At 50.6% G+C, this 57,144-nt stretch carries 59 protein-coding genes, 1 pseudogene and 1 riboswitch (2 of these 61 running past the window's edge); of the genes and pseudogenes, 50 read left to right on the top strand and 10 right to left on the bottom strand.

All coding sequences use genetic code 11. The annotated features are described in order from the left end of the window. The 3 genes from QQZ12_RS11780 to fabZ form a co-directional block, all read left to right on the top strand. Positions 1–281: the 3' portion of a CDP-alcohol phosphatidyltransferase family protein gene (locus QQZ12_RS11780; RefSeq protein ID WP_022737409.1), read on the top strand. It extends 235 nt beyond the left edge of the window; only the last 281 of its 516 coding nucleotides appear in the window; its start codon lies beyond the left edge, outside the window; its stop codon occupies positions 279–281. A gap of 83 nt (positions 282–364) precedes the next feature. Then, positions 365–1,699, top strand: coding sequence for an NAD-dependent malic enzyme (locus tag QQZ12_RS11785; protein ID WP_102993627.1), 1,335 nt, complete (start codon positions 365–367; stop codon positions 1,697–1,699). A gap of 245 nt (positions 1,700–1,944) precedes the next feature. Then, positions 1,945–2,370 carry a 3-hydroxyacyl-ACP dehydratase FabZ gene (gene fabZ, locus QQZ12_RS11790; protein ID WP_054095791.1) on the top strand — a complete coding sequence of 142 codons (426 nt, stop codon included), beginning with the start codon at positions 1,945–1,947 and terminating at the stop codon, positions 2,368–2,370. A gap of 55 nt (positions 2,371–2,425) precedes the next feature. On the opposite strand, the gene QQZ12_RS11795 is transcribed toward fabZ, so the two are convergent. Further along, positions 2,426–2,557 (bottom strand): hypothetical protein, encoded by a 132-nt coding sequence (locus QQZ12_RS11795; RefSeq protein WP_262983044.1) that lies wholly within the window; start codon positions 2,555–2,557, stop codon positions 2,426–2,428. 113 nt (positions 2,558–2,670) lie between these two features. Here QQZ12_RS11795 and QQZ12_RS11800 point away from each other — a divergent pair, with 113 nt between their 5' ends. The 8 genes from QQZ12_RS11800 to QQZ12_RS11835 all read left to right on the top strand — a co-directional run bounded on the left by QQZ12_RS11800 (position 2,671) and on the right by QQZ12_RS11835 (position 12,609). Next, positions 2,671–3,873, top strand: a complete 1,203-nt coding sequence (locus tag QQZ12_RS11800; protein ID WP_284724464.1) for a glycosyltransferase family 4 protein — start codon at positions 2,671–2,673, stop codon at positions 3,871–3,873. Positions 3,874–4,082: 209 nt separating this feature from the next. Continuing rightward, positions 4,083–5,111 (top strand): Gfo/Idh/MocA family protein, encoded by a 1,029-nt coding sequence (locus QQZ12_RS11805; RefSeq protein WP_102993625.1) that lies wholly within the window; start codon positions 4,083–4,085, stop codon positions 5,109–5,111. 36 nt (positions 5,112–5,147) lie between these two features. After that, complete coding sequence (locus QQZ12_RS11810; RefSeq protein ID WP_102993624.1) at positions 5,148–6,257, top strand: DegT/DnrJ/EryC1/StrS family aminotransferase; 1,110 nt, start codon at positions 5,148–5,150, stop codon at positions 6,255–6,257. 19 nt (positions 6,258–6,276) lie between these two features. Further along, complete coding sequence (locus tag QQZ12_RS11815) at positions 6,277–7,593, top strand: nucleotide sugar dehydrogenase (protein ID WP_102993623.1); 1,317 nt, start codon at positions 6,277–6,279, stop codon at positions 7,591–7,593. 13 nt (positions 7,594–7,606) lie between these two features. Further along, on the top strand, positions 7,607–8,353 hold the full coding sequence (locus QQZ12_RS11820; RefSeq protein ID WP_284724465.1) for an acyltransferase: 747 nt from the start codon (positions 7,607–7,609) through the stop codon (positions 8,351–8,353). Between the two features lie 23 nt (positions 8,354–8,376). Next, the gene (locus tag QQZ12_RS11825) at positions 8,377–9,843 is read left to right on the top strand and encodes a lipopolysaccharide biosynthesis protein (protein WP_189318922.1); all 1,467 of its coding nucleotides are present in this window, start codon (positions 8,377–8,379) and stop codon (positions 9,841–9,843) included. Positions 9,844–9,849: 6 nt separating this feature from the next. Further along, the gene (locus tag QQZ12_RS11830; RefSeq protein ID WP_102993620.1) at positions 9,850–11,244 is read left to right on the top strand and encodes an O-antigen ligase family protein; all 1,395 of its coding nucleotides are present in this window, start codon (positions 9,850–9,852) and stop codon (positions 11,242–11,244) included. Positions 11,245–11,481: 237 nt separating this feature from the next. Further along, positions 11,482–12,609 (top strand): glycosyltransferase family 4 protein, encoded by a 1,128-nt coding sequence (locus QQZ12_RS11835; protein WP_102993619.1) that lies wholly within the window; start codon positions 11,482–11,484, stop codon positions 12,607–12,609. Positions 12,610–12,855: 246 nt separating this feature from the next. Here the strand turns inward: QQZ12_RS11835 and QQZ12_RS11840 are convergent, their stop codons facing one another. Both QQZ12_RS11840 and QQZ12_RS11845 read right to left on the bottom strand, forming a co-directional pair. Next, positions 12,856–13,263, bottom strand: coding sequence for a hypothetical protein (locus tag QQZ12_RS11840; protein WP_102993618.1), 408 nt, complete (start codon positions 13,261–13,263; stop codon positions 12,856–12,858). A 325-nt stretch (positions 13,264–13,588) separates the two neighbouring features. After that, complete coding sequence (locus QQZ12_RS11845; RefSeq protein WP_123827496.1) at positions 13,589–13,849, bottom strand: hypothetical protein; 261 nt, start codon at positions 13,847–13,849, stop codon at positions 13,589–13,591. Between the two features lie 93 nt (positions 13,850–13,942). Here QQZ12_RS11845 and QQZ12_RS11850 point away from each other — a divergent pair, with 93 nt between their 5' ends. From QQZ12_RS11850 to QQZ12_RS11870, 5 genes are all read left to right on the top strand, one after another. After that, the gene (locus tag QQZ12_RS11850; protein WP_102993616.1) at positions 13,943–14,881 is read left to right on the top strand and encodes an NAD-dependent epimerase/dehydratase family protein; all 939 of its coding nucleotides are present in this window, start codon (positions 13,943–13,945) and stop codon (positions 14,879–14,881) included. A gap of 220 nt (positions 14,882–15,101) precedes the next feature. Next, positions 15,102–15,746, top strand: a complete 645-nt coding sequence (locus QQZ12_RS11855) for a sugar transferase (protein WP_102993615.1) — start codon at positions 15,102–15,104, stop codon at positions 15,744–15,746. A gap of 514 nt (positions 15,747–16,260) precedes the next feature. After that, positions 16,261–16,367, top strand: a riboswitch (SAM riboswitch). Positions 16,368–16,453: 86 nt separating this feature from the next. Next, complete coding sequence (locus QQZ12_RS11860; protein WP_102993614.1) at positions 16,454–17,419, top strand: methionine ABC transporter ATP-binding protein; 966 nt, start codon at positions 16,454–16,456, stop codon at positions 17,417–17,419. Then, positions 17,413–18,069 carry a methionine ABC transporter permease gene (locus QQZ12_RS11865; protein ID WP_102993613.1) on the top strand — a complete coding sequence of 219 codons (657 nt, stop codon included), beginning with the start codon at positions 17,413–17,415 and terminating at the stop codon, positions 18,067–18,069. The genes QQZ12_RS11860 and QQZ12_RS11865 overlap by 7 nt, the downstream gene beginning before the upstream one ends. A gap of 125 nt (positions 18,070–18,194) precedes the next feature. Further along, complete coding sequence (locus tag QQZ12_RS11870; RefSeq protein WP_102993925.1) at positions 18,195–18,986, top strand: MetQ/NlpA family ABC transporter substrate-binding protein; 792 nt, start codon at positions 18,195–18,197, stop codon at positions 18,984–18,986. Positions 18,987–19,078: 92 nt separating this feature from the next. On the opposite strand, the gene QQZ12_RS11875 is transcribed toward QQZ12_RS11870, so the two are convergent. The 4 genes from QQZ12_RS11875 to QQZ12_RS11890 form a co-directional block, all read right to left on the bottom strand. After that, positions 19,079–19,708, bottom strand: a complete 630-nt coding sequence (locus QQZ12_RS11875; RefSeq protein WP_102993612.1) for a YigZ family protein — start codon at positions 19,706–19,708, stop codon at positions 19,079–19,081. Between the two features lie 100 nt (positions 19,709–19,808). After that, a complete protein-coding gene (locus QQZ12_RS11880; protein WP_284724466.1) occupies positions 19,809–20,843 on the bottom strand; it encodes an LCP family protein in 1,035 nt (344 codons plus the stop codon). Between the two features lie 170 nt (positions 20,844–21,013). Continuing rightward, the gene (locus tag QQZ12_RS11885) at positions 21,014–22,042 is read right to left on the bottom strand and encodes an LCP family protein (protein ID WP_102993610.1); all 1,029 of its coding nucleotides are present in this window, start codon (positions 22,040–22,042) and stop codon (positions 21,014–21,016) included. Positions 22,043–22,247: 205 nt separating this feature from the next. Beyond that, positions 22,248–23,306: an LCP family protein gene (locus QQZ12_RS11890; protein WP_102993609.1), complete on the bottom strand. Its 1,059-nt coding sequence runs from the start codon at positions 23,304–23,306 to the stop codon at positions 22,248–22,250. Positions 23,307–23,535: 229 nt separating this feature from the next. Here QQZ12_RS11890 and QQZ12_RS11895 point away from each other — a divergent pair, with 229 nt between their 5' ends. Further along, positions 23,536–25,263: a S8 family peptidase gene (locus QQZ12_RS11895; protein WP_284724467.1), complete on the top strand. Its 1,728-nt coding sequence runs from the start codon at positions 23,536–23,538 to the stop codon at positions 25,261–25,263. Between the two features lie 311 nt (positions 25,264–25,574). Then, complete coding sequence (gene metK, locus QQZ12_RS11900; RefSeq protein WP_102993607.1) at positions 25,575–26,780, top strand: methionine adenosyltransferase; 1,206 nt, start codon at positions 25,575–25,577, stop codon at positions 26,778–26,780. Between the two features lie 54 nt (positions 26,781–26,834). Here the strand turns inward: metK and QQZ12_RS11905 are convergent, their stop codons facing one another. Continuing rightward, positions 26,835–27,716: a metallophosphoesterase gene (locus QQZ12_RS11905; RefSeq protein ID WP_102993606.1), complete on the bottom strand. Its 882-nt coding sequence runs from the start codon at positions 27,714–27,716 to the stop codon at positions 26,835–26,837. Positions 27,717–28,187: 471 nt separating this feature from the next. Here QQZ12_RS11905 and QQZ12_RS11910 point away from each other — a divergent pair, with 471 nt between their 5' ends. The 28 genes and pseudogenes from QQZ12_RS11910 to QQZ12_RS12045 all read left to right on the top strand — a co-directional run bounded on the left by QQZ12_RS11910 (position 28,188) and on the right by QQZ12_RS12045 (position 54,863). Then, positions 28,188–28,931 carry a response regulator transcription factor gene (locus QQZ12_RS11910; protein WP_223247992.1) on the top strand — a complete coding sequence of 248 codons (744 nt, stop codon included), beginning with the start codon at positions 28,188–28,190 and terminating at the stop codon, positions 28,929–28,931. Between the two features lie 70 nt (positions 28,932–29,001). Then, positions 29,002–29,433 carry a hypothetical protein gene (locus QQZ12_RS11915; RefSeq protein ID WP_102993605.1) on the top strand — a complete coding sequence of 144 codons (432 nt, stop codon included), beginning with the start codon at positions 29,002–29,004 and terminating at the stop codon, positions 29,431–29,433. 189 nt (positions 29,434–29,622) lie between these two features. Continuing rightward, on the top strand, positions 29,623–31,320 hold the full coding sequence (locus QQZ12_RS11920; RefSeq protein WP_284724468.1) for an ATP-dependent helicase ComFA: 1,698 nt from the start codon (positions 29,623–29,625) through the stop codon (positions 31,318–31,320). Positions 31,321–31,379: 59 nt separating this feature from the next. Beyond that, positions 31,380–31,466: pseudogene (locus QQZ12_RS17115) on the top strand (hypothetical protein); the annotation flags it as partial. An 84-nt stretch (positions 31,467–31,550) separates the two neighbouring features. Continuing rightward, positions 31,551–32,045, top strand: a complete 495-nt coding sequence (locus QQZ12_RS11930) for a ComF family protein (protein WP_154987927.1) — start codon at positions 31,551–31,553, stop codon at positions 32,043–32,045. 84 nt (positions 32,046–32,129) lie between these two features. After that, positions 32,130–32,405, top strand: coding sequence for an HU family DNA-binding protein (locus QQZ12_RS11935; protein ID WP_022737438.1), 276 nt, complete (start codon positions 32,130–32,132; stop codon positions 32,403–32,405). 312 nt (positions 32,406–32,717) lie between these two features. Beyond that, entirely contained in the window at positions 32,718–33,491 is a 774-nt protein-coding gene (locus tag QQZ12_RS11940; RefSeq protein WP_189318920.1) for a basic amino acid ABC transporter substrate-binding protein, read from the top strand. A gap of 243 nt (positions 33,492–33,734) precedes the next feature. Next, positions 33,735–34,421 (top strand): amino acid ABC transporter permease, encoded by a 687-nt coding sequence (locus tag QQZ12_RS11945; RefSeq protein ID WP_102993601.1) that lies wholly within the window; start codon positions 33,735–33,737, stop codon positions 34,419–34,421. 5 nt (positions 34,422–34,426) lie between these two features. Continuing rightward, complete coding sequence (locus QQZ12_RS11950; protein WP_284724469.1) at positions 34,427–35,149, top strand: amino acid ABC transporter ATP-binding protein; 723 nt, start codon at positions 34,427–34,429, stop codon at positions 35,147–35,149. 204 nt (positions 35,150–35,353) lie between these two features. Then, positions 35,354–35,551, top strand: a complete 198-nt coding sequence (cspD, locus tag QQZ12_RS11955; RefSeq protein WP_029071979.1) for a cold-shock protein CspD — start codon at positions 35,354–35,356, stop codon at positions 35,549–35,551. A 237-nt stretch (positions 35,552–35,788) separates the two neighbouring features. Further along, the gene (gene hpf / locus QQZ12_RS11960) at positions 35,789–36,346 is read left to right on the top strand and encodes a ribosome hibernation-promoting factor, HPF/YfiA family (RefSeq protein WP_102993599.1); all 558 of its coding nucleotides are present in this window, start codon (positions 35,789–35,791) and stop codon (positions 36,344–36,346) included. Positions 36,347–36,612: 266 nt separating this feature from the next. Further along, positions 36,613–37,683 (top strand): non-hydrolyzing UDP-N-acetylglucosamine 2-epimerase, encoded by a 1,071-nt coding sequence (wecB, locus tag QQZ12_RS11965; protein WP_102993598.1) that lies wholly within the window; start codon positions 36,613–36,615, stop codon positions 37,681–37,683. A gap of 455 nt (positions 37,684–38,138) precedes the next feature. Then, positions 38,139–39,362 (top strand): glycosyltransferase family 4 protein, encoded by a 1,224-nt coding sequence (locus QQZ12_RS11970; RefSeq protein WP_181352808.1) that lies wholly within the window; start codon positions 38,139–38,141, stop codon positions 39,360–39,362. A gap of 164 nt (positions 39,363–39,526) precedes the next feature. Further along, the gene (gene secA / locus QQZ12_RS11975; protein WP_284724470.1) at positions 39,527–42,052 is read left to right on the top strand and encodes a preprotein translocase subunit SecA; all 2,526 of its coding nucleotides are present in this window, start codon (positions 39,527–39,529) and stop codon (positions 42,050–42,052) included. A gap of 107 nt (positions 42,053–42,159) precedes the next feature. Next, a protein-coding gene (prfB, locus tag QQZ12_RS11980; RefSeq protein ID WP_102993595.1) for a peptide chain release factor 2 occupies positions 42,160–43,273 on the top strand; the annotation gives its coding sequence in 2 pieces (ribosomal slippage) (positions 42,160–42,231 and positions 42,233–43,273; 1,113 coding nt in all). A 142-nt stretch (positions 43,274–43,415) separates the two neighbouring features. Continuing rightward, positions 43,416–44,204 (top strand): enoyl-CoA hydratase-related protein, encoded by a 789-nt coding sequence (locus QQZ12_RS11985; RefSeq protein ID WP_284724471.1) that lies wholly within the window; start codon positions 43,416–43,418, stop codon positions 44,202–44,204. Between the two features lie 290 nt (positions 44,205–44,494). Beyond that, positions 44,495–45,253 carry a hypothetical protein gene (locus QQZ12_RS11990; protein ID WP_102993593.1) on the top strand — a complete coding sequence of 253 codons (759 nt, stop codon included), beginning with the start codon at positions 44,495–44,497 and terminating at the stop codon, positions 45,251–45,253. 16 nt (positions 45,254–45,269) lie between these two features. Then, positions 45,270–45,614, top strand: coding sequence for a c-type cytochrome (locus tag QQZ12_RS11995; protein ID WP_102993592.1), 345 nt, complete (start codon positions 45,270–45,272; stop codon positions 45,612–45,614). Positions 45,615–45,789: 175 nt separating this feature from the next. Then, on the top strand, positions 45,790–46,821 hold the full coding sequence (gene argC / locus QQZ12_RS12000) for an N-acetyl-gamma-glutamyl-phosphate reductase (RefSeq protein WP_102993591.1): 1,032 nt from the start codon (positions 45,790–45,792) through the stop codon (positions 46,819–46,821). Positions 46,822–46,836: 15 nt separating this feature from the next. After that, positions 46,837–48,072, top strand: a complete 1,236-nt coding sequence (gene argJ / locus QQZ12_RS12005) for a bifunctional glutamate N-acetyltransferase/amino-acid acetyltransferase ArgJ (protein WP_102993590.1) — start codon at positions 46,837–46,839, stop codon at positions 48,070–48,072. A gap of 16 nt (positions 48,073–48,088) precedes the next feature. Further along, positions 48,089–48,886, top strand: a complete 798-nt coding sequence (argB, locus tag QQZ12_RS12010) for an acetylglutamate kinase (protein WP_181352807.1) — start codon at positions 48,089–48,091, stop codon at positions 48,884–48,886. Beyond that, positions 48,855–50,039, top strand: a complete 1,185-nt coding sequence (gene argD, locus QQZ12_RS12015; protein ID WP_102993588.1) for an acetylornithine transaminase — start codon at positions 48,855–48,857, stop codon at positions 50,037–50,039. The genes argB and argD overlap by 32 nt, the downstream gene beginning before the upstream one ends. Positions 50,040–50,155: 116 nt before the next feature. Further along, positions 50,156–51,115, top strand: coding sequence for an ornithine carbamoyltransferase (argF, locus tag QQZ12_RS12020; RefSeq protein WP_284724472.1), 960 nt, complete (start codon positions 50,156–50,158; stop codon positions 51,113–51,115). Between the two features lie 275 nt (positions 51,116–51,390). Next, positions 51,391–52,389 carry a type IV pilus biogenesis protein PilM gene (pilM, locus tag QQZ12_RS12025; protein ID WP_102993586.1) on the top strand — a complete coding sequence of 333 codons (999 nt, stop codon included), beginning with the start codon at positions 51,391–51,393 and terminating at the stop codon, positions 52,387–52,389. After that, positions 52,386–52,976 (top strand): hypothetical protein, encoded by a 591-nt coding sequence (locus QQZ12_RS12030; protein WP_102993585.1) that lies wholly within the window; start codon positions 52,386–52,388, stop codon positions 52,974–52,976. Before pilM ends, QQZ12_RS12030 begins: the two co-directional genes overlap by 4 nt. A gap of 47 nt (positions 52,977–53,023) precedes the next feature. After that, the gene (locus tag QQZ12_RS12035) at positions 53,024–53,641 is read left to right on the top strand and encodes a hypothetical protein (protein ID WP_102993584.1); all 618 of its coding nucleotides are present in this window, start codon (positions 53,024–53,026) and stop codon (positions 53,639–53,641) included. 431 nt (positions 53,642–54,072) lie between these two features. Continuing rightward, on the top strand, positions 54,073–54,279 hold the full coding sequence (locus tag QQZ12_RS12040; RefSeq protein ID WP_106341767.1) for a hypothetical protein: 207 nt from the start codon (positions 54,073–54,075) through the stop codon (positions 54,277–54,279). A gap of 395 nt (positions 54,280–54,674) precedes the next feature. Then, positions 54,675–54,863 (top strand): hypothetical protein, encoded by a 189-nt coding sequence (locus QQZ12_RS12045; protein WP_102993582.1) that lies wholly within the window; start codon positions 54,675–54,677, stop codon positions 54,861–54,863. A 28-nt stretch (positions 54,864–54,891) separates the two neighbouring features. On the opposite strand, the gene QQZ12_RS12050 is transcribed toward QQZ12_RS12045, so the two are convergent. Next, positions 54,892–55,263, bottom strand: a complete 372-nt coding sequence (locus QQZ12_RS12050; protein ID WP_102993581.1) for a helix-turn-helix domain-containing protein — start codon at positions 55,261–55,263, stop codon at positions 54,892–54,894. Between the two features lie 362 nt (positions 55,264–55,625). Here QQZ12_RS12050 and QQZ12_RS12055 point away from each other — a divergent pair, with 362 nt between their 5' ends. Beyond that, positions 55,626–55,814 carry a hypothetical protein gene (locus tag QQZ12_RS12055; protein ID WP_022737462.1) on the top strand — a complete coding sequence of 63 codons (189 nt, stop codon included), beginning with the start codon at positions 55,626–55,628 and terminating at the stop codon, positions 55,812–55,814. 56 nt (positions 55,815–55,870) lie between these two features. Here the strand turns inward: QQZ12_RS12055 and QQZ12_RS12060 are convergent, their stop codons facing one another. After that, on the bottom strand, positions 55,871–56,230 hold the full coding sequence (locus QQZ12_RS12060) for a helix-turn-helix domain-containing protein (RefSeq protein WP_029071984.1): 360 nt from the start codon (positions 56,228–56,230) through the stop codon (positions 55,871–55,873). 224 nt (positions 56,231–56,454) lie between these two features. On the opposite strand from QQZ12_RS12060, the gene QQZ12_RS12065 reads away from it, so the two are divergent. From QQZ12_RS12065 to QQZ12_RS12075, 3 genes are all read left to right on the top strand, one after another. Further along, positions 56,455–56,625: a hypothetical protein gene (locus tag QQZ12_RS12065; RefSeq protein ID WP_284724473.1), complete on the top strand. Its 171-nt coding sequence runs from the start codon at positions 56,455–56,457 to the stop codon at positions 56,623–56,625. 76 nt (positions 56,626–56,701) lie between these two features. Next, entirely contained in the window at positions 56,702–56,992 is a 291-nt protein-coding gene (locus tag QQZ12_RS12070; RefSeq protein ID WP_102993580.1) for a hypothetical protein, read from the top strand. A 126-nt stretch (positions 56,993–57,118) separates the two neighbouring features. After that, on the top strand, positions 57,119–57,144 hold the beginning of the coding sequence (locus QQZ12_RS12075) for an ArpU family phage packaging/lysis transcriptional regulator (RefSeq protein WP_102993579.1). 427 nt of this gene lie beyond the right edge of the window; 26 of the gene's 453 nt are visible here — the first part of the coding sequence; the start codon lies at positions 57,119–57,121; its stop codon lies off the right edge, out of view.

Here is a 57,144-nt window from a genome sequence, read left to right on the forward strand (position 1 = left end):
CCTTGCTCATTTCAGGCAAAATCAGCCTGGGTGAGGCTGCAGCCATATTCTTGCGGGATGTGGCGATGATTGTCTACTCGGCGATCTTTCACCTTCAAGGAAAAAAGACATTGCCAGCGAATTTTTTCGGCAAACTGACGACGGTGCTGTTTTATCTCGCTTTATTTATGCTCATGCTGGATTATACCCAAGCGCATGTCTTCCTCTGGTCTGTAATTATCTTGTCCTATATCACGTCATTAATCTATTTGTTCCAATTGCGGGTGGTACCTCGCGAATGAGTGCGGAAAGAATCGGTAAAAATAGACCGATTCTTTTTTTATTAAATGAGATTTTGTATGATTAACATTTAGGGGGTGCGCAGATGACAGTACGCAATATCATTCGAACCATTATTGTAGAAACCCCGTCCAAACCGGGGAATCTTGGGAAAGTGGCAACTGCTATCGGAATGGCTGGCGGGGATATCGGGGACATCACCACCATTAAAGTCGGTCCCTTGTCCACTGTCCGGGACATTACCGTTCATTGTGAGAGCAAAGAGCAATTAGATGCAGTGATTCAATCGATTCAATCATTGGAAAACGGAATCTACGTCCATGCAGTGTCTGATGACGTACTCCGTGCCCATGAAGGCGGAAAAATCCAGATGAAAAGCCGGATGGACATTCGTTCGCTCGCTGATTTGCGTCGTGTGTACACGCCGGGAGTGGCGGATGTGTGCCGTGTGATTCAGGATGATCCGGATAAGGCCCGTTATTATACAAGCATAGGCAACACGGTGGCCATTGTCACCGACGGAACCGCTATCTTGGGCTTGGGGAATATCGGTTCATTGGCCGGCATGCCGGTCATGGAAGGAAAAGCGGCTTTGTTTGACCGATTTGCAGGTATCAGTGGGATTCCGATCCTGTTAAATACCAGCGATCCGGATGAAGTGGTGAACACCATCAAAAAAATTTATCAAGGATTCGGCGGGATTCTGTTGGAGGACATTGGCTCGCCGCATTGCTTTGAAATTGAAGAGCGGTTGAAAGAGGAGTTGCCGATTCCGGTCATGCATGACGACCAACATGGTACGGCAGTGGTGACATTGGCTGCGGTGATCTCTGCTTGCCGCTCAACTGGCGTTGATTTGAAAGATGCCGTCGTGGGACAGATCGGCTTGGGTGCCGCTGGGCTGGCGATTTGCCGGATGTTCATGGCCTACGGTGTCAAAGAGATGTGCGGAGTTGACCGCCAAGAGGCGGCGCTAGAGCGGTTGCGTCGTTACGGAGGCACGGTGCTTCAATCCATCGAGGAGCTGATGGAGCATTGTGACATCGTTATTGCCACGACAGGTGTGCCGGGCTTGATCAAGCCGGAGATGGTTCGCAAGGGGCAAGTGATTCTGGCCCTGTCCAACCCGAAACCGGAAATCACACCAGCAGAAGCGGTCAAAGCGGGAGCCGCGTTTGCAGCGGATGGGCGTTCCGTCAACAACGTGTTGGGCTTCCCGGGCATTTTCCGCGGAGTGCTAAATGCCGGAGCGAAAGAGATTACTCACTCGATGTTGGTGGCCGCTGCGCAGGCGATCGCCGATTGCACCGCATCTGGAGAATTGGTTCCACATCCGCTTGATCCCAAGGTGCATGTGGAAGTGGCCCGTGCCGTGGAGCGAGTGGCCGAACGGGAGATGGAGATGGAACCTGCCTTGTAATCTTTCTTGGGCAATCGTGCATGGAATCATTGTGAATGTGCAGCCGTTGCGGGGGACAAGCCCTGTTGCGGCTGTTTTGCATATTTGAGCGGGAAACACCGCCAGCAATCTGACAGTGGCTAGGGATTGTCATGAATCCGTCCTGATTTCGTTCTCATGTCAACATAGTTTTTTACAATACGTTTCGCTATAATGAGGATAAATGGTCACCGGAATCGTTTTGAAGTGAAGGGAGACAGCAAGCCATGAAATGTGATGTGAAACAGATTCAAGAAATTATTCCTCACCGTTACCCATTCTTGTTGGTAGATCGCATCGTGGAGTGGGAACCGGGCAAGCGCGCGGTGGGTATCAAAAACGTGACTGTGAACGAACCTTTTTTCCAAGGACACTTCCCGGATTACCCTGTCATGCCGGGTGTGTTGATCATCGAAGCTTTGGCGCAGGTAGGTGCTGTCATCGTGCTGGGTTTAGAGGAAAACAAGGGAAAATTGGCCTTTTTTGCGGGCATTGACAAAGTCCGTTTCCGCGAGCAAGTGAAGCCGGGCGACACGCTCACTCTTGAAGTGGAAATGATCCGCTTAAGAGGTAGCATGGGCAAAGGCAAAGGCATTGCGCGCGTGGGAGACAAAGTAGTGGCGGAAGGGGAATTGATGTTCGCCATCTCATGAGCGAATACATAGCGGCGGAAGGTCCCCATGAGCGGGACCTTCCGCCTCGTGTTACCTACCAACTCCATAGGTGCAGCATGCGCCACACGAAATAAAGCACTCCCCATACGGGCAAGCTGATCAACAACCCGTTAAAAATGCCCAACATGGAATTATAAGCGTCACTGGCCATTTTTTGTCTTCTCATAAAAGATCTCTCCTGAATGGTGGATGTCTTTATTATCGACCGTTTTCGTGCAATCTATCTGCGTTGTTTGGCAGGAAAAAAATCCTACCCACGCTGCAAAGGATGTGATCACGATGGGTACCCGCGTACTGGTGGTTTCCCACATGTATCCAAATCAAGTTAATCCAATGGCTGGCATTTTTGTGCACAATCAAACAAAGGCGTTGAAACGGGCAGGAATCGATGTGCGTGTTCTTGTGCCGATCCCGCACTTTCCGCTTTACCGCAAATGGCGGGGTTACCGCCAATTGCCCGCGCGCACGGAGTTGGACGGCATTCCCATCTACTATGTCCCGACATGGATGTTTCCGGGTGGGTTTTTCTTTTCCCAATACGGCACCCTATATGTGAATGCGTTGCGGAAGGTTTTGCCATCCATTCATGAAGAGTTTCCGTTTGAGTTGATCCATTGCCACACCATTTATCCCGATGGTTATGCGGGGAGTCTGCTGAAACAAGCGTTTGGCGTGCCGGTGGTGAGCACTGTTCACGGATCGGACGTGATGCTTTATCCCAAACGGAGTCGGCGCGTATATGAGCGGACCGAGCAGGCGCTCCGTGGCAATGATTTTGTCATCACGGTGAGTGAACGGGCGCGGCAAGAAGTGATCAAGATGGTTCCGGATGCGAAGGCGGCCACCATCTACAACGGATTTGACCCCAGCCGGTTCCAGCCGATAGAGAAAAGCGCTGCGCGAAAAACGTTGGGTTTGCCTTTGTCTGGGAAGCAGGTGTTGTTTGTCGGCAACCTGTATCAGGTGAAAGGGATTCCTTATCTGTTGGAGGCGTTCCGAGCCATTGCCGCAGAAAGTGAAGAAGTGAGCTTGAACCTGATCGGCGAAGGGCCACTTCGCGCAGAATTGGAACAACAAGTGGAGCAGTTGGGATTGCAGGGACGCGTCACCTTTTTAGGCCGAAAGCCGTACGAGGAGATTCCGGTTTGGATCAACAGTGCGGATGTGGTGGCGTTGACCAGCTTGAGTGAAGGCTTGCCTTCGATTTTATTGGAAACGATGGGATGCGGGCGGGCGATGGTCGCCACCGATGTCGGCGGCATTAGGGAAATCCTGCAAGACGGGCGCACAGGGTTGTTGGCCCAGTCACAAGATGTGGACAGCATCACTCGCGCGCTACGCAAAATTCTCATTGAAGATGAATCGTTCATAGACACCATGGGCAAACAAGCATTAGAGGCGTCACGGAAATTAACATGGGAACAGAACGCAGAGAATACCAAAGCGGTGTATGCGCGTGTGTTGGAAGAGAAACAGAGCTAGGACGTGTCAATCCCTAAGACCGCGTTGCCAAGCGGGAGAACGTAAAACTTTATGACTTTTTAGATGCGGGGATACCCAAAAAATTTCAACTATGTTACAGTTGGTGATAGGTTTGTAATGTTCCTGTAACATACCTATTTGAATTAAATAAAACATTAATTGTAACAAGATGTTTGATAGATGAACTTGAATAGAAATGAGGGAGATTTGTGATACGCTTTGGAATTGTGGGCTGCGGCCATATCGCCAAGAAGCACGTTGCCGCGATTGACGCGGTGGAAGACGCTCAGTTGGTGGCGATTTGCGACACCAATGAAGAGCGCTTGAAGGAGTTTGCCCGGGAAGGGGTGACCGCTTATACCGACCTTGCCGACATGCTGAAATCGGATGTTGACGTGGTGGCGATTTGCACGCCAAGCGGCCTTCACGCCAAACTGACCTTGCAAGTGGCGGAGGCCAAAAAGCATGTCATCGTCGAGAAGCCGATGGCTTTGACTTTGGAAGACGCGGACGCCATGATCGAGGCCTGCGCGAAAAACGGAGTCAAGATGGCTGTGGTGCATCCCAACCGTTTTCGCCCCGCTGTGGTGGAACTCCGCCGGCAATTGGACAGCGGAGCCTTTGGCAAAATCGGACACGCTAACGCAACGGTGCGTTGGAACCGAAACCAGGCATACTATGACCAAGCGTCATGGCGTGGCACCAAAGCGATGGATGGCGGCGTCCTGATGAACCAAGCGATTCACAATATGGACCTCTTGTTGTGGATGATGGGTGAAGTGGATGAGGTTTCCTCTTACGCCGCAACGCGGATTCGCGACATTGAGGCTGAAGACACATCCGTGTCCGTGATCCGTTTTAAAAACGGGGCGTTGGGCGTGTTGGAAGCGGCTGTTACCATTTACCCTAAAAACTTGGAAGAGTCGTTATCGATCTTCGGCGAACGCGGAACAGCCATCATCGGAGGACCGACGGCAAACTGGATTAAGCATTGGTCGTTCGCGGATCTGAATGAAGAAGAAGCGGAACAAGTCAAACAACGTGTGGAACAAGATCCATTCGGCATCCCAGGTCATCAATGCATCATTCAGGACATGTGCGATGCCATCCGTGAAGACCGCGCGCCGATTGTGGACGGGGAAGCCGGGCGGCAAGCGCTCAGCCTCGTTATCGCGTGCCAAGAGGCAGCCGAGTCTGGCAAGCCGGTGAAAATGGACGACCTGAAAAAACGCGGTTAAACTCACAACACTTACGAAACAAGGAGCATGATGATCATGAAAAAGATTCCTCTGTTGGACCTTAAAGCGCAAATGGCACCGATTCGCGAAGAGCTCTTGCAAGCGGTGGCCAAGGTGTTGGATAACGGGCAGTACATCATGGGGCCGGAAGTGAAGGCGTTTGAAGAAGAAGTGGCTCGTTATGTAGGAGTGAAACATGCGATCGGCGTGGCTAACGGAACGGATGCCCTGTTGTTGGCACTGGACGCGGCGGGCGTGGGTGCTGGTGATGAAGTAATCACGACGCCATTCACCTTCTTTGCCACTGCGGAAGTTGTTTCCCAGCTGGGTGCGACCCCGGTATTCGTGGATATCGATGAGAAAACATACAACATCGATGTCAAACAAATCGAAGCGAAAATCACTGACAAGACGAAGGCGATCATTCCGGTGCACATCTTCGGTCAGCCGGCCAACATGGATGAGATCATGGCACTGGCTGAAGCGCACAACTTGTTCGTGCTGGAGGACTCAGCGCAAGCCTTGGGTTCGGAATACAAAGGACGCAAAATCGGAACGCTGGGCCATGCGGCTACCTATTCCTTCTTCCCAACCAAAAACCTGGGTGGCTACGGAGATGGCGGTATGGTTGTGACCAATGACGATGAACTGGCCCAAAAAATCCGCATCTTGCGTGTACATGGTAGCAACCCCAAATACTATCACAGCATGATTGGTTACAACAGCCGTTTGGATGAGATGCAAGCAGCTATGTTGCGGATCAAACTGCGCCACCTCGATGATTGGAACAACGGACGGCGTGAGCGCGCGGCCCTGTACAATGAGTTGCTGAAAGATACTCCGCTCGTCACCCCGTATGCGGCTGAAGATCGTAAGCACATCTACCACCTGTATATCGTGCAAGCGGATGACCGTGATCAGTTGATGGCTTATCTGAAAGAAAAAGGCATCTCCACTGGCGTTTACTATCCGGTACCGCTTCATCAACAAGATGTGTATAAGCCATTGGGATATGAGAAAGGCAGCCTGCCAGTATCCGAATACATGTCCAACCGCACGTTTGCTTTGCCGTTGTACGCGGAGTTGGAGACGGAAACCATTCATATGATCGTTGATACCATTAAGGAATACTATGCAAACAACTAATGGGCAAAGGATGGAATGAATCGTGAGCGGAAAAACATTACTTACCAAAATCCAAGATAAAACGGCAGTCATCGGTGTAGTGGGCCTGGGTTACGTTGGCTTGCCGCTGGCCGTTGAGAAAGCAAAAGCGGGTTACAAAGTGATCGGCTTTGACATTTTGCCGAACCGCGTAGAACAAGTGAATCAAGGGATCAACTACATTGGTGACGTCGTTGACGAAGAGCTGAAAGAAATTGTGAATAACGGTCAGCTCCAAGCGACCACCGATTACTCCTTGATAGCGGATGTGGACGCGGTAGCCATCTGCGTGCCGACTCCGCTGGATAAATACCAACAACCCAACGTCTCTTATGTGGAATCTTCCGCAAAGAGCATCGCCAAATACCTGCATCCAAACATGCTGGTCGTGCTGGAGAGCACAACCTATCCAGGCACGACGGAAGAAATTGTGCAACCAATCTTGGAAGAGACAGGCCTGAAGGTGGGTCAAGATTTCTTCCTTGCGTACTCTCCAGAACGTGTTGACCCAGGCAACAAAGTGTTCAACACCAAAAACACCCCCAAAGTGGTGGGTGGGGTTACGCCGGAGTGTACCAATGTGGCGGCTGCATTGTACCGCTCGGTGCTGGAAGGCGAAGTACATGTTGTGTCGAGCCCCAAAGTGGCGGAAATGGAAAAAATCCTGGAAAACACGTTCCGCAACATCAACATTGGATTGGCGAACGAAATGGCTATCTTGTGCAACAAAATGGGCATTGACATCTGGGAAGTGATCGACGCTGCCAAAACCAAACCTTACGGTTTTATGGCGTTTTACCCGGGCCCTGGTTTGGGTGGGCACTGCATCCCGATTGACCCGTTCTATCTCACCTGGAAAGCGCGTGAATACAACTATCACACCCGCTTGATCGAAGTGGCTGGGGAGATTAACAACGAGATGCCCGATTTCGTTGTTGACCGCATCATGAAAATCCTCAACCGTTACGGCAAAGCGTTGAACGGTGCCAAAGTAGCGGTGTTGGGCGTCGCTTACAAGAAAGACATCGATGATTACCGCGAATCGCCGGTGATGGAAATTGTGAAACTGCTGGAAAAATACAATGCTGATTTCGTCACGGTCGACCCGCACATCAAAAACTTCCGTGTGGACGGCAAAGAGTATGAAACAGTGCCGTTGACCGACGAACTGCTCGCTTCCGCAGACATTGTGCTGATCACCACCGACCACACAGCATTTGACTACGAAGCGATCGCAAGCAAAGCCAAAGTGATCTTCGACACCCGTAATGCGATGAAAGGTGTACAAAAAATCGAAGCGGATTACGAAAAACTATAAAGGCGGGTTTTTCATGAAAAATGTGGTGCATGAATCTGTGCGGATGGGGACGAACGTCTCCATCGGCTACTTTTCTGTTATTGAAGAAGGCGTAGTTTTAGGCGATAACGTGACGATTGGCAATAATGTGACCATTCATGCAGGAACTGTTATCGGATCGGACGTATTTATTTCAGATAACTGTGTATTGGGACGTTGGCCGAGACCAGCCAAATCATCCACAGTGAAAGTGGATGCCTCCTTGGCGCCGCTGACCATCGGGGACGGGACGACGATCGGGGCTAACACGGTACTGTACCGCGGTAGCACGTTTGGTCGGGAAGTGATGATTGGCGACCAAGCATCCGTTCGCGAGAAATGCACCATCGGTGACCGCGTGGTAATCGGCCGGGGCGTGGCGGTGGAGAATCAAGTTGAGATCGGTTCGTTCACCAAAATTCAAACCAATGCATATATCACGGCATACACCACGCTGGAAGAGCGTGTGTTCATCGCGCCGACTGTGACCACCACCAATGACAACTTCATGGGGCGCACCAAAGAGCGCTTCAAGTTTGTCCGGGGCCCGTTGGTCAAGCGCGGGGCGCGCGTGGGCGGCGGTTCGATCTTGTTGCCGGGGGTTACCGTCGCTGAAGAAAGTTTCATTGCGGCCGGAGCGCTGGTTAACAAAGACACGGAACCGAAAAAGCTGTACGTTGGCGTACCTGCCCGCGTTCTGCGTGATGTTCCGGATCGCGAACTGTTGGAAAATCAAGAGTAACACCGGTTAGAAGGTGTATGACGATGAAACAGCTCATTAAACGACTCTTCTCAGACTCTGCCGCGTTTGCTGTTGCAACGATGGGGAACAAGCTGGTTTCGGCCATGCTTGTCCCCTTTTATATCAAATATTTGACGAACGGACAGTTTGCTGATTGGGGCCAAACCAATACGTTTACGCTGATCCTAACCTATTTGTGCGTGTTAGGGACGGATACGGCGATGGCCTTTTACTACTTTGACGCCAAATCGGCGCAAGAGCGCAGAACGTATTTGTTCAACGCCATTGCTTTCAGTGTGACCATGTGTTTGATTTTTACGGCTTTCGCCTATTTTTTTGGTGCACCGTTAGCTGAAGTGGTATATGATCATAGTGGCGATTATACCTATTTATTGGCTGTGGCGTTTTTAGCGACGGTTGGCGCAATCATCATTCAACATTTGCTTGGTTACGCTCGCTATGCCGGTCGCGTATGGTTGTTCAATATTTTTAGCATGGCCTATGTGATTGGTTCCAATTTGCTGAGCCTTTATTATGTGATCGTCCAAAAGGACGGTGTTATGGGGATTTTTTACGGACAGCTCGTCGGGCAGACGGCTGTGGCCGTGTTGCTTCTCATTATATTCCGCAAAGAGCTAGTATTGAAATTCTCCCGAAAGCACTTATCCGATCTGATCAAATACGGTGCCCCACTTTTGCCCACATTGATGGCATTCTGGGCGATGAGTTCCATTTCCAGACCCATGTTGTACCATATGTCTTCGATAAATGATGCAGCGATCTATGAAGCCATGATGCGGCTCGCAAGCATCATTGTGCTGGTGACATCTCCATTTCAATTGGCTTGGCGTCCTTTTTCGATGTCGATCAAAGACAGGGAAGATGCGCCTCAGCTTTATGGTTTGGTCGGCAGAGGGCTCTTGGTAGTGGGAACAGTGGCCGTCATGTTGCTCGCTTTTGTCATGGAACCGATTTATCAATTGTTCACCACCGGAAAGCCGGGACTTGGCAGTGGTTACCTCTATGTTTGGGCGCTGTCGTTGGGTACACTATTCAATGTGTTGCATACTGTTTTTGGTGTGGGGCTGTTGATCAAGAAAAAGACCAAAATCATCTCGCGGGGATTTATGATCGCGGCGGTGGTCTATGTGGTCGGCTGTTTGCTTTTGATCCCCCTGTTCCGGATTTGGGGAGCGGTCAGCATGACCGTCGTGGCATATCTGATTGTGATCATCTATGTCTACACACAAAACCAGAAAGAATATCCGGTTGATTTCCGTTTCCGCGCGATGTTAATATATTTGACGATTTTCTTGGCCGCCATGATTGGTGTGACTTGGGTGCAGAGCAATGAGTTGCCGAACGCGTGGGCGTATTATTTGATCGCGCTTGGCGTCACGGTGGCCGCGGTCTTTGCGACGGGATTATTTTCGGTTCGTTCATTCCGACAAATCGGCCGTTTATTGCCGAAATTGGGTGGGAAAGGGTGAAAAAAAGTGAGTGAAATGTTGATTCCGAGGCAAAAGCGATTAGACACCCTGTTTTATTTGATGATCGCTTTTGCGCTCTTGGGACCAACGCTGGGGATTCCTTTGACTGAAGGATTTAATTTAACATTCTTCCGCATCGCATATGTACTGCTCGCCGGTGGGATTATCTTGCGGCTGGTGACGCAGAAGAATCTGGAAACATCTTATATGTATCCCGTCCGCTATTATGCGGCGTTTTTCGCCTTCTGGTTTATGTACGGGCTCCTCTCCCTGTCTTGGGTGATGAGCATGGGGGCGGCGCTAAAGTATTTGTTCTACATGGCGTTTATGTTGCCGCTCACGCTGTCGTTTCCTTTTTTCCTGCAATCGGAAGAAAAGCTGTGGAAAGCGAAGCGGGTGTTGTTTTGGGTGTTTGCGGCGATTATTTTTTACGCCGTGTTTGAGTCGATTACGTTGATTCATTTGCCTCCCTCAGCTTTCTTTAAAACAACATCTGCATCGGTTACGTCGGTGTTTACCAATCAAAATGACTTGGCTACCTGCATCACACTGGGCTTGCCGTTTTTGGCAACGGCCTTGTTTATGCTTAATCTGCAGAAGAAGCATAAATGGTTTATCTATATTACTGGTGTGTTGACCATCTATATATTGATTGCTACTGGTTCGCGCAGTAACACCGCGTTTGCATTGCCGCTCGCTTCTTTGATGTTGATCATAGGACTGCCGTTCGCAGTCGAAAGGGAGAAACTGACCAAGAAAAACATCGCCAAAGCTGTGGCCGCTATTGTGGCGGCGGTCATCTTGGCCAACGGCTTGAGCGCGATTTTCTTGTCAGAAGAAGCGCGGAATGCGGCAAAAAACAAGCTGTCAAGTACACTTGGGTTTTTGCAGGATATTAAGAACAGCGCTTGGCATATGGAAGATGGAGATACGGGCATTGAAAAAATGCAAACGGGTGAAAGCGCGGGCGTTCGTAAATGGCTGCTGATCAACGGCTTTAAATTCTTGCAACAAAGCCATTATATGGGCATCGGTGCGGGCAATGTGGAGCCGTGGATGGCTAAATACGGCGTCAAGGTGAACAAAGTCAACCTGCACAACTGGTGGGGCGAGATTCTGGTTAACTTTGGCGTGTTGATCTTTGTGCTCTACATGTGGCTCTATTTTTGGATGCTGTGGCGCTTGTGGAAGCTCGCCAGCCGCAAGCATTCGCCATCTTTGAGCCCGATGTTGCGCTGGGCCGCGTATTCCACAATGGCCGCATTGACCGGATATTTCTTCGGTGGGATGGCGCCCAGTTCAGCCATTCATTTTACTCCGATGTGGATTACCTATGGGTTAGGACTGGCTGTGATCGCCCTCGGGGAAGCGAAGAAAGCAGAAACGAAACAATCCGTTTAGATCAGGCAAGAATCGGTAAAAGGTGCCTTTCTTCACAGAGAGGCACCTTTTTTGCATGAATGGGAAAGACCCGATAAATACTACATTTTATTGACATCCCGTTTGGCCGAAAGTGACGAACTGAGGAAAAGATCATTGAGAACATATCCATTTGCAACGTTTTTTTGTACTATGTAATTTAGAGAAAAGAGATGGTTGATTCGTGGATATTGGCGTAAATGAAAGGAGTACCTTTTAGTGGCGGCAAAAGTAATGATATTCAGTTCGGTTCATCCATACGACGATTCGCGTATTTATCATAAACAAGCCAAATCCCTCGCGGAGGAGGGATATCATGTGGAGTTGCATGCCGTGGCCGATTTTGAGGAGCGGCTGGAGCATGGCGTGCGGATTGTCGGCGTCAAGCGGGTGAATAAGAAGTGGAAGCGGCTTATGAACGGTTGGGTGCTTTATCGGCGGGCGCTGAAGAGCGGGGCCGATATCTTTCACTTCCATGATCCAGAGCTGTTGCCTTGGGGCGCATTGATCGCTTGGCGGACGGGTTGTCCCGTCATTTATGACTCGCATGAGGACTTGCCAAAACAGATCCATACCAAGCCATGGATTCCTGCCAGTGTACGCGGACCTTTGTCCAAGCTTGTTCACAAGGTGGAAAAAGGCTTGGCCCGCAAGTTGTCGGCGGTGGTGACGGCGACGGAGTCCATTGCGCGCCAGTTTGCAAGTGCCAAACGGACGGAAGTGATCAAAAATTATCCGTTGCCGATGCCCGCCGTGGAGAAGACGGAGGACGAAGGCAACAAGATCTTGTATGTGGGCGGGGTCTCTTATCTGCGCGGTTACCGTGAAATGATTGAGATGATGGATTACATCCCAGCAGAATTACAAGCGGAATTGCACATCATTGGTCCCCTGCAACATATTCGGCCGGAAGATCAGGACGAAGCAATACTCAAAGAAAAGCGGGTTACCTTGCACGGACGCGTGCCCTTCGAGGAAGTGAAGCAGTGGCTGGGCAAGGGCAAAGTAGGATTGGTGTGCCTGCATCCAATCGAGAACTATCGGGAATCCCTGCCGATTAAAATGTTTGAATACATGGCTGCCGGCTTGCCGCTGATCGCGACCGATTTTCCCATGTGGCGTGAGATTGTAGAGAAAAGCGGTTGCGGATTCACCGTTGACGCACTCAATCCGAAAGAGATGGCGGAGAAAGTGACAACCATTTTGACGGACGAGCAATTGCGCAAGCGGATGAGTGAAGATGGCCGCAAGGCGCATGAAGAGGTGTACAACTGGCATGTGGAAGAACGGAAGCTATTGGCCCTGTATGCCGGATTGCTGGGCACGCAAACAGCCACATCAAGTTGAACGAAGCAAAGGAACCCCCGTCTATGCGTTAGACGAGGGTTCCTTCTTGCTTACGCGCGTTTTACTGCCCGACGGGTTGCCAGTCGATGTGCTCTGCCAGTTGGTGGTGGGGTCGCTCACTTGAAAATATCTGTGATTTTCTCCTCTTTCCCCCAAGCGCATTTAAATCAGTAAAAAACACCTGCATAAAATGCAGGTGATCGCTTTAATCTCTAATAATAGGTTTAAAAAATGGCATATGAAATCCTAATAATAGAATTTGTATATTCTTTGTACCGTTTTTAGCGTGATATATCCTAGAATTGCTGCAATTGTTGAATAAGGCAAATATAGACCGACAAGAGGACCATTTGCAATCATTATTAAGTAATCAGCTAAAATCCCAAAACCAACATACAATAAAAACTCTAAAATAGATTTTCCTTTACCTTTAAGTGGTCTAAGTATGAGATTAATTAACGTAAAGGCGATCCATCCATAAGTAGACATGCCGACAGCAGCGCCGAGTGATGATAGAATGAAAAGAGTAAATGGATCTGCATGTTCAATATACCTGCCACTTTTGTAAGCAATACTACCTACATAGAAAATACCAAAAGCAATCGCCGCAAAGAAAATCACTGTTAACTTATTTTTTAATGTAATTTGATTCATTAAACTTTTTCACCTTTTTATTTTGTATAAGGAGAGTATATCGCATTAAGATAAGAACAACAATGAATTAGGGTGTGGCTGGCAAATCAAGATGGAAAGTAGAAGCGGCGGAAAAACCTTTTCTCGATGAGCGCCTCGTTACGCGTGAAGCGAATGAGAAAACGGTTTTGGAGCCGCGCTAATTCACCAGCAACTCTAAAGAAGCTAGGCTTGTGTTTTCTGACAATTCCTGCGGTCAATTCGTGCATCTGGATGCAAGGCGCTATGGACTGTATAAGATCATGATTTATATTCGGGTTTGTGCTAACACCCGCTCCGCTGCCGACTAGATATGGTAGCCAAAGTACACGACGGCCCCCATGATTGCCAGCAGTAAAGTGCAAAGCAAGCGCAACAACCATCGTATCACAAGGACGCCCCTTCCGTTTCCAACATTTGGATAGGTATCATTATATGATGTTTCATACATTTGTTCAAATATGTTGCGGCTTAACTTGATAAGATAGGCATAAGGGGCATCTTCATGGCGGAGATCAGAGGAATCCGCTTGGCTTGATTTAGCTTTTTGCAAGCGCTTGACGGCCAAATCCGCCACCGCCTCTTTTGCTTTGCAAAATGGATTCGCAGTAGGTTCAAAAAGAAAACAAGTCATCGCGTCTATGAGAGAGGGGTTCATCCAATGAAAGTGTTAGTGACCGGCGGGGCCGGGTTTATTGGCTCCCATATTGTCGATCAGTTGATTGCGCGCGGAGATCAGGTCGTGATTGTGGACAATCTTTCTTCCGGAAAAGAGAGTCAAGTCAACCCGGATGCCGTCTTTTACAACGTAGATATTACCAGTCCTGATTTGCATGCAGTAATGGAGCAGGAGCGGCCTGAGGTGGTTATTCACCAAGCGGCGCAAATCCATGTGAATACCTCTGTGGACAATCCGTCTCTGGATGCCAACATCAATATCTTGGGCTCCATCAATTTGTTGGAGGGTTGCCGTAAGGCTGGTGTAAAGAAAGTGGTCTACGCTTCTTCGGCCGCAGTGTACGGCACGCCTGCTTACCTTCCTGTGGATGAGCGCCATCCGATCGGCCCCTTGTCCGGATATGGCGTTTCCAAATATACGGTGGAGCATTACCTGTCGGTGTACCATCATCTGTACGGCTTGAATTACACCGTTTTGCGCTATGCCAATGTTTACGGTTTGCGCCAAGATCCGCGTGGTGAGGGGGGCGTGATCTCCATCTTCATCGACAAGGTGCTGGGCCGTGAACCGCTTACCATCTTTGGTGATGGTGAACAGACCCGTGACTACATTTATGTCGAGGATATCGCTCGAGCCAACCTCAGCGCGATTGAGCGCGGGGACGGCGAAGTGTTAAATGTGGGGACTGGGGTTAGCACTTCTTTGAATGAAGTGGTTCGCCTCTTTGATGAAATCGCAGGTGTGAAGCATGAGGTGAACTACGGTCCGGATCGGGCGGGAGACATCAAGCACAGCTATTTCAACAATGAAAAAGTGCGTCGGGTGCTCGATTGGGAGCCGCGAGTGAGCCTCAGGGAAGGATTGGCCAAAACTTACGCATATTACCAAGCGGAATATCGTAAAATGGGCAAGGAACAGTAAACACTAATAAAGAACCCGCACACCCTATGCTTGAAAGAACGGGCCATGAAGATTTCATTTTTCACAATTCGGCTATTGTCAACGTGGAAAGATTACAGTATACTTGGTAACAGTAATCGGTTTGAAACATTGCTGTAATGTTACTGTCATTTTTGTAAAGTTAGTCGATAGCCGAAAATAATTGTGATTTGATACTATACACAGCAGGAGTGGTTTGCGGATGAGTTCAAAAGTAGCCTACGAGAGCAATTCGCGCGCATTCTCCGGAGAAATGAAAACGCCCGCCTCTTTCTATTTGGCATTTAAGCGCGGGTTTGAAATCGTGTTTTCCATTGGGTTATTGCTCTTCACTCTACCAGTGTTGATTTTGACGGCAATCGCGATCAAATTGGAATCACCAGGTCCCATCTTCTACAAACAGGAGCGGGTCGGTTTAAACGGCAAAACGTTTAACATCTTCAAATTGCGCTCGATGCGTACGGACGCAGAGAAAAACGGTCCGCAATGGGCTGCCAAGAATGATCCGCGCGTCACTCGTGTAGGCCAGTTCATCCGCAAAACCCGGATTGACGAACTGCCGCAGTTGATCAACATCCTGCGCGGGGATATGAGTTTGATCGGCCCGCGTCCGGAGCGACCGATGTTCACGGAGCAATTTGACAAAGAGATTCCGGGATTTAAGAAACGGTTGATGGTGAAACCGGGATTGACGGGTTGGGCTCAGGTGAACGGTGGATATGAGGCGACCCCTGCTGAAAAGTTGGAACTGGACTTGGAGTACATCAGAAATCAATCGTTTAAGATGGATTTTCAAATTTTGCTTAAAACCGTTTGGATCGTGATCTCCGGAAATGGGGCGCGTTAATGAGAAAACGGGTGGCTTTTGCTAAATCAAAGCAAAAGCCACCCGTTTTTATATACCCATCAGCCTGGTTTCCCAGGATGTAGTCAGTTTGTTAATGGTGCGCCAACGATGTTGCCTCATTTAAAAAATCAGCTTTAGGCCGAAGTACAAGAGAAGCCACAATGGGATACTTAAACATGTCGCGTTCAACACACCAATCCAAAACGATTTTCCGACAACCGTGTATTCCATGTTGGGCACCTCCAGCAGTTCAATTTGAGGATCTGTCTTTATTATACGCCAGCTTCCGCTGATTTAGTGGGGAGTAGCCGTATTGTTATCTAAATGTAATCTCGTGGTAAAAATGTGATAAATCCGTGAACAAAAAACATTTCCTGTAACAATGAAAGGTGACATTGCTCCCGTGTGGATGGTTAAGATTTTCCAGCCATAAATAACGATTGACATAATGTCTTTTATTATGATAATTTATAACTCAATAGTTAATATGTTAATAATTGAATACAGCAACATTCTCTTATCAAGAGAGGGGTAGGGACCAGGCCCGTTGAACCCTCGGCAACCATCTGAGATCCATCAGAAAGGTGCCAATTCCTGCAGATTCGTTCTGACAGATGAGAGAAAGGTGTGTCAATAGACGTATCCCTTCTTGCCATCTTCAGAGCAGAGGGATTTTTTTATTGCTTAATAAAGGTGGTGAAGCCTTAATGATTCAGATTAAAGAAGTTGTCAAGACCTATCCGGCGCGCGATGGGAGTTCGGTCGTGACTGCGCTGGACGGGGTGACGTTGACGATCAACCGAGGTGACATCTTCGGCATCGTAGGTTATAGCGGCGCGGGCAAATCGACGCTGTTGCGGCTGATCAACGGGCTGGAGATGCCGACAAAGGGTGAAGTCATCGTGGATGGGAAAGAGATTTCCCGCCTAAAAGAGAGAGAATTGCGCCAGGCACGGCAGAAGATCGGCATGATCTTTCAACACTTTCACTTGCTTTGGTCGCGGACGGTTCGCGAAAATGTGGCTTTTCCGCTAGAAGTGGCAGGGTTGCCGAAAGAGCAGATTCGCAAGCGAGTCGATCAGCTTTTGGAGCGGGTAGGACTAGCTGAACGTGCTGACGCATACCCTTCCCAGTTGAGCGGAGGACAAAAACAGCGGGTTGGCATTGCACGGGCTTTGGCCAATGAGCCGGATATTCTCTTGTGCGATGAAGCGACATCCGCGCTAGATCCAGAAACCACGGCATCTATTTTGCAACTGCTCAAGGAGATTCATCGGGAAATGGGGATCACCTTGGTGTTGATCACGCATGAAATGAGTGTGGTGCGGCAGATTTGCAACAAGATGGCGGTGATGGAAAACGGCCGGGTCGTGGAAACGGGGATGGTCTCCTCCATCTTTAGCCAACCACAACAGGCGTTGACTAAACAGTTTGTCAAAGAGCTGCAGCCTAGTACCCAAGACGATGACGCGTCAGGGGAAGTGGTTGAATTGCCGCTTGGTGATGCGGATAAGTTGGTGGCATTGGCTAAGAAGCATGGGATTCGGTTTAGTGTTGTCAGCGGGGCCATTGCAGGAGAACAGGATGACCGCTTGCGCGTAAGGGTTGATGGGACAGAGGCGCAGATGCAGGCCGTGCGCCAAGTGTTGAGTGGAGGTGAGCGGGCATGTTGACCGGTATTGATTGGAACCAAGTGTCCGTCGCACTGGGGGAAACCTTGTATATGGTGAGCATATCCACTTTGTTCACCGCGCTTCTGGGAATTCCTTTGGGAGTGATGCTTACCGTCTCGGATCGCGGTTATTTTTGGGAGAATATGTGGGTGCAACGAACGTTGGGCACGATTGTGAATATCTTCCGCGCTGTACCGTTTATTGTCCTAGTCCTTTTCTTATTTCCTGTCGCGGAGTTTTTGGTGGGAACCACGCTCGGGCCCACAGCAGCAACCGTGCCATTGATCGCTGGTGCGGCACCTTTTTACGCCAGAATGGTGGAGACTGCTCTCAGGGAAATTGACCGCGGGGTGATTGAAGCGGCGCAAGCGATGGGGGCTTCCCGTTTGCACATTATCTGGAAAGTGCTGTTGCCAGAAGCGATGCCGGCTATTGTCTCCGGATTGACCGTCACTTGCGTATCCTTGATCAGCTTCTCGGCGATGGCAGGGATTGTTGGCGGAGGTGGTTTGGGAGATGCGGCGTTTAGGTACGGCTTCCAATCGTTCAATGATGGCATGTTGTATATTTGTGGTTTGCTGTTGGTTGTGATGGTGCAGATCATTCAAATGGTAGGGGATTGGTTGGTTCGTCGCTTGGACAAACGGTGAATGGAGTAGAAGAGCCGGTCGAAGCGGGGATTTCCCGTAGCAGGGCAAGTAGACGCAACATAATCCGCCTATTCTGATCGATTTTATTAAATAAAATGATGCATGGGAGGATGGCAATGATGAAAATGAAAAGATGGATTGCGACGGGCTTGGTCGCATTGGTCGCCGCGTTTGGCGTGGGTTGCGGTAAGAAAGATGAATCGGCAGTGTTGACGGTGGGGGCGTCGCCCATTCCGCATGAGGAAATTCTGAAGTTTGTTCAACCGGAATTGGAAAAGCAGGGAGTGGAGTTGAAGATCCAAGCGTTCCAAGATTATGTGTTGCCGAATAAAAGTGTGGAAGAAGGGCAGATCGACGCCAATTTCTTTCAACACATCCCTTGGATGGAAGCCACCAACAAAGAAAAAGGGTATCACTTGGTGAAAGTGGCCGGGGTTCACATTGAGCCGATGGGCGCGTATTCCAACAAGATCAAAGACATCAGTGAACTGAAAAACGGAGCCACGGTCGCTCTACCTAACGCAACCAGTGAGATCACACGCGTCTTGCTTCTGTTGGATCAAAACAATTTGATCAAGCTGGACAATCGCGAAGGTGACAAAACGCTGAAAAACATCAAAGAAAATCCGAAAAACCTGCAATTCAAGTTGCTGGAAGCCGCGACGTTGCCACGCATGCTGGATCAAGTCGATTTTGCAGTGATCAACACCAATTATGCCTTGCAAGCAAAACTGAATCCGTTGAAAGATGCTCTGTTTATTGAAGGGAAAGATTCTCCGTACGTCAACGTATTGGCAGTGAAAAAAGGCAATGAAAATGATCCACGCGTTCAAAAATTGGTGAAGGTGCTCACTTCGCAAAAGGTAAAAGACTTTATCCTCAAAAAGTACAACGGGTCTGTCGTGCCGGCGTTTTAAAGCTGGAAGAGCCACACCCCATTTACAGGGTGTGGCTCTTCACTGTTTAACCGGTAGCGGAATCCGCGATAATGTCCCCACTTAGACGGTCTTTAAAGAGGTACATCTTTATATTCGGCTTCACCGAGCGATAGTACCGCCTGACCGTGGGTCCAGTTGGTTACTTGCTCAATCAGTTTTTGTTCTTCGCCTAGTGGCGTCCAAACGGCCCAACTCACTTTGTCGGCAAAGGACGGCGTTTCCAACAAATAACCGGTTCGATGCAATTCATGTTCCATTTTGCCCATGAAAGAATAATCAAATGTGATTACCACTTGTTGATGCATCATCCGTTTGACGAGCCCTGCCGCTTCAATTGCCGCCGCGGCTCCTTGGCTGTAAGCGCGCACCAATCCTCCTGCGCCAAGCTTGATTCCGCCAAAATAGCGGGTGACGACGACGGCGGTATACAAACACTGCTTGGCGTGGATCACTTCAAGGATGGGTCTTCCCGCCGTTCCGGCAGGCTCTCCGTCATCGGAGGATTTCTGCGTGGTTTCTGTGATGTGATAAGCGTAGCAATTATGGGTCGCATCCCAATGTTTCTTGGAAATTTCCTGTACGAATTGGACGGCTTCCGCTTCGGTTGCCACATGTTTAGCACGACAAATGAAGCGAGATTTCTGAATGATGATTTCTGTTTCCCCATAAGGGGCAATGGTCAGATAGCTGTCTGGTTTCATCGTTCGTATCACACCCTTCCACCCTATTATAGGGGAATTGGGCGAACAGGCCAAAGAGAAAGCGATGGTTGCAGGATTGCCGGCCATCGCTTTCTCTTTGTCACCGATTAGCAGGAGGTTCCATCTCTTCCCCTTCGGTCTTGTTGATCATGTCGTCATCAGGCTTGTACTCCAATTGTTGATGCAGAATTTGGCTAAGCCGTTGGATTTCCGTTTTGGGAATGATGACGACCGAACCGGAGCGGGCATACATTTTAGGATAGGCTTCAAAGGTGACAGTTTCAATTTTTTCTTTGGGAATTTCCCGATATGTTTTAATTAGAGAAGGGATTTCTTTGAAATGGAAGCTATGGTCAAAGTTATTGCCCACTGCCTTGGTGACTTCGTTAAACTTGGTAACGCCGTCGATGCTGGTCATTTTGTCAATCAATTGCGAGATGACCTCCCGTTGGCGTTCATTGCGGGCAAAATCTCCTTCGGCAAATGATTTGCGGTTGCGCACATATGCTAAGGCCTCAGAGCCGTTCAAATGGCGCGGCCCTGGTTCGAAAACAATCATTTTCCCGCCGATTGCACGCTGCTTGAATCGCTGTTTCACATTGACATCGACGCCGCCTAAAGCATCGACAAGATCTTCAAAGCCTTGGAAGTTTACTTTGGCATAATAATCAATGGGAACATGGAAAATATTTTCTACTGTTTGTCTGATATTTTCTACTTCGCCGATCCCTTTCATCCGACCGTAGGCTGCGGCGGCGTTAATTTTGGTTCTCACTTCCGTATTGGCGATCTTGACATAGAAATCCCGGGGAATACTAATCAATTTGATTGACTTGGTTTTGGGGTTGACAGCAGCCAAGATCAAGACATCGGAACGCCAATTGTTAGGGTCGGTGCTACGCTGGTCCGTACCGATTAACAACACAGTGAAGGGGTCTTTTTCCTCGAGGACCACTTTTTCCGTCCGCCAAGTGGATTTTTTCAATGGTTTTCCGGTTTTGGCGAAGACGCCCCAAAGTTGGGTGCCAAAATATATTCCGACACCGACCACGATAAGCAGAAGAAGGATGGCGATGCGCTGAATTAGGCGCTTGCGGTTGTTGTGTGGAGGGGGTGTTTGTTTATCAAATGACATTGTCTGCTCCTTACATGAATGAATTAGTCTTGGTAACTTTAGTATTTAGATTTTATATATAAAAATGCATACAGAGAATTTAGATACGGGGAAAGATTATAACTTGATTATAGTGAAATTCTTTACAGGCGCAATGGACAGAGCGTTGAAGAAATTTGACATTCTTGTGATTAATTTGTTGCATCAGGTGAGGGATTGTCATCGGTTTGGTCGAGCCATTCCGCTTTCGGTTGATATTCCAATTGTTGCTGGAGCATTTTGCGAATCCGCTCTTTTTCAGGCTGTGGGATGTCAAGCATATCTGCGCTGCCGACTTTGATGTCGACCACTTTGATGTGGATGCTATGGATGTTTTGTTTGGGTATCTCACGATACACTTTGATCAAGGCAGGGATATCGTCCATCCGGAACCCATGTTGAAAATTTTTTCCAAGAGTGGATGTGATCTCTGAAAATTGGCTGATGCCGTCGAAGCTGACCAATTTGTCCAGCAACAGGCCGATGACTTCTTGCTGGCGTTCATTGCGGGCGAAGTCCCCACCGGCGACGTCTTTGCGATTGCGTACGTAGGCGAGGGCCTGTTTGCCGTTGAGGTGCATCATCCCCGGCTGGAAGACCGCTTTGCCTCCGCCGATCATCGCTTGCGAGAAGGATTGCTTCACGTTGACATCGATTCCGCCTAAGGAGTCGACAATGTCTTCAAACCCTTGAAAGTTGATCATCGCATAATAATCGACGGGAATGTGAAGCAGATTTTGCACGGCTTCCCGCGTGTTTTCCACCACGCCCACCCCCGATTGCCGACCGTAGAAGGGGGCGGCGTTGATGCGTGTTTTCACACCACCGGAGTTGGGGATGGTCATATAGACGTCCCGGGGAATGCTGACCAACAGTACGGATTGTGTCTTCGGATTAATCGCGGCCAGCATCAGCACATCGGTCCTAAAATCATTGGGCCGGTTGGTGCGTTGGTCGGTACCGATCAATAAGACGGTGAACGGGTCTTCTTTGATTTTTACTTCTTGGTCCCGCAAGGCTGAGGTATCCAAGCGGTTGCTGCTGTCGGCCAAGGCGCCCCACAGCAGTGATCCGTAGTAAATGCCGAAGCCAAACACCAACAGGGTGACTGCTACGGCCAAATATTTGAACCATTTTTTGCGCCGTTTGCGCTGGGCGCGGCGCTGATCCACTTTGTTCATGGCGCATACCTCTCTTTGCGGTATTTGCTGAAGCTGGGGGTCTCGGATAAGATAAAAGAAGGCGGAATATTGTGCCTAATCTGCCGGAACTAAAATCCCTTCGTATCGTTATCATTCCCTTTGTTTTGCGGTTTGTAAACGTGCTTCGTCTATTTGTGTTGCTGTCCGCATATGGATGGAAAAAGAAAAGGGAGTGATGGCCTCCCTAGTTGCCATCGCTCCCGCTGTCTGCCGTGCCGTCAACGTCACTGTTCCCATTATTCAATTGCCCTTCTTTGGGCTTGTACTCCAATTGCTTTTGCAATAGTTGTCTGATCCGTTGTTTCTCTTCTTCAGGAATGCGCAACACTGCGCCGGAACCAGGGACTTTATCGTCAAATACTTTTATTTGTATGGTTTCGATGTTCTGTTTCGGAATCCCTTGGTAAATCTTCACCAGAGCTGGGAAATCGGTGATATCGAAGCTGTATTCGAAGTTTTTGCCAACCGCTTTCGACACTTCGCTAAACTTTGTTACCCCGTCGAAACTGGCCAGTTTGTCGATCAGTTGGGAGACGACTTCCCGTTGCCGTTCATTGCGCCCCAGATCGCCCCGGGGATCCTCATGCCGTTCCCGCACGTAAGCCAGTGCTTTTTTTCCATTGAGGGTGTAAGTGTTTCCTGGGTAGAACTTGGCGTAGCCTCCACCGATCATCGCTTGGGTGAATTTGAACTTGGGAGTCACTTGGATGCCGCCTAATGCATCTACAATGTCTTCGAACCCTTGGAAATTGATGCGTGCGTAGTAGTCAATCGGCACATGAAGCAATTCTTCTAGGGTTTTGCGGACGTTTTCCACATCGCCCACACCCGATTGGCGACCATAGTAAGCAGCCGCGTTGATTTTCGTTTTTACACCACCGGAGTTGGGGATGGTGATATAGGTGTCGCGCGGAACGCTTACCACTTTGGCCGTTTTAGTTTTGGGATTGATGGCGGCCAAGATCATGACATCAGCCCGCCAATCATTGGGGCGCGTTGTCCGCTGGTCGGTTCCGAGCAAAAGCACAGTGAACGGTTCATTTTTGATTTCGACTTCTTTATCGCGCAGGTCGGACTTTTTGAGTTCTTTGCCACTGTTGGCGAAAACGCCCCAAATTTGCGAACCAAAGTACAGCCCGAATCCCAACACGAGGACAGTGACGATGGAAATGATACGGAATGTCCATTTTTTGCGCCGTTTTTGTTTGACACGGTCAATGCGGCTGTCGTTTACTCTTTGCATCTTTGAATCCCCACTTGCCGTTTGGTTTTAGTGACCTCTCCTGTCTTTCTTAATAAAAGGATATTTTTCTTTCTATTTAGAATGTTACTAGACTACAAACAATTAAATTCAAACTGAAAAACAATAATGAAAGCTGTTTACAATTAATTATTCTATCGGATTTATTCGACATATTCCACCCAATTTGTGGTGCTGTTTTTGAAAATAATAGGACTTTTTGGTGAGAGCGATGATATTTGTCCGAATGCTTGCGGGATCGATCTTTGCGATTGTATTTGTCATGGGCTCTGTGTCATCTGGCGGATCAGAACGGGCGCGGGAGCAGGCAGGTCAGCGAGAGCCGTTGCCGGCGCAAGAACCCGATGCGTTTCGGCTTTCGTTTCTGGATCAGATCAAAGCGCCGGAGGCATGGCAAGCGTTCATGCGGCGAAGTGGTTCGTTGGGGACGGACCCGTTTGTAGTAGCGGTCGTGGACACAGGAGTCGACTTGCAGCATCCCCTGTTGCGATCCTATTTGGTACCTGGAGTCAATCTTCGTTTCCCGGATGAACCACCTCACGACCGGATGGGTCATGGAACGAAAGTGGCAGGAGTAATCGCTTCTGTGTGGGGGGCGGGACAATGGCGAACGCCCATGGGAAAAGGCCGGATCATGCCGGTCAAAGTGATGGAAGATGGCAGTGATGGCCAAATGAGCCGCACCATTGCCGGCATCCGAGAGGCGATCTCACGTAAGGCCCGGATTATCGTGTTGGCTCAAGGGAGTTGGCGTCACCACCCAGCGTTGGCTGAGGCTGTCGCTGAGGCGGAGCAGCAAGGTGTGTTGATCGTAGCGGCGGTGGGCAACGCCAAGTATGATGAACAGGGGCGCCTGGCATTTGATCACCCGTTGTACTTTCCGGCGGCTTATCCCACCGTGTTGGCGGTAGGAGCTGCCACCCAGGACGGCCGGCATGATCCCACGTCCAATTGGGGGCCGGGAATTGACTTGGTCGCGCCGGGGGAAAATATTCGCTTGACACCCGAAGAAAATCCGCTCATGCAGAATGGAACTTCGTTTGCCGCTCCGCAAGTGGCTGCCGTCGCCGCCTTGGTATGGCAATTGCATCCCGAATACACACCGGCAGATGTGAGGCGACACTTGATGCAGACCGCCCGCCGTACTCCTTCTTCCGCTTGGCGTTGGGATGAGCAGATGGGCTACGGGCAGGTAGATGCCGCTCAAGCGATTCGCGGGACATTGCATCCGGATCCCTATGAGCCGAATGACCGCAAGGATGAAGCTAAGCCCATCGCTAGTGGCTTAGAAGTGTACGGAGTGAGCCGGCGCGGCGATCCGGATATATTTGAGCAACCAATCCATGAAAAAGGATGGTTGGAACTGCAAGTGTCTGTGCTAGGGCCGGCTTCCGAGTTGTTGCTAGAAGCGTATGATGAGCGGGGGCGCACGCTCAGCCGCAGGCGAATCTCCCGGCAAGGAGACGTGCGGTTCCCGGTGGGGGCGGGCCATGTACAGATCGGAGTGGAAGGACTGGATAAAAGGGAGGCGCATTATCGCTTGACCAGCCAAGCTCGCCTCGGTCCCGATGCGATGGAGCCCAATGATGATGCCGACCAAGCAGCGGTAATTTCTGTCAGGCCGGGAATTCAGATCATTGAGGGTACCATGGATCGGCATAACGACCGGGATTGGTTGGAATTGCGAATCGCCGAGCCAGGTCGACTCACGCTCGAAGTGCGGCCGTTTACTCCGCGGTTTGACCCCGTATTGCAACATCCTTTTGCGGGGCGTATGGATGTGCAAGAAGACCAGGGGGACGAAGGGGAGCATGAAGAAATTCGGGTTCGGGTGCGTCCGGGAAGATACCGGATCTGCATTAGCGATTACGATGGCAATATAGCGGATCGTCCCTACCATGTGGTGATGCGGTACACGCCGCAAAATAAAAAAGGTTGATAGGTCGCTCAACCGCAGGCCGTGATGCGCTTGCCCGGCGCCATGGCGAGGGCCTGTGTACACCTTGTGCTGGACGGGGCGACGAGATGCACATAAATGTGTTGTTTTCCCATAGATCTTAGTTGTAATTGCGGGGCCTTTAGGTTATTCTATTGATGATGTAGAACTCGTCTCCTTATAACTAGATGAAGATGAAGGCAGAAGACTTGCTCCACAAAGTCTCGAGGATGTTATTAAAAGGAGAACATAGCACCTTTCCTCGATGGAAAGGGTTTTTTATTTGCGACTGATTGCGCGAAGGGGGAAAACCAATGGCAGAGAAAAAACGCAGCATATTCACTTCCGAGTCGGTAACCGTAGGTCATCCGGATAAAATCTGTGACCAAATCTCCGACTCCATTCTGGATGCGATTCTAGAAAAAGACCCAAATGCCCGCGTGGCATGCGAAACATCCGTGACCACCGGTTTGGTGCTGGTAGCGGGTGAAATCTCCACATCTTGCTATGTGGACATTCCAAAGCTGGTTCGTCAAACGATCCGCGATATCGGTTACACCCGTGCCAAATTCGGATTTGACGCTGATACTTGCGCGGTGCTGACCTCGATTGACGAGCAATCCCCTGACATTGCGCAAGGGGTGGACCGAGCGTTGGAAAAACGCGAAGGGTCCATGACCGAAGACGAAATCGAAGCGATTGGTGCCGGTGACCAAGGTCTTATGTTTGGTTTCGCCTGCAATGAAACGGACGAACTGATGCCGTTGCCGATCTCTTTGGCACATAAATTAGCTCGCCGCCTGCATGAAGTCCGTGTGAACGGCACCCTGCCGTACCTGCGCCCGGACGGAAAAACCCAAGTGTCGGTGGAGTATGAAGATGACAAGCCAGTGCGCATTGATACGGTTGTGGTATCAACACAACATGCGGAAGAAATCAGCTTGAATCAAATCAAACAAGATATCCAAACCCATGTGATCAATCCAATCGTGCCGGCGGAAATGATGGATGAAGCGACTAAATTCTTCATCAACCCCACCGGTCGGTTTGTTATCGGTGGGCCGCAAGGGGATGCTGGCTTGACAGGCCGCAAGATCATCGTTGACACATATGGTGGATACGCTCGCCACGGCGGTGGGGCCTTCTCCGGAAAAGACCCGACCAAAGTGGACCGTTCCGGCGCGTATGCAGCGCGTTACGTCGCCAAAAACATCGTGGCTGCCGGTTTGGCTGATAAGTGCGAAGTGCAATTGGCTTACGCGATTGGCGTTGCCCGCCCTGTTTCTATCCGTGTTGAAACCTTTGGCACAGGAAAACTGAGCGAAGAGGTATTGGTGGAACTGGTGAAAAAGCACTTTGATCTGCGTCCAGCTGGAATTATTCGTCAACTGGATTTGCGCCGTCCAATCTATCGCCAAACGGCTGCTTACGGTCATTTTGGCCGCACCGATGTGGAACTGCCATGGGAGAAAACGGATAAAGCGGAAGCGTTGAAAGCAGACGCCGCAGCTGTGCTGTAAGGCGAATCGAAAAGCCCAATGTCATTTTGACATTGGGCTTTTTCGTTTGCTTTATTATCCCCTTTTTAATTCAAGCACGGTGATCTCCGGCCGGCACAAGAACCGCAAGGGGAGGATGGTGGTACCGATTCCGCGGTTGGTGTACAAGGCAAACCGCTCATTAAGCCGGTAGAGACCAGCCGGGTAACGTCGGCCTCCAGGAGGAGTGATCGGCGCACCCAAAAAAGGCAAACGGATTTGCCCGCCATGGCTATGTCCGGACAATTGCAAATCGATGGGAGCTGTGCGATGGGTTGTTGCTGTGTCGGGCTCATGGGCCAAGAGGAGGTGGAAGGCATGGGGGTCATTCGGCAACTGGGCCAGCACTGCTTCCAAGTCGGGTTGTCCTTCCATATGGTCATCCAATCCGGACAGGTAGAGGGTGTCCGAGCCTTTGACCAGTGGGTAGACTTGATTGATCAACACATGAAAGCCACCATCGGTAAGGGTTTGTTTGACCAACGCCACGTCCCCAAAGTAATCATGGTTTCCCAGTACGGCAAACTTGCCGAGCGGCGGGTTGCATTGTTGAAGTCGGCGGGCGATGCTCTTGGCTTCCGTGTTTGACAGCCGATTGTCGATCAGATCGCCAGTGAAACAGAGCAGATCTGGCTTAAGTGCCTCTACACGCCCGATGATGGCGTCCAACTGGGAGAGGTCGAAGTGGTGACCAAAATGCAGGTCGCTGATGTGCGCAATCTGCATACCGTCAAATGAGGTGGGCAGGCGCGGCGAGCGAAGAGTGAGGCGGGTTGTTTCCAGCCAGCTCACTTCAATGATGCCAGCATAAAGCGGCGCGCCGAGGCAGAGAGCGCCAAGGGCAAGGGACAGCTTGAGAAATCTCCGTCGGTGAATGCGCGGCTCAGCAGAAACAGTATGTACTTGATGAGAGGTCATGGGGATTCACTCCTGTCTGCATAAGTGGTTTCAATTTTTGAGTCTGGTTGGAAAATTTTGTTTTTTGGCGAAGGGTGCATGAAGATGAATAAATGAGGGAAAGGTTTAGACGGGTGATTTTGTCAGTAAGGGTTGACGATTGCTCGCCATTTCAGAATAATTACATCTAGGCTAAAAGTATAACATGGCGCTGAAAAATGCAATCGGTGAAAAGCCCGTGATGACACCTATGGTAGCTTTGACGTCGAATGCATGTCGCAGTTGCCAGCGTCCAGCTGTTTTTTTTGTAAAAACAACAGGGTGCTGGCAGAAAGGCCGAATTTCCATTTGTATAGTGAAAGCAAGAGGAAGCTGTTATATCCACTATTTCCTTTGTTTGTGGTTGATCAGGGTTTCTTTGCAGTTTCTAGTTTCATCTTTTCATGATAAAATTTAAATAAGAGCGAATATTATGAGAAGGGAGTGAGCCCTTTGCAAGAGAGGAAGCCACAGACTGGACATGGCAACGGGAATCGCCCCGAGACAGAACTGTCATTGCCGATCCGCGTATTCATTGCCGATGCGGATACGGAGTACCGCCAAGCATTGAAGCAAGCGGTGGAAAATGAGAAAGACATGGTGTTGGTTGGGGAATGCATGGATGGCTACGATGTCCCCTTGATCTGTGGAACCACGGCACCCCATCTCGTGGTGTTGGATTTGCATTTGCCCCGCGTTGACGGGGTGGAAACGACGTACCGTCTGAGTCAAATGGCTCCTCACACAAAAGTCCTTATCTTGTCTGAACGCGCTGACCCGTATGCGCTAGAAACGATTCGCTCTGGGGCGTCAGGATATCTATTGAAGGATCTAAAGATGGCTTCCTTGATTGAAGCGATTCGCGTTATCGCTCATGGAGGCGTTTACATCCATCCGATCATGATGGGACGGTTAGTGAATGAGCTACGTCGCCTTAGCCGGATGGAGGGAGCGATGTATTATCACTACGCTTCGCTTCCTCCACTCTCATGGCAAGAAGTGTTGACATATAGGGAAATGGAAGTTTTGAGGTTGATGTCACAGGGAAAAAATAATCGAGCGATCAGTGAACATTTGTATATCAGTGAAAAAACAGTAAAAAACCATGTCAGCAACATCCTTTACAAATTAAACGTCCAGGATCGCACACAAGCTGTGTTGCTTGCGTTGAAGTATGGATGGGTACAACTGATTTAGCCTAGTCGTAGGTATGCACACAAACCCTGCCTTTCTCGCATAGAATGATCAGAAGAGGAGGGGCGATGTGATGGAACATTGGGTTCTATGGAGTGCAGCCCTTTGTTTCGCTGTCATTTTTTTGGTCAAAACGATTCCCAACTTTTATGGAAACACTTATCATAACAAGGCTGTCCATCTTGTGCTCATCACGGAAAACAGCCAGCAAGCGGTTGAATGGATGATCCGGTCATATCATGGTTGGAAGGATGCCAAAGGCAAACCGGGCAAGATCACTTGCATCGACACGGGCTCCACAGATGACACCAAGGCGATCCTCGAACGGTTGATACATCGCTTTCCCCATCTGGAAGTTTTGCACATAGACGAGGAGCACCAGACAGATGAGGCCATTTCAAAGTGGTTGCAGGCACAGGAACAGGGCAAGGAAAAGCTGGTGGTACTTGATTTGCGCAAAATGGAAGCCAATGGTGACAATGAATCGGAACGGCATTTGGCGTGAAGCATGACGGCAGCTTTGCCAAAGCGATGGTTGGTATAAAGGGCAAGAGACGGGAGATTTGATTCATTTTTCGGGTCATATGGATGACCTGCGCACAGGCCGATACGGCCTGTTTTTTAATGCGCAAAAAAGGAAATGGCCCGTTTTTTGCAAAATAATGTAAAATTATGCCAATCAAAGGAGGTTCTGATGAAGATTGCCCTCTATCAGGTGGCAGGCGACGAGAAGTGGCGAATGAGCCTAGCGCCTGAAGTTGATGAGCGGCATTGGCGGGAGCAGGGCCGGCAGATCACTTGGCTAGGCGTAACCTGTTCGATTGGGCTGGCCGCCGCCTTCATCCGCAAACGAAGCCTGCCGCGCCATATGGAAACGGGGCTGGCACCACTACCAGCGCTTACTGACGGGGATTGGGATGAAGTGAAACAGACCGGACAGAAGTGGATACCGTTTTTGACAGGCAGGGCTCTACTGTTGGAAGAGATCGAAGCGTTGTTGCTCAAACATGGGCAAACAGACGCATCGGAAAGATTGCGGCGCGTGTTGCAATGGCTGATATTGAAGGGGGAATGCGATATGCGGCCGGGAGTTGACAGCGCCCGGCCAGCTTGGCATTGGCGATGTGAACGGTGTGGAGCAGGTGGGAGCACACTGGTGGTTCGAACTTGCGCCAGTTGCCAAGAACATTGCGTCGTCTGCGAAACGTGCCTGATCATGGGCCGCTCTCGAACCTGCACGCCTTTTTTTCTGTTTACGAAGACACAGGGGCGGGCTTCGGGCGCCGTTCCGTCATTGCCTGAAGTGCAGATTGGTGCGATCCGATATCCGCTGACCATAGCCCAACGGCGGGCGGTGACAGAGCTGAGGGGGCACTTGTGCGGTTCGGCGCGGCAGGTTCTTGTCTGGGCGGTGACGGGAGCAGGCAAGACGGAGATGATGTTCCCGTTGTTGGAAGAAGCTTTGCGGGCAGGGAAGAAAGTGGCATGGGTGACCCCCAGAAAAGATGTGGTGCTTGAGCTAGCGCCGCGCATCAGGCAAGCGTTCAATTCGGTTCGCGTCTTGGCGTTGCATGGCGGTTCGGCTGATGCTTGGCTCACCGGGGAAGTGGTTGTCGCCACAGCGCATCAGATGTGGCGATTTGCACAGGCGTTTGAATGGATGGTCGTCGATGAAGTCGATGCGTTTCCGTTGTACGGCCACCACGCGCTGGAACAGGGGCTTCACCGAGCCTTGGCCCCATCGGGCAAACAAGTGCTGTTGACGGCGACGCCGCCGGTCGGATGGCAAAGTTTAGCGAAACAAGGGCGGTTGCCATGTGTCGTTTTGCCGGCGCGCCACCACGGCTTTCCCCTCCCCGAACCCCGGTTGGCGGTGGTGTGGGGATTGTGGCGCAAGCTGAGGCGGAACCGGCCAATCCCTGTTGTGGAACGATTTTTGAAGCAGGTGGAGGCGCGATCTGGGCAAGCGATGTTGTTCGTGCCACGCGTACAGGATGTGAAGGTCGTAGTGACGTGGTTGATCGGGCTGGGCTGGCCGCAGGAAGAGATCGCCGGCGTTTACGCCGCGCAGCCCGACCGGGAAGAAGAGGTGGCACGGTTTAGGGATGGTAGCCGCAAATGGCTGGTCACCACGACCATTTTGGAACGCGGGGTTACTGTGCCGCGCGTGCATGTGCTTGTGTTAGGCGCCGACCACCTCGTGTTTGACCGAGCTGGTTTGGTGCAAATTGCGGGCCGGGTGGGGAGACGGGCTGACTATCAAGAGGGCGAGGTGTGGTTTGTGGCGGAGGAACGAACCGAGGCTCAGATCAAGGCGCTAAAAGAGATCAAGCGGCTAAATCATTGGGCGGCAAAAGAAGGATTTCTCCAAAAAGAGGCGTATTCACATTGAAGGAGTGGTGGTCGTTTCTGTTTCCGCCTTCATCCGCTTGTTGGTTTTGCGGCACTCCGATGCAGGCTCGTTTATTCGCGCCTCCGGAAAAGCGCCTTTGTCCAGTTTGCCTGGAATCGTTGCAGCCAATCAAGGAGCCAATCTGCCAAGTGTGCGGCCGCGGGTTTGATAAAGCGCCATCGACGGGCGTTTGTTTCGATTGCGTTCGGATTGCTGAAGAGGAAAGGGTGATGAATCGAAGCCCCGTTGCCTACACCGATCAAGTGGCGGCGTGGGTGCGGCTCTTCAAATATCGCGGCAAAGAGGGCTTAGCGACGCCGATGGGACGGTGGATGGCCGAAGTGGCGCGGGTGCATTACGCCAGGGAAAACATTTCACTCGTCACGTTTGTGCCTCTTCATGAAGAGCGATTGATCCAGCGGGGATTTAATCAAGCGGAGAAGCTGGCGGATGAAGTGGGACGGAGATTGAGGTTGCCCGTGTGCCCTTTGCTTGTGCGAAACAAGGATACAGCTTACCAGAGCAAGCGGACGCGCGAAGAACGGCTGTTAGCGCTGGGAGGAAGTGTGATCCTCGCGGACGGAGCGTGGAAGAGGCATGTGGCCAATCAGGTTGTTCTCATTGTCGATGATGTGTACACGACGGGGGCGACCGTGCGAGAGTGTGCGAAACCGTTGCGGCAGGCTGGCGTGAAAAAAGTCTGTTCCGTGACGTTTGCTAGATAAAAGAGGTATAGAAACGATCAAACTCGTCAACACCTTATGATAGGCATTTTCATAGACAGTACCAAAATTGAAGGAGAGTTGAACATGAACAAAACTGAATTGATTGAACGTGTGGCGGAAAGCACGGGAAAAACAAAGAAGGAAGCGGGCCTGATCATTGACAGCGTTTTTCAAACGATCTCTGAAGCGCTGAGCGGAGGCGAGAAGGTGACCCTGATCGGCTTCGGCAATTTTGAAGTGCGTGAACGGGCAGCGCGGACAGGACGCAATCCCCAAACGGGAGAAGAAATTACGATTGAAGCTAGCAAAGTCCCAGCCTTTAAACCAGGCAAACAATTGAAAGAACTGGTAAACCAGTAATTGAAGCAAACACCCTGGCCAAGGGTACACTTGGCCAGGGTGTTTGTTGTTTGTAGAGAGAAGGTGCCAAAGCGATCGAGGTAAATTGATATTTTGCATACTTATGAGAGAGGGTGAATCGAATCGGAGATATACAGAAAGAGGAAAATGGGCATACGAAAAGGTTTATTGTGAAGTGATGAACATGAATGGAAAAGTCTTGTTATTGCATAAATAATCATTCAAATGTATAATAAATCCATTCAAACGACTTATTGGAGCACGATATTTTGCAATGATTAGATATTCATTATTAAAAAAGGGGAGATGGCGATGAGAAAAAAAGGAATTCTGTTCGCGTCGTTGGCAGTGATTCTGTCCGGTTTACTAACCGGTTGCGGGGGGCAGTCGCAGACGAAAGCAGACAATGTGATTCAGGTTGGTACCAACGCCGAGTTTCCTCCGTTTGAATTTCAAGAGGGAAATGGGGAAATCAGCGGGTTTGATGCCGAACTGATTCGCGCCATTGGCAAAGCCGTGGGGATGGAAGTGCAAATCACTCATATGGGATTTGACGCTATTTTTGAAGGACTCAGCCGGGACAAAGTGGATGTCGGCGTGGCGGCGATTACGATTACTGATGACCGCAAACAAACCGTTGATTTTACAGCGCCTTATTTTGACGCCAAGCAATATATCCTGGTGCCGAAAAATTCGAATATCAAGACGCTGAAAGAGTTGAAAGGGAAGAAGATCGGGGTGCAGGCAGCCACTACGGGGGAAGCGGTTGTCCAAGGAGTGTTTGGCAAGACGTATGAAGGGATTAAGGCTTACGACGAAACGCCTTCGGCCATCAATGATTTGCAAATCGGTCGCTTGGACGCTGTGGTAGTCGATAGTGCTGTGGTGGTGGAGTTTAACAAAAAATTGGGCGAAGGCAAATTCAACATGGTGGAGGATACTTCTTTGCCGGTCGAACAATACGGGATGGCCGTGAAGAAGGGCAACAAGGACATGCTGAACAAGCTGAATGAAGGTTTGAAAAAAGTAAAAGAGAACGGTGAGTATGACAAAATCTATCAAAAATATTTTGGTGATCACAAGTAAACGGCGCAAAACCACATTTACAAACGGGGGACAAGCATTGAGCGGAGTGAGAACGGGGACTAATCCTCGTTCGTGCACCCGTGCGACGGTCACTTCAGTCGCTCCTATGTGCAACCCTTGCTTCTGTGGATAACTTGTTTATAAATTGTGTGGAAAACTGCCTGTGGACGTTGTGGATAATGTGGATAAGTCTGTTAATAACTGAAAAAAGAAGAGTTCAAGAGAAGGGGGTTGTGGATAACTATGGAGTGGAATTGGTCTGTCATCTTAGAATACCAGGAGTTGTTCATCCGTGGTCTCTGGATGACCATTCAACTAACCGTGGTGGCGGTCGTAGCGGGCTTGTTCATCGGACTTATATTGGGATTGATGAGATTATCGGACAAAGCGTGGTTGCGTCTGCCGGCGGTCGCCTATGTGGATCTCTTCCGGGGGACACCGCTTTTGCTTCAAATTTTGGCTGTTCATTTTGCCGTATTGCCGGCGTTGTTCCAAGATGTGCTCGGCCTCCCTGCGCCTGACGCCGCGACTTCCAGTTTTATCGCACTGTCGCTAAATGCTGGGGCATACATCGCCGAAATCTTCCGGGGTGGCATTCAATCGATTGACAAAGGACAGATGGAAGCGGCGCGCTCGCTTGGGATGACTTATCGGCAAGCGATGAAGTTGGTTGTTCTCCCCCAAGCTTTTAAGCGCATGTTGCCGCCGTTAGGCAATGAGTTTATCGCCTTGCTCAAAGATAGCTCCCTGGTCACGGTCATCGCCGTCAACGACATCACATATGCGGCGTTCGCCACGGCCAAGAACACGTTTGTAAGATGGCCCCCTTACATTACCGCGGCTTTGGTGTACTTGGTACTGACCCTGGTGTTATCCCGTCTGGTGGGCTATATGGAAAGACGGTTAGATCCAAACGGACGGAAAGGGTGAGACAAATGATCCAGGTGGAAAATCTCAATAAGCGGTTTGGCGATCATCATGTGCTCAAAGACATCCATGTACGAATCGGAGAATCAGAAGTGGTTTGCGTGATTGGGCCCAGCGGTTCCGGCAAAAGCACTTTTCTGCGTTGCCTTAATCTGTTGGAGCGAGTGAGTTCGGGCCGCGTCGTGGTCGGCGGGTTTAACCTGACGGACCCCAAGACGGACATTAACCGCGTTCGCACGGAAGTGGGAATGGTGTTTCAGCAGTTTGAATTGTTTCCGCATAAAAACGTGTTGGACAACATCACGTTGGCGCCGATTCATGTGCGCAAATGGCCGAAAGAGCAAGCTGAGGCCAAAGCGTTGGCGCTGTTGGACAAAGTGGGATTGCGGTCCAAGGCCGAAGCTTTTCCCGGCGAGTTGTCGGGCGGGCAGAAGCAGCGGGTCGCCATCGCCAGGGCGTTGGCAATGGAGCCCAAGTTGATGCTGTTTGACGAGCCCACCTCCGCTTTGGACCCGGAGATGGTTAAAGAAGTGTTGGACGTGATGAAACAATTGGCCGAGGAAGGGATGACCATGGTCGTCGTCACCCATGAGATGGGATTCGCCCGTGAAGTGAGCGACCGGGTCATCTTTATGGATGATGGTCGGATTGTTGAGGAAGGTTCGCCGTCTGAGATCTTCTCCCGGCCTAAACACGAACGCTTGAAGGCGTTTTTGAGTAAAGTGTTGTGATGACTACGCTGACTAAGGGCCTACGTTCCCATGCCATTTTCCATTCGCTTTATCTGACTATCGGCGCTCGTTTGAGCAAAGAGGGAGCCCGTTTGTAGGCTTAAAGTACTACCTTGACAGTATTTTTAGACAAATGGTATAGTTAAGTGGCATAAGAGTGCGTTCTTTATGCGATGACTACGATTTGAGAAGGGATTGTGTTTTATGCAAGGCAAAGTCAAGTGGTTTAACGCGGAAAAAGGCTATGGCTTCATCGAGCGTGAGGGTGGCGAAGACGTATTCGTACACTACACCGCTATTCAAATGGAAGGCTTCAAGTCGCTGGAAGAAGGTCAAGAAGTTGAATTTGAAATCGTAGAGGGTTCCCGTGGACCACAGGCTGCAAACGTTGTGAAAAAGTAATTCGCTTTGGAAACAACGAATGTCCCGCTCCCTAGAGCTTGCTCTGGGGGGCTTTTTAATTTCCAAAAAAAAGAAAGTCAGGCCTAACGCAAGTTAACCTTTTTGAATAATATTACAATTCTGTGTGTGTTTATTTAAGATTTCCTTAATTTTCTTTTGTATTTTTGTAAAAAAAGAGGAGGGATTTCATCAAAATCGGGGAATAGAAGTAGTACAAAGCGGAAGGAGGATTTCTCTATGAGATATGTCATCCGTGGTCATAACCTTGAAGTAACAGATGCGTTGCATGAATTTGTGGAGCGGAAGCTGAGCCGCCTCGAAAGGTATTTTGAGGATGTCGGCGAGACTGAAGCCCACGCCGTTTTGGCTGTGATCAAAGATCAGCATCGGGTGGAAGTGACGATTCCCTTCCCTGGGGTGATTGTCCGTGCTGAAGAATCCAGCGAGGACATGTACGCATCCGTCGACTTAGTGGTTGAAAAGCTTGAGCGGCAGATCCGTAAGTATAAAACGCGGATTAACCGCAAAGCACGCCAGGATGTTAGCTTCCGCAGTGGTTACAAAGAGCATGCGCGGGAGATGGAAGCGGCTCCCGTGGCGGTGCAAGATGAGGAAGAGCTTGATCTCGTGCGAACAAAGCGTTTCGAGTTCAAGCCGATGGATGCGGAAGAAGCAATGCTTCAAATGGACATGCTTGGACACAACTTCTTCGTGTTCACCAACGCCGCATCCAACCAAGTGAATGTGATTTACAAAAGGAAAGATGGGAAATACGGGTTGATCGAACCTGAGTGATAAGAAAGCCCCCGCTATGAAGGCGGGGGCTTTTACTTTGCGCGCTTGAACCTAGGAAGTGGCATCAACTGCAAATGCTGGCAGCGCCCCCGTCTTCCCCAGCTTGAAGGCAACGACCCGATCGTTTTGGATGGCTCCTCACTGTTTTTTTGTTTGATAAGATGTCGTGGCGATTGTAGAAAAGTACCCGACCTGTGTTATGATAGCAAAGGACAGACAAAGATTCTCTCTATTCCGACTGGTGAGATGCAGGAGGTTTCAATTACATGAAAGTGTTGACTGTTGTGGGGGCGAGACCGCAATTCATCAAGGCGGCTCCCGTATCGCGCGTAATTCGCGAACGCGCGCAAGAGGTGCTGGTACATACCGGGCAACATTATGATAAATCGATGTCAGACGTTTTCTTTGAAGAGTTGCACATTCCTGTGCCGGAATACCATCTCCACGTCGGCTCCAAATCACATGGGGCCCAAACGGGGGAGATGCTGGCTAAAGTGGAAGAAGTCATCGTAAAAGAGAAGCCGGATTGCGTGTTGGTATATGGCGACACCAACTCCACCTTGGCAGGCGCGCTTGCAGCCAGCAAACTGCATATTCCCGTCGCCCATGTGGAAGCTGGCTTGCGCAGTTTCAATCGGCGGATGCCGGAAGAGATTAACCGCGTGTTGACGGACCATGTGTCTGAATGGCTGTTCTGCCCCACGCAGACGGCGGTGAACCACCTGCGCACGGAAGGCATCACCAAAGGCGTTCACTTGACCGGCGATGTGATGCTGGATGCGGTTCGTTATAACAGCCGCCTGGCCGATGAAAAATCGACGATCCTGTCCGACTTAGGTCTGGAAGCCGGTAGCTATGTGCTGATCACCTTGCATCGTGCAGAAAACACTGATGATCCGGCCCGACTCAGCCAAATCATCGGTGCCATCAACGAATTGCCGGTGCCGGCGGTATTGCCGCTCCATCCTCGTACCAAAGGCAAGCTGGCGCCGCTCGGCTTGGAAATCACCAATCCAAACGTGAAGCTGATTGAGCCAATCGGCTATCTGGATATGCTGCAATTGGAAGTGAACGCTAAGAAAATCTTGACCGATTCCGGCGGGGTGCAAAAAGAAGCGTTCTTCGCCAAAGTGCCTTGCATCACTATGCGCGACGAAACAGAATGGACCGAGACGGTCGAACTGGGCACCAATGTCTTGGTGGGTGCAGATCAAACCCGCATCTTGGAAGCAGTCAACGGATTTGAAGTCGATTTCTCCCAAGTGCACGAAGTGTTTGGCGATGGGCGCGCGGCTGAGAAGATCATGGATCAACTGCAAAAAGACTTGGGCAAATAAGCGAGGTGAACCGGCTCTTTCCGCAAGAGGGAAGGGGCCGGTTTTTTGTTGGATCGCTTGAGGTATGAGCGATCCCAAGCGGGAAATCATGTCATGAAGTGGGGAAGACGCTTATGAGTGGCGCGGCGAAATCTCGCTCCGCGCACCTGTCACGCCAATGTCAAACTTGACTATTTTTCAAAAGGGATACCCAAACCGAGACCATTTATGTTACAGTGTCACTAGTTTCTATTACGATGCTGTAACAAAGTGACAATAATATTACAATATACACAGTTTTTATGTTTTCGAGCCAAGCGTGCAGGTCCCAGATAGAAAGGCCGGGAAACGTTTTGGCTGTAGCAACCGCCTCGATGAGAGGCCTGAGATAGATTCAGCTATAATGGAGAAAATCGGTTGTACGAAAACATGACAGTGATCATAAATCGGAATGGATATAAGGAGACGTGAAGAAGTTGCGTATCTGGTTAGCCAATCATTATGCCGTTCCCCCGAATATTGCGGGAATTACGCGTCATTATGAACTGGCGCGCGAATGGGCGCAGGAGGAAGAGGCAGAAGTAACCCTGTTTTTGTCCAAATTTGTTCATCCGCGCCGCACATTTATCACAGAGGCTGAAAAAGAGGGAATCGAGAAGGTGAAAGGGCTGAAGTTGAATTGGCTTTGGTCTTTTCCCCACAAGCAGAACGATTTTCGCCGCATCATCAACATGGGAAGCTTTGCGGTTGTCTTCTTTTTAGCTGGTTTGTTGAAGAAAAAACCGGATGTGTTGATCGCTTCTTCGCCCCATTTGTTCACGGCTTTTGCGGGCTGGATGCTAGCTAAGCTAAAAGGTTGCCCGTTTGTGCTGGAAGTGCGCGACTTGTGGCCAGACTCCCTGATCAAGATGGGTGGATTGAACAACAAACATGTGGTCAAGTTGCTCACTTGGATGGAGTCGTTCCTGTATCGGAACGCGGACAAGATCATCGTCTTGACGGAGCATCAACGCACGTTTATCGCCGACAAGGGAATCGACCCGAACAAAATCGACTTGATCCCCAACGGGATTGTAGTGAGCTCTTGGCAGCCAAATCCGGAGAAGCGGACCGCTTTTCGGCGTAAGATGGGCGTGACCGAGGATCAATTTGTGGCTATTTACACCGGGGCGCACGGCCCGGCCAACGCATTGGAGTATGTGGTGAAAGCAGGGCGCCACTTGAAGCCGGATACAGCGATTGTCTTGATCGGGGACGGGCCTGAGAAGGAAAAATTGCAACAGATTAAGCAAGAAGAAGGGTTAGATAACATCCACCTGCTTGATCCGGTGCCCAAGTCGGAGATTTTCGACTACACCTATGCGGCCGATTGCGGGATCATTTCCTTGGCTGACAATGAGGTGTTCCGTGGGGCCCGACCCAACAAACTATTTGATTACACGTTTATCGGCTTGCCGATCATCTCCACTGTTGACGGGGAAGTGCGTGAGATCGTGGAGAAAAACCAAGTCGGGGTTTTTGCTGGGGCAGAGAATCCACAAGGGCTGGCTGAGGCGATTGAACGCGTGCGCTCATTCAGCGACCAAGAGCGGGAAGAGATTAAGCGGCGTGGACGGGAGTACATTGACCGCGAAGGGGACCGCAAAAAATTGGCCCATCGTTTCTACAATATCCTGAGAGAGTTGGTAAATCGCAAATAGGGGTGAAGCGGGCCCCGGTAAGCGGTCCGCCTCCTTTTTTATCACGGCGCAAGTGAAAAAGGTGCATAAATTTGATAAACTGATATGAGTAGCCTTTTGACAATGTCGGTGCCGAAAATGCGTTACATCATAAAAAAAACCAACTCTAAGTAGGAGATGATAAGGTGTTAGGTACCCTTAAGAAATTATTCGATCCACACGAACGGCAATTGAAGAAATTTTTCAGCATCGCGGATCACATTGACTCGCTGGAAGCAGAGTTTCAAGCATTGAGCGATGCGGAATTAAGAGGAAAAACGGATGAGTTCCGGACCCGACTGGAAAAAGGGGAGACGCTGGACGACCTTCTGCCAGAGGCGTTTGCCGTGGTGCGTGAAGCGGCGAAACGCGTGTTGAACATGCGCCATTTCCGCGTGCAGCTCGTGGGGGGAATGGTGCTTCACCAAGGAGACATCGCTGAGATGAAAACGGGGGAAGGGAAAACCCTCGTGTCCACTTTGCCCGCGTATTTGAACGCGTTGGAAGGCAAGGGTGTCCATATCGTTACCGTCAACGATTATCTGGCCAAGCGGGACAAAGAGTGGATGGGCCAGGTGTTTGAATTCCTGGGGTTGACTGTGGGCCTAAATTTGCCGATGATGTCGCCAGAGGAAAAGCGGGCCGCTTATCAAGCGGATATCACCTTCGGTACGAACAATGAGTTTGGCTTCGACTATCTGCGGGACAACATGGTGTTGTACAAGGAACAATTGACCCAGCGGGAGCTGAACTTCGCGATCATCGACGAGGTGGATAGCATCTTGATCGACGAAGCGCGGACGCCGCTCATTATCAGTGGGCAAGCCAACAAGGCGACCGACTTGTACTACACCGCCGACAACATCGTGCGTCGCTTGAAAGAAGGCGATGATTACACGATCGACATCAAGACCAAACAGGTATCGCTGACGGAAGACGGCGTGAAAAAAGTGGAGAACTTCCTCGGTGTCGACAACTTGTACGACATGAAGCACGTTACGTTGAACCATCACATTCAACAGGCATTGAAAGCGCATGCCATCATGAAGCGCGACGAAGATTATGTAGTGAATGAAGACGGCGTCGTGATCGTGGATGAATTTACAGGCCGTTTGATGTATGGCCGCCGCTACAGCGATGGGTTGCACCAGGCGATTGAAGCCAAAGAAGGGTTACAAGTGCAGCGTGAAAGCATGACGCTGGCCACCGTCACCCTGCAAAATTACTTCCGCCTGTACAAAAAGTTGTCTGGGATGACCGGTACGGCAAAGACGGAAGAAGAAGAGTTCCGCAAAATCTACAACATGGATGTTTATCAGATACCGACCAACCGCCCACAATTGCGCGAAGACTTGTCGGATGTGCTATACAAAACGGAAGAGGCCAAGTTTAACGCGGTGGTGGAAGAGATTGCTCAACGCCACGCCAAAGGGCAACCTGTGCTGGTAGGTACTGTCTCGATCGAAAAATCGGAGCGCCTGTCCCGGTTGCTGAAGAGACGCGGCATCCCGCATGAGGTGTTAAATGCGAAAAACCACGCCCGAGAAGCGGAGATTGTGGCGCAAGCCGGACAGCGTGGGGCGGTGACCATCGCCACCAACATGGCTGGCCGCGGAACGGACATCGTGCTGGGAGAAGGTGTGGCCGAACTGGGTGGTTTGCACATCATCGGAACCGAGCGACATGAGAGCCGGCGGATCGATAACCAGTTGCGTGGACGTTCGGGACGCCAAGGCGATCCAGGTTCCTCCCAGTTTTACCTCTCCTTGTCGGATGATCTGATGCGCCGCTTCGGTGGGGAAAACCTTGAAAGCATGCTGGAGCGGTTGGGGTTGCCTGAAGACCAGCCCATCGAAGGCAAAATGTTCTCCCGTGCGGTGGCCAATGCGCAACGCAAGGTGGAGGCCAACAACTTTGACGCCCGTCGTTGGGTGTTGCAGTATGACGATGTCTTGAATCAACAGCGGGAAGTAATTTATAAGCAACGCCGCGAAGTGTTGGAAAGCGACGACCTCAAGGATGTCGTGCTCAACATGGCCAAAGCGGCGATTGAGAACATCGTGCAAGTCCACACCTCCGAGGACTTGGAAGAGGAATGGAATCTCGAGGCGATTGTGGAGTATGCCAACAATAACCTACTGCCCGAAGGTCGCCTGACAGAAGAAGATTTGGAAGGCAAAGATCCGTCGGAGATGGTGGACGACATCTTTGAAGAAGTGAAGAAATACTACCAAGAACGCCAGGAGGAACTGGGGAACGAGCGCTTGCAGGAGTTTTCCAAAGTGGTGATTCTGCGCGCTGTCGACCGGAAGTGGATGGATCACATCGACGCGATGGAACAATTGCGCCAAGGGATCCACTTGCGCGCGTACGGGCAAGACAATCCGCTTCGCGCTTACCAGTTTGAAGGCTTCGCCATGTTTGAGGCGATGATTCAAGAAATCCAAGAAGAGATTGTCAAGTATGTGATGAAATCAGTTATCGCGGAAGAAGAAGAGTTGGAGCGCGAAGAAGTCGCTGTCAATCCGACCGCCGTTTCCGGCAGTTCCGAGCAGGAAGCGGATGCGCCGAAAAAGGAGCCCATTCGCCGGGCGGATAAAGTGGGCCGCAATGACCCATGCCCTTGCGGAAGCGGCAAAAAGTACAAAAACTGTTGCTTGAAAAATGGATAAGTCGTGACTGTCGGGCAACGAAAGGTAGGGAGTCCCTCCCTGCCTTTTTAAAGTGAGAGGTTTGGCGATATAATAGGCATAAACAGTCAGTCGAGGTGACGTGAAAAATGGAAATGAGTGAAATCAAACAACAGCTAGCGACTACAGCCAAGCGTTTGGCGGACATCAGGGGGTCTCTTTGACCTCGATCAAAAAAAGGCGCGCTTGAGTGAACTGGAAGAGCAAATGGCTTCGCCTACCTTCTGGGACAATCAAGAAGAGGCGCAAAAAGTGATCGATGAGATGAAGCATCTCAAAGATCAGATTGAAGTGATGACGGGGTTGGAAGAGAGTCAGGAAGAGTGCCAGCTGATGCTCGAACTGATGAACGAGGAAGGCGAAGACGCCGGCTTGCAGGAGGAGTTGGCCAAAGCGGTGCGCTCCTTGTCCAAAGAGATTGATGCGTTTGAGCTGGCGCTGATGCTGAGCGAGCCGTATGACCGCAACTCGGCTATCCTGGAACTCCATCCCGGCGCAGGGGGGACCGAATCTCAAGACTGGGCGGAAATGCTGTTGCGCATGTATACCCGTTGGGCTGAGCGGAGCGGTTACAAAGTGGAAACGTTGGACTACCTGCCTGGGGAGGAAGCAGGTGTCAAAAGCGTGACGCTTCTGATCAAAGGGGTTAACGCCTATGGCTACCTCAAGGCGGAAAAAGGGGTACACCGGCTTGTGCGCATCTCGCCATTTGACGCTTCGGGTCGCAGACACACCTCCTTCGTGTCTTGCAATGTGATGCCTGAAATTGATAATGATGTGGAGATTGAGGTGCGTCCCGACGAGTTGAAAATAGACACTTATCGCTCCAGTGGCGCGGGTGGACAGCACGTTAACACCACCGATTCGGCGGTCCGCATCACGCACATTCCCACCGGGGTCGTCGTGACGTGCCAATCAGAGCGCTCCCAGATCAAGAACCGGGAAAAAGCGATGAAAATCCTGAAGGCCCGTCTCTATGAGCGCAAGTTGGAAGAGCAACAGAAAGAGATGCAAGCACTGAAAGGGGAACAGACGGAGATTGGCTGGGGGAACCAGATTCGCTCATACGTCTTCCACCCTTACAGCTTGGTCAAAGACCACCGCACGCAAACGGAAGTCGGCAATGTGCAGGCAGTGATGGATGGAGAGATCAATGCGTTCATCGAAGCATACCTGCGCCAGATGATGAACAAAAAGGGGTAAGAAGGAAAAATCGGCGCACGCCTAGAATGGGTTGTCAAGATGTGCGACAAACGGCGCGGTATCATGCCATGGGCGGCCGTGTCAATAAGCTCCCAACGGCATAAGGTTAGGACATCACCGTTTGAGATGGAGGGGAACCAACGTGACCAACTGGAAGCATATTGTGTGTGATCAAGGGGAAGGATGGGCTCAGCTGACCCTGTCTCGCCCTAAAGTGTTGAATGCGTTGAGCCGAGAAGTGTTGACGGAGTTGGATACCGCAATCGATTGGGTGGAGCGCAATGACGCGGTGCGTGTGTTGATCATCACCGGTGCGGGAGACAAGGCGTTTGTGGCGGGTGCCGACATCACCGAATTGAACCAGATCGAAAGCAGTGAGGAAGCGGAGCGGACGGCGCTCCTCGGACAAAGGGTATTTGCCCGGTTGGAAGAGCTGGATAAGCCAGTCATCATGGCGATCAACGGATTTGCCCTTGGCGGTGGCATGGAGTTGGCGATGTGCGGGGACATTCTCTTGGCTAGCGAAAAGGCCAAATTCGGCCAGCCGGAGATCAATCTGGGCGTCATTCCCGGTTATGGGGGAACGCAACGGCTCAGCCGTTTGGTCGGCAGGCAGATGGCGAAATACCTCTGTATGACAGGGATCATGCTGACTGCAGATGAAGCGGCCCGTTGCGGACTGGTGCAAAAAGTGGTGCCGCCAGAGGCGCTACTAGAGGAAGCGAAGCGTTTGGCTGAAACATTGGCGAAGAAAGCGCCCATTGCTCTCAAATACATCAAAAAAGCCATTCATCATGGGGTCGACATCGATCTTCCGTCCGGACTCAGATTAGAAGCTTCTTATTTTGGGTTGACGTTTGACACAGTCGACCGCAAAGAGGGGATGGACGCGTTCCTTAACAAGCGGGAGCCCCGTTTTACAGGAAAATAAGCTTCGCCGCGGCCGGCTTACATCGCCGGTCTTTTACGTTGTATCCATTAGGGCGTGTCTGGCCAATCAAGTTGGTGGGGAAGAAGCGGTGGAAAAACCTTTTCTCGAGGAGCGCCGATGCACAAGTGAAGCGAAGGAGAAATTGGTTTTGGAGCCGCTGGCCTATTCATCAGACACGCCCTAGACTGAGGCGGGCCTAGCAATTGAAGCCGACATCGGCGAGGTAGTAGGTTAGAATGAATCAGGCACGCCCTAATGGGAGTCTTCATGGGGACAAAGGAGGTTGAGTGATGGATATGATAATGATTGGCGGGGGCGCCGTCGTCTTGGTGGTGGCAGTGATCATCATCGTGAGCGTCATCGTCGGGAAGAAAAGAAAGCAAGAAGTGGAGGAGCTCGAAAAGATGTTTCCGGGTGGAAGCATGTCGAGCGATAACATAAAAATCAGCGTGGAAAAAGTACGCCGGACAACCATGGAGCGGGAACGCCGTAAGAAACAGCGAATTCACCGAGAAAGACCCAAAGAAGGGCAGAAGACGTTACCATATGAGGATCAAGAAATTATTTATCGTGATGATATACAGGGTGGAGAGTTAAACAAAGAAGTTAACGATTCGCAGGGTGAAAAAGAGACTGTTTCTGAGTCTAAGCGTTCTAGCCGCACGCGTTCCAACCTCTTCAAATCGCGTGGCAAGAAACAAGCAGACGATCTGGATCAAACCCAGGCGCAGGAAGCGGAGACGGCGCTGGATGGCGAAGGGGACAAAACGCTTGCCGTGCGCAAAAAGACCCGGAAAACATCGCGCGAGATGCCGGTCGTTGAAAATGAGCCGGCTGCCGAAGAAAATACCGACGCAGCCAAGAGTCGGCGTTTGTACAAGCGCAGTTTGTTGAAAGCGTCGGACGAGAACCGGGAAACCTCGCAGATCCCAAAAGCCAGCTTGATCGACACGCAGATGTATGTCGGGGAAGATGAACAGAAAGAGGAGCAAAAGCCCACCTTGTCCCGCTCGCAAGCGAAAGGCGGGCGCAACTGGTTTAAAAAATAGGCAGAGGTGATCACGCATGATGAAGAGCAAACAGCGGATGATTCTTCTCTCGGGAGTGAGCGCAATCGCCCTCGTGGTATCCGGTTGCGGCGGTAATAGCGCCAAACAAGAGCCGACTCAGTCCAAAGAGGCGCAAGCGAACTTGACAGCGGACAAAATCTATGCAAACAACTGTGCATCCTGCCACGGAGGCAATCTTCAAGGAGGGTTTGGACCGAGCCTGGAGAAAATCGGTAGCAAACTGAAGAAAGAGCAGATTGTGGAAATCATGCAAAAAGGCAAGGGCAGCATGCCTTCGCAAGGACATATCTCCAGCCAGGATCAAGAGAAATTGGCGGCTTGGTTGGCAGAGAAAAAGTGACGCTTCATCTATCGGGATGACCAAAAAGAACATGGGAAGTGAAGAGCGGTGGACGCACAAACCTGTGTGATTCATCGCTCTTTTTTTTATGCAATGCATTGAATAAAAATAAATATAGATGTATAATAATGCAAAACGATCCAATGGCATGTGATAAGTGATGGGGAGGCTAGTGATGAAAACAGCGGTTATCGGTTCGACGGGGTATGGCGGGGCGGAGTTGATTCGGCTAATCGAAGGGCATCCGCATTTGGAACTGGCGATGCTGATTTCCACTTCACAGGCGGGAGATGCATTGTCCCAGGCTTATCCACATTTGCGACATCTCGCCTACACTTTTCAGGAGCTTGATATCGCACAGATCGGCCAGGAGGCTGAGCTGGTGTTTTTGGCGACACCGCCCGGTGTGAGCGGAGAATTAACTCCTCAGTTGCGGGCGCAAGGGAAGTTGGTTATTGACCTGTCGGGGGATTTCCGCCTGAAAGACGGACGGAGCTATGAGGATTGGTACAACCGAAAAGCGGCGCCAGACAAGTGGCTTGCCGAAGCGGTGTACGGACTTCCGGAATGGTTTGCAGAAGAGATTCGTACCGCTGATCTGATCGCCAATCCCGGTTGTTATCCGACGGCGACGCTGCTGGGCTTGCTTCCCCTGCTTCAGCATCGGATGATTGACCAGCGGGCTTTGGTGATCGATGCCAAGTCGGGTGTGACCGGCGCAGGGCGCAAGGTGGATCAGTCATTGCTTTTTAGTGAAGTGAATGAGAATCTACGCCCATACAAAGTGGATGGACACCAGCATATCCCTGAGATTGAGCAAGCGGCTGAACGGCTTGCGGGTGCAGAAGTGCGGGTGCGGTTTGTTCCGCATTTGGTGCCGATGAACCGGGGGATCTTGGTTAGTCTCTATGCACCGATGTTGCATAAATATACGACAACAGAGGTGCTTCACATGTATGAGGAAGTGTATGAGGACGCGCCATTTGTTCGCATCGTGGAGTCTGGCTGGCCGTCGACCAAAGCGGTACAAGGTAGCAACTTTTGCGATATCGGTGTCCATGTGGATGAACGGACGGGGTGGATCACGGTCTTGTCTGTGATCGACAATCTGATGAAAGGCGCAGCGGGGCAAGCGGTTCAAAACGCTAATCTGCGGATGGGTTGGGCTGCCACAGCCGGATTGATGCAGTCGCCGCTGTTTCCATAAAAAGGGGGAGCGAAGATGGGGAAAGAATCAGGGGTTTTGTCACCTGCATTCACAGTGCAAAAGGGAGCGTGCATCACTTCGCCCAAAGGGTTTAAAGCGGCAGGGATGCATGTGGGTATCAAACGCAAGCGGCCCGATTTGGGAGCAATCGTATGCGAACGGGAAGCGACGGCTGCCGCTGTATATACAGTCAATGCCTTTCAGGCGGCGCCGATCCAAGTAACCCAAGATAGTTTGGGAGTGTCCGGGAAATTGCGAGGTGTGGTCGTCAACAGCGGCAACGCCAATGCCTGCACTGGACGGCAAGGGATGATGGATGCCTATGCGATGCGGGCGAAGCTGGCCGAAGAACTTGCCTGTCCGCAAAGCATGGTGGCGGTAGCTTCGACCGGTGTTATTGGTGTATTGATGCCGATGAACAAGGTGATTCAGGGCATTGAAGCGCTGGTACCGAAGTTAAAAGCGCCAGACACTTCGTTTGCGGAAGCGATCTTGACGACTGACACATGCACGAAGCAAGTGGAAGTGAGCGTGGAGATTGAGGGCAAACCGGTGACCATTGCAGGGGTGGCCAAAGGCTCCGGCATGATTAAGCCCAATATGGCCACCATGCTGGCGTTTATCACTACCGATGCGGTGATTGAACCGGAGATTCTCCAATCTTTGCTGTGGAAGACCACTGATCAGACATTCAACATGATCACAGTCGATGGGGATACAAGCACCAACGACATGGTTTTGGTGATGGCAAGTGGGGAAGCCGGGCATGCTCCCCTCGACATGCACCATGCTGATTGGTCCAAATTCCAACAAGCGTTTCAGTATGTCTGCCAAGAGTTAGCCAAGATGATCGCCCGTGACGGAGAAGGGGCGACGCGCTTGATCGAGGTCGTGGTTGAAGGGGCGATCCACGAACAGGAAGCGCAAAACATCGCCAAAGCGGTGGTCGGTTCCAGCCTGGTGAAGACGGCGGTGTTTGGCGCTGACCCCAATTGGGGGCGAATTGTGTGCGCGGCTGGTTACGGCGAGCCTTCTTTGCGACCGGAATCAATCGATGTTTACCTGGGACACGTGCAAGTGATTGGGGGAGGCATGCCGTTGCTATTTGATGAAGAACAGGCGCGCGAGGAGTTGAACCAGGAGAAAGTAATCATCCGCGTCAATCTGCATCGGGGCCAGGCCACGGCGACGGCGTGGGGATGTGATTTGACATATGAATACGTGCGCATCAATGCCAGCTACCGCACGTAACGGGAAGGAGAGGCTGATGGAACAGCTGATTGTGCTAAAAGTGGGAGGCAGTGTTCTGGAACGGATTCATCCGGCGTTTTTTGCCCAATGTTTTGACGCATGGCGCGCAGGAACGCAAGTGGTCATCGTTCATGGCGGCGGCCCGATGATATCGCGATTGATGGAAAAGCAAGGGAAAAAGCCCTTGTTCATCGAGGGGCGGCGCGTGACCGATGAAGAGACGTTGTCGCTGGTGCAGATGGCTTTGTCCGGACATGTGAACAAGCAATTGGTGACGCAACTGATCAACCAACAAGTGGCGGCCATTGGCATAAGCGGGGTGGACTTAGAGCTGTTGAAGGCGGAACCCGCGGCCCCTGAGTTGGGTTATGTCGGCCGTGTCACCGACGTGAATGTGGAGGCGCTCGATCATGTGCTTAAGCAAGGCTGGATGCCAGTCATCGCCTCTGTGGGAGTGGATGGAGATGGTCAAGTGTACAACATCAACGCGGATGAGGCTGCGGCGGCGATTGCTGTTGCTATGTGTGCCGACCAGCTGATTTTATTAAGTGACGTTGACGGCATCCAAATCGGTGGCCAATTGCTCCAGGAAGCAGACCCCGCGACCATAGAACAGGGGATTGCGGACGGGGCGATCACGGGAGGCATGATTCCGAAAGCGAGGTCGGCTTTGCAATCGCTGGCGCAAGGGATTCCCGAAGTGCGTATTGTGAACGGCGCTCATGCCAATGGGTTTAAACAGGGTGCGGGTACCCGCATCGTCAATCAAGAGGTGATCGACCATGGGATTGTTTCCGACGTATCTCCAGCATGAGATTCACTTCGTTGATGGAACTGGCGCCGTGTTGGTGGATGAGTCTGGCAAGGAATATCTCGACTTTGCCTCTGGGATCGGCGTGGTGAACTTAGGTCACCGACACCCGCGGATTGAGCAAGCCCTCATCACTCAGGCGCAAGGAATCTGGCACACGTCCAATTTGTTTGCCAGTTCCTTGCAACAGGAAGTGGCGAACCTCTTGTGCAAGATGAGTGGATTGGGTGCCGTCTTTTTCGCCAACAGTGGGGCGGAAGCCAATGAAGCGGCGATTAAGTTCGCCCGCCGTTGGGCCAAGATGGTGAAAATCATTCAGGAGCCGGAAATCATCACTTTTCAGCGCTCATTCCACGGACGGACATTGGCGACGTTGACGGCGACCGGGCAAGACAAAGTGAAAGATGGTTTCTCCCCATTGCCGGCGGGATTTCGCATTTTGCCGTACGGGGACATTCAGGCGGTCAAGCAAGCCACAGGAGCGACGACGGCGGCGGTGCTTTTGGAGCTGGTGCAAGGGGAAGGAGGCGTTCGACCGGCTGATCCAGCGTTTGTCCAAGCGTTGGCGGCTTGGTGTCGGGAGAAAAACATCTTGTTGATGATTGATGAGGTGCAAACTGGCATGGGCCGGACAGGGCATTGGTTCGCCTATCAAAAGTACGGGATTGAGCCAGATGTGGTCACTTTGGCCAAGGGATTGGGCAACGGTTTCCCTGTAGGGGCGATGCTAGCCAAAGCAGCTTGGAAAGAAGTATTGGGACCTGGATCACATGGGACGACATTTGGTGGTGGTCGTTTGGCGATGGCGGTGGCTCGAGCCGTGTTGGAAGAGTTGTCGCAACCATCCATGATGGCTGAAATACGGGATAAAGGTACATGGCTTAGACAACTGTTGGAGAAAGAGCTGCGCGGATTAACAAGCGTACAGGAAATCCGCGGCGAAGGGCTGATGTTAGGGATAGAGCTGAACACTTCGGCCGGCCCGGTGGTTAAATCGCTGTTGGAGCAAGGATTGGTCACGCTGGTGGCCGGGGAGAACGTCTTGCGCTTGTTGCCGCCCTTGGTGGTAACGCACGGCCAAATTGTCCGTGCCGTTTCGTTGATTAAAGAAGTGGTGCAGGAATGGGAATGGACGGCCCCGGTTCCAGCCGACTAGCGCATGCCGGATTCACCGATGGCGGCTGAAACCGTTTTTCCATGGCCGCTTCCGGGTGAGGGGAGCGTTCATGGAAATGGGCCGGCGAAGAACGAAATCGAAAGGGCTGAGGAAACATGATCGAAGCGCCTTTGGCGACGGAATGGACAGATAAGGATTTCATCGGTTTGGCCAATTGGGGGCCTGAGGAGGCGGAAGCGTTTTTGCAGCATGCCCTGCAATTGAAGGCCGACAAAGCGGAGTGGGTGAAGAAAGCCCCGTTGCAAGGAAAAAATTTGGGTATGATCTTTGATAAGCCGTCGACCCGGACGCGCATTTCGTTTGAAGTGGGCATGGCTCAATTGGGTGGTCACGCGCTGAATCTCCATCGACAAGAGTTGCAATTGGGGCGGGGAGAGACGATAGAGGATACGGCCCGCGTGCTGTCGCGGTATGTGGATGCGATTTTGATCCGCACCCATAGCCACGACTTGGTTACCCAATTGGCAGAAGCGGCGGACATTCCAGTGATCAACGGGTTAACGGAGCGGGAGCATCCCTGTCAAGCTTTGGCGGACATCATGACCCTGGCTGAGTGCAAAGGGGAGTTGGCCGGCCGTATTTGTTGCTATGTAGGAGACGGCAACAATGTGTTGCATTCGTTGATGCACATCGCGGCGCTGACCGGCATGCATCTGTCCATTTCCACGCCGAAAGGCTATGAACCCAGTCCGGCGATCTGGCAAGAAGCGGAGGCCATCGCCCGCGTCACTGGTTCTACCTTCTCCTTCAGTTATGATCCGGCGCAATCGGTCAAAGACGCCGATGCTGTGTACACGGACGTGTGGGCGAGCATGGGGCAAGAAGAGGAGAAGGAGCAACGGGCGCAGGCATTTGCTGGGTACCAGGTCAACCAGGAGCTGATGAGCCGCGCGAAACCAGATGCGATTTTCATGCACTGCTTGCCCGCTTATCGCGGCTTGGAAGTAAGCGCCGACGTAATCGACGGCCCGCAATCGGTGGTATTCCAGCAAGCGGAAAACCGCCTGCACGCACAACAGGCCTTGTTGCTCGGTTTGTTGTTATCATCATCGTGAGCCCCGGCCGGACGCTTCAAAAAACAGAGCCCGGGGCTGATATACGTACAATCTCGCTGGCCAATTGGCCGGCTTTTTTCTTTGTGGCGAGTTGGCAACCAGAGGATTAATCAAGACAAAAATGGGGAAAAGTCATCGAAAGAAATGAAGGGTGAAACGAAGCATAGTTTTCTATTTCGTCACTCTTTTCATGATCTGGTTTAATATAATGAAGATATCGAACAGATCGTGATGATGAGCCAGCATCTGGTTGAGAGCAAAGGAGTTAACGCGTGATGTCTTATCAAATAGGAATAGAGCTCTCCGCCTCTTTTTTCAAACTGGTGGAAGTGAAAAAACGACGAAAATCCATGGAACTACAACAGATGGTGGTTCATCCTTTGCCTAGCATTTGGGCCAGAGAGCCGTACTTCCTGGAACGTGAAGAATTGATCCAAACCATACAGGAGGCCTTGCTGGGGCGGCGATTGCACACGGAGCGCGTTCGTATCGGCATCAATTGCCGGGAAGTGATTTTCAAAAGGTTGATGGTGCCGGAAATGCGGAAACGGCAATACCGCACTTACATCAAAGAGCAACTGATTCCTCTGTTGGAGCTTCCGTTTCCCGATCCGGTGTTTGACTATCAGCTCATCGATCATGTGTGGGCGGATGGGGATCGCCAAGAGATCATGTTGGCTCTGATGTCCCGCTCGTACAGGGATGCACTGGTACGATGCTTCCGCTTTTGCGGCTTAGATCCGGTGCAGATTGATATCGCTCCTTTCTGCCTCTATCGCTGGTCCAATGCTTATCGTGGACTCATCGCCCCGCAGTCGCTGATTTTGCAAATTTCCAAACTGGGTGTGGAAGCGAGCTTTTTCAGCGACAATCAATTGATCGACACCCAAGTGTTTTCCCTGCCGGTGGCGGATTATATGGAGGGAGAGGATCGACCGCACCCCAATCCGCTTCATCCTCTGTTAGAGAGTGAGGAAGAGATCAATGCGTATGGTGAAGCATTGCTGGCCAAGCTGTACGGACTGATGGATGAGAAGAAGCAGCGGATGTTTGCGTGTCCGCAAGCGGAATGGGTGCTGGCGGGCGAGGGATTGGATATGTTTTTATTGGAACATTGGCTAGAGCAGAACCAATTGGCCAAAGTCACCCAAGCCCCAGCGGCGGAGCTAGTCATGTCCGAAGCGCTAAAAGAGAAAGCGTTGCGCTTTGTGGGAAGCTCGCTTGCTGTCCCGCTCGGCTTGATGGTAGGCGAGAAGGAGGGGATGGGACGATGAATTTTTTGCCGCCCCAACCGCTGTCCCGCCGCTTTTTTTTCTGGTGGCTGAGTTTGATTTTGTTGGTCGTGGGAGCTGGGATCGGCGGTGTTTTATACTTTGATCGGGTGCTGGAGAAGAAAGTGACCCGCATAGAAGACGCCGTGATTGAAAAGCGGCGCGCTGTCAGCGAAGCAATGCTAGAAGAAAGCAAAGAACAGAAGTTTTACGACAAGTACCAAGCGTTTTTCACCTACCGCGACACCATTGAACGTGCTGAGGGGAAACGCCAAGCTTGGAAAGAAGCGGCGGAAGCCATTGTCACTACCATGCCCGCGGGTGCTCGGCTGTTTCAGTTGCAAGGGCTGGGCAATCGGCTGGATGGCTGGGCTTTGTTTCCCTCCATGCAAGAAGCGTCCGACTTTGTGAGCAAGCTGGCGCAAGAAGAGAACGAACATTTCAGCGAAGGCTGGATCGATTGTGTCGGCGATCAATGCGCTGCGGCCAAAGTGAAAAAAGAAGCGGATAAAAATCAAGTCATTGTGCGGTTTCACTTCGCTCTGCAAAAGGAAAAAGAAAGTGTTCCGCTATCGCAAGGAGGTGACTGACCATCCGGCAACCCATCCCCCCAAAACGCTGGAAGTCGGGGAAAACATTGAGCTTTCTCTGGTGCCTGGGGTTGGTCGGCTTACTCGGGCTGGCTTACCATCAATTGCAACCGGACTATCTGGAGTACCAGCAACTGAAGCAAGAAGGCGAACGGCTGACGAGAAATTTGAAGCGGTATGAAAAATATACTGCTTCCACTTACCAGTTGCCGATCGAACCTTCACAGGCAGAGTTGGCCGGATTGGAAAAAAAGGTCCCCGTCATGCAAAACCAGCCGGATTATGTGGTCCAGTTGGAACAAGCCGTCAATACGGCGGGCGCATCCTGGAAAAAAATAGAGCTGCTCGATGATATCAGCGAGCTGTTCAAGTCTCCCGCCCAAGCGAAGGACTCGCCGGCGATTCCGCCTGATACGGATGTGGTGAACGAACAATTAGGTATCGTTTCGTCCGAAGCCCTGCGGCCAATCTGGATTAAGCTAGAGGTTCAAGCCACCCAGAACCAATTCACCAACTTGTTGCACCAACTGCAACAAGGGGAACGCCTCGCCACCGTTGTCGGTTGGAATTATCAATGGACAGATGACACCAAAGCCGAGCCAGGCGTCGTGTATCTGGCACTGTACTCGTATCAGGATGAAAGAGTAAAGCAGCATCTAAAATAGCGAAACCCCTCATCAAAGGAGAGATGAGGGGTTTTATCCATATGGAAAAGAAAATGTCGCTATGGATGGAACACTGAAAAAGATAGAAGGGAGTATTTAGAATGAATGCGGGTAGATACAAGTATAGGTGCTGGACAAGGATTGATTCAGAAAGAGAATCCTGCAGTTCAGATCAAGGCAACGGCCAATGGGAAGTTATTTAAAATGACTCATACGTGTTGTGAATAAGATGCTAGGGTACTGATGGGCTAGTGTTTCCTGTTCCCTGGTATTGTTCGATTCGGGTTTCCCTTGTCAAAAAAACGAACCATTTTACGAATAGGATAGATAACTAGTTTATTTAGCATGTTTCCTCATAAGTATGATAGAATCCACGTCTTTTGCAATTAGGGGAGGAATGTGGGAGAACAGTGGAAAGGGGAACCGTCAACATGAAATGGATGGGTTGGACCGCGGTAGGGTTGGTGATGGCTGCACTCGCTTATGGGGTGGGGATGCAGCTGCCGAAACCAATGCCGTTTCCCGGGTATGTGATTATCATCGGGTTGGTGGTGATTGTGGTGATGTTTGCCGCGCTCCGATTTGGGACAGCGCTGGCGCGGCGCGAACGTGAGGAGGAGAAAGACGGAGCCGGTTGAGTTTACCAGGATCGTGGAGGATTGTCGGTCAGCGCCGGCATGAGTGGACGGGATGACCAGCCCGCCTGCATTGTTCAAGTGTCGGCTTGGAAATGTAGGCGGGCTTTGCTTTGATGCGAACAAGATGGTGCGACAAGTGGGGCAGACAGCATTTGAATGTGAACATATGTTCGTATATAATGAATATTAAACAACTCTTTTGTCCAAACAGGAGAGAGCAGAAGAAGAGGGGCCTACGTATGCATAAGGCCCCTGGCTCGGATGATCCCAATCAATGATGCGGATAGGTATGACGTTGGAAAGATGAGCTTGTCACGATAAATCAGCGGTGAAATCAGAAGTGTTGTCAGGGTTTAGCAGCATGTGCTAGCTTATTCATCTTGGGAGTGATCAGAATGGTAGGTCATCTTGAAGACAGCAATGCCAATGCAAAAACAACCCACTGCCACAGCGAAGTCCCAAAAGATGATCCGGGCGTGGATGTTGAGAGCCTGTGTGCGTTATTGTTGGAGACAAAACTCTTAACGCAAAAGGAAATCGACGAATTGATCCGCATTCAGCAGAGAATGCGCGGGTTGACCTGAACAGAATGTGTAAGAAGCTTCTGCTTTTCTATTTGTTGCCAATCAATCGATCCAAAATGGCGATGAGGATTTCCCTTATCTGGGTTTGATCTGCTTCGGGAATCGCCTTCCCTCCCCAAGTGAGGGGTTTTTCGGCCAGGGCCTGTCGCACCTCGCGTAGGTCGATGTGCGACTGAGAACGGAAGTCAGGGGAGGGACTGTCGGTGTGACCCAACAGGTAATCCACGGAGACGGAGAAGTGAGCAGCCAGCTGTTTGAGCTGGCTGGTGTCCGGCTCGTACTGGTTCCGTTCCCATCTGGAGATGGTAGCGGTGTCTACATCCAGGTGATTAGCGATGTCACCTTGCGTTTTTTTGTGTTTTTTTCTTAATTCCCTCAATCGTTCTCCTAACATACTCATGCTTAACACCCCGGTATTTTGTCATGCACAATCTAGTTTATATTTGCATTATCTACAATTTATTGTATCATCCCTGAACCGTAATTGGTATATGTAAATCGGTTTTTTTACTTATTATGCAAAAAAAGCCGTTATTTTTTTCGTTTTTGTATTTACATTTGCACTAAATGCAAATATACTTAAATTAAATAATTGCATTTAGTGCAAATAGGTGTTGCTGATGCGGACAGGCTGGGTGAAGGCGGATTGATGCCGCAACCAGCTGTTGGGGTTGATTTGGCACATATTTGGCACCTTGGTAGGACAAGTTCGGATTAATATGAAGGTAGAACGCCACTTATGGAAAAAGGGAGGATGGCGGTATGGGGAAGGCGCAAGGCACATTATATGACGTATTGTCTTACTTGGCAGTGTGTTATGATGTGGAGCTGGTGGGCGAGTACGTGAACTTGAAGACGTTGTCCAGCCGGATTGAGGCGTTGGGTTCAAAAGGGAAAACGGATGAATTTATCGCGACCGTCAAAGCGTTGGCCGAGGAGAGGGCCGAATGAGGGGGAAACAACACAACCAATAGGCGGGCCCACTGGATATGTTGTTTCGGTTTGCTTTATTTCCCCTCTGACTGCTTTAGCTTTTTTTTGATGATGAATTCAAAGGATTGTTTCAGGAAGGCAATGTCTTCTTCATCAAGGGTGATGTGATCGTATACAAAGATCCCATCAGCTAAAAAAGCTTTAACATCTTTTACTTTTCCCGAGTCATAAAGGTATTCTTCCCTTCCCAGCAGGTAGTCCATGGATACCTCATAGTAGTCGGCGAATTTCTGGATGAGGTCAAATGGGGGTTTGCGATAATCTCGTTCATAATTGGATATGGATTGATTGGGAATGCCCAAAGCCTGGGCCAGTTCGATCTGGCTCAATTTCCTTGATTCCCTGAGCAGGCGCAAGCGCTCTCCTAAGGTCATGGCTATCTCCTCCATCTAGGGTAGATTGTATCGGTGGCTTCGCTTATCTCCGATTTGTTTTTATTCTATTATATATTCTTCACTTAGTATAATCAAATAGGAGATAAAATAATTAATAATAAACGAAATGAAAAATAATATCAGCTTTTATATCTCCTTTTAGGAGAATATTGTTGTATAATTATTCATATAGAAAAATAGTGGTGCAGTTAAGGAAAGGCTGAATGATGAAGTCTTATTTGGATCAGCGCAGTCTAACGTGTTACGCCCGTGAACGCGGTGAAGGGTGTGCCTTATGCGGAATTGGCCAAGAAAGTGGACAGGTCGTCGATTTGGTTTTCAGTGAAGAGCTAAACCAGCTTGTTTATCTGGTGTGTGTGTGGAAAGAGAGGTAACGGTAATGGATACCGAAGAGCAGGAAATATGGGCCGTAGCCGCCGAGTTTAACCTCGTTTAACAGGAGGGAAAGAAATGAACGTGACGATATCGCCGGACATCATGCAACAATGCAAAGAATGGGATATTAATTGCTTTCAACTTTGCTTGTTGATTTGGATCAAATCGTTGGAGCAGGAGCAAGAGGGAATGCGTCATTTTAACCAACGGGAAGTGGCTGCTAAACTGGGGGTGAGCCGGGAAACGGTCAATAAGAACCTGGCCGTGCTGCTTAAGAAAAAGTTGATCAAGAAGGTAAACGATCATCCGCATTTCACTGAGTTCGCGTGTATAAAAGAGGTATTGGAACCAAAAGGGAGATCATAGCAGACAAGCGCTCTTTTTTTGCTTATTTATTCTCCTTTGGGGAGAAATTGGTTTTTATGATTTCCTGTTTCGTTGATCACCGTGGAGTCAGCCTGCGAGCACAATAATGAGGTGAGGTGCGTTTCTATGCGAAAAATGGTTGATACGTCTGC

It is taken from the genome of Laceyella tengchongensis, assembly GCF_900182735.1.
In the GTDB taxonomy this organism is placed as follows: Bacteria; Bacillota; Bacilli; order Thermoactinomycetales; family Thermoactinomycetaceae; genus Laceyella; species Laceyella tengchongensis.

Coding starts and splice junctions, on each gene's coding strand:
- QQZ12_RS12055 (WP_022737462.1), top strand. CDS start 55,626: ATGGGGAAGGCGCAAGGCACATTATATGACGTATTGTCTTACTTGGCA.
- QQZ12_RS11895 (WP_284724467.1), top strand. CDS start 23,536: ATGATATTTGTCCGAATGCTTGCGGGATCGATCTTTGCGATTGTATTT.
- cspD (WP_029071979.1), top strand. CDS start 35,354: ATGCAAGGCAAAGTCAAGTGGTTTAACGCGGAAAAAGGCTATGGCTTC.
- QQZ12_RS11840 (WP_102993618.1), bottom strand. CDS start 13,263: ATGAATCAAATTACATTAAAAAATAAGTTAACAGTGATTTTCTTTGCG.
- QQZ12_RS11940 (WP_189318920.1), top strand. CDS start 32,718: ATGAGAAAAAAAGGAATTCTGTTCGCGTCGTTGGCAGTGATTCTGTCC.
- QQZ12_RS11990 (WP_102993593.1), top strand. CDS start 44,495: ATGGATATGATAATGATTGGCGGGGGCGCCGTCGTCTTGGTGGTGGCA.
- QQZ12_RS11890 (WP_102993609.1), bottom strand. CDS start 23,306: ATGCAAAGAGTAAACGACAGCCGCATTGACCGTGTCAAACAAAAACGG.
- fabZ (WP_054095791.1), top strand. CDS start 1,945: ATGAAATGTGATGTGAAACAGATTCAAGAAATTATTCCTCACCGTTAC.
- argF (WP_284724472.1), top strand. CDS start 50,156: ATGATCGAAGCGCCTTTGGCGACGGAATGGACAGATAAGGATTTCATC.
- QQZ12_RS11880 (WP_284724466.1), bottom strand. CDS start 20,843: ATGTCATTTGATAAACAAACACCCCCTCCACACAACAACCGCAAGCGC.
- QQZ12_RS11865 (WP_102993613.1), top strand. CDS start 17,413: ATGTTGACCGGTATTGATTGGAACCAAGTGTCCGTCGCACTGGGGGAA.
- QQZ12_RS11935 (WP_022737438.1), top strand. CDS start 32,130: ATGAACAAAACTGAATTGATTGAACGTGTGGCGGAAAGCACGGGAAAA.
- QQZ12_RS12045 (WP_102993582.1), top strand. CDS start 54,675: ATGGTAGGTCATCTTGAAGACAGCAATGCCAATGCAAAAACAACCCAC.
- QQZ12_RS11820 (WP_284724465.1), top strand. CDS start 7,607: ATGAAAAATGTGGTGCATGAATCTGTGCGGATGGGGACGAACGTCTCC.
- QQZ12_RS11885 (WP_102993610.1), bottom strand. CDS start 22,042: ATGAACAAAGTGGATCAGCGCCGCGCCCAGCGCAAACGGCGCAAAAAA.
- QQZ12_RS11950 (WP_284724469.1), top strand. CDS start 34,427: ATGATCCAGGTGGAAAATCTCAATAAGCGGTTTGGCGATCATCATGTG.
- QQZ12_RS11825 (WP_189318922.1), top strand. CDS start 8,377: ATGAAACAGCTCATTAAACGACTCTTCTCAGACTCTGCCGCGTTTGCT.
- QQZ12_RS11810 (WP_102993624.1), top strand. CDS start 5,148: ATGAAAAAGATTCCTCTGTTGGACCTTAAAGCGCAAATGGCACCGATT.
- QQZ12_RS11800 (WP_284724464.1), top strand. CDS start 2,671: ATGGGTACCCGCGTACTGGTGGTTTCCCACATGTATCCAAATCAAGTT.
- QQZ12_RS11875 (WP_102993612.1), bottom strand. CDS start 19,708: ATGAAACCAGACAGCTATCTGACCATTGCCCCTTATGGGGAAACAGAA.
- QQZ12_RS12070 (WP_102993580.1), top strand. CDS start 56,702: ATGAACGTGACGATATCGCCGGACATCATGCAACAATGCAAAGAATGG.
- QQZ12_RS11920 (WP_284724468.1), top strand. CDS start 29,623: ATGAAGATTGCCCTCTATCAGGTGGCAGGCGACGAGAAGTGGCGAATG.
- pilM (WP_102993586.1), top strand. CDS start 51,391: ATGTCTTATCAAATAGGAATAGAGCTCTCCGCCTCTTTTTTCAAACTG.
- QQZ12_RS12030 (WP_102993585.1), top strand. CDS start 52,386: ATGAATTTTTTGCCGCCCCAACCGCTGTCCCGCCGCTTTTTTTTCTGG.
- QQZ12_RS11850 (WP_102993616.1), top strand. CDS start 13,943: ATGAAAGTGTTAGTGACCGGCGGGGCCGGGTTTATTGGCTCCCATATT.
- QQZ12_RS11860 (WP_102993614.1), top strand. CDS start 16,454: ATGATTCAGATTAAAGAAGTTGTCAAGACCTATCCGGCGCGCGATGGG.
- QQZ12_RS12065 (WP_284724473.1), top strand. CDS start 56,455: ATGATGAAGTCTTATTTGGATCAGCGCAGTCTAACGTGTTACGCCCGT.
- argC (WP_102993591.1), top strand. CDS start 45,790: ATGAAAACAGCGGTTATCGGTTCGACGGGGTATGGCGGGGCGGAGTTG.
- argJ (WP_102993590.1), top strand. CDS start 46,837: ATGGGGAAAGAATCAGGGGTTTTGTCACCTGCATTCACAGTGCAAAAG.
- metK (WP_102993607.1), top strand. CDS start 25,575: ATGGCAGAGAAAAAACGCAGCATATTCACTTCCGAGTCGGTAACCGTA.
- wecB (WP_102993598.1), top strand. CDS start 36,613: ATGAAAGTGTTGACTGTTGTGGGGGCGAGACCGCAATTCATCAAGGCG.
- argB (WP_181352807.1), top strand. CDS start 48,089: ATGGAACAGCTGATTGTGCTAAAAGTGGGAGGCAGTGTTCTGGAACGG.
- QQZ12_RS11795 (WP_262983044.1), bottom strand. CDS start 2,557: ATGAGAAGACAAAAAATGGCCAGTGACGCTTATAATTCCATGTTGGGC.
- QQZ12_RS11905 (WP_102993606.1), bottom strand. CDS start 27,716: ATGACCTCTCATCAAGTACATACTGTTTCTGCTGAGCCGCGCATTCAC.
- QQZ12_RS11785 (WP_102993627.1), top strand. CDS start 365: ATGACAGTACGCAATATCATTCGAACCATTATTGTAGAAACCCCGTCC.
- QQZ12_RS11855 (WP_102993615.1), top strand. CDS start 15,102: ATGAGTTCAAAAGTAGCCTACGAGAGCAATTCGCGCGCATTCTCCGGA.
- QQZ12_RS11995 (WP_102993592.1), top strand. CDS start 45,270: ATGATGAAGAGCAAACAGCGGATGATTCTTCTCTCGGGAGTGAGCGCA.
- QQZ12_RS12040 (WP_106341767.1), top strand. CDS start 54,073: ATGAAATGGATGGGTTGGACCGCGGTAGGGTTGGTGATGGCTGCACTC.
- hpf (WP_102993599.1), top strand. CDS start 35,789: ATGAGATATGTCATCCGTGGTCATAACCTTGAAGTAACAGATGCGTTG.
- QQZ12_RS12050 (WP_102993581.1), bottom strand. CDS start 55,263: ATGAGTATGTTAGGAGAACGATTGAGGGAATTAAGAAAAAAACACAAA.
- argD (WP_102993588.1), top strand. CDS start 48,855: ATGGGATTGTTTCCGACGTATCTCCAGCATGAGATTCACTTCGTTGAT.
- QQZ12_RS11915 (WP_102993605.1), top strand. CDS start 29,002: ATGGAACATTGGGTTCTATGGAGTGCAGCCCTTTGTTTCGCTGTCATT.
- QQZ12_RS12060 (WP_029071984.1), bottom strand. CDS start 56,230: ATGACCTTAGGAGAGCGCTTGCGCCTGCTCAGGGAATCAAGGAAATTG.
- QQZ12_RS11870 (WP_102993925.1), top strand. CDS start 18,195: ATGAAAAGATGGATTGCGACGGGCTTGGTCGCATTGGTCGCCGCGTTT.
- QQZ12_RS11945 (WP_102993601.1), top strand. CDS start 33,735: ATGGAGTGGAATTGGTCTGTCATCTTAGAATACCAGGAGTTGTTCATC.
- QQZ12_RS11930 (WP_154987927.1), top strand. CDS start 31,551: ATGAATCGAAGCCCCGTTGCCTACACCGATCAAGTGGCGGCGTGGGTG.